This is a genomic window from Pseudomonas sp. R5(2019) (genome assembly GCF_009905435.1).
Classification (GTDB): Bacteria; Pseudomonadota; Gammaproteobacteria; order Pseudomonadales; family Pseudomonadaceae; genus Aquipseudomonas.
The window spans coordinates 228,080-275,496 of the sequence record NZ_JAAAMT010000002.1; the positions used below are offsets into that span (position 1 = coordinate 228,080).

Here is a 47,417-nt window from a genome sequence, read left to right on the forward strand (position 1 = left end):
GTGGTGATCGCCAGCCCCTCGGCCGCCGAACACGTCGAACAGCTGACACCGCAGCAAATCAGCGAATACGTGCTGCTCAACGTTGCCAACAACCCGCATGCCTGGGGCGAATGGTTTTCCCACCACGGCCTGCCTCACCGGGCCATGCGCCTGGGCCCCAGCTTCGAACTGACCTCACACTTGATCCAGGCGGTGCGCGCCGGCATCGGCATTGGCCTGGTGCCACGGATTCTGGTGGAAGAGGAATTGCACAACGGTGAGGTCATCAGCCCCGGCGAAGGCATTGCCAGCCAGCGCAGCTACTACCTGATCTACCCACCGCGCAACGAGGCACTGCCGTCGTTGCGGGCGTTCAAGCAATGGCTGCTGGCGCAGATCTGATCGTCCAGAGCGCCCGTCAGGGTAGAGCAACCGATTGCTGGCGGAACACCAGCGCCTTCAAGCCGCCTTCGGCTTCGCTGTCCGGAAACTCGGGCGGGTTCTCCAGCCGCTCGATAAACCGCAGTTGCGGCGCTTCGGCCGCCATGCCGTCGATCAAAAACGCCGTGCCGATGGCCGGGTCGTTGACGCAGGCCAGCACCGTGCCTTCTGGGGTCAGCAGTTCCGGCAGGCGGCGCAGGATCCGCTGGTAGTCCTTGGTCAGGGCGAAGCTGCCTTTCTGGAAGGTCGGCGGGTCGATGATGATCAGGTCATACGGTCCATATTTCTTCACCTTGCCCCAGGACTTGAACAACTCATGGCCGAGAAAACTCACACCGCTGAGGTCATGGCCATTGAGCCTGTGATTGTCCCGCCCACGGCTCAAGGCCGCCTTGGCCATATCCAGATTGACCACCTGCTCGGCGCCGCCGGCCACGGCGGCGACGGAAAAGCCGCAGGTGTAGGCGAACAGGTTCAACACCCGCTTGCCCCGTGAGTGCTCGCGCACCCAGCGGCGGCCATAGCGCATGTCGAGGAACAGGCCGCTGTTCTGTTTGACGCCCAGGTCCAGCTGATAGCGCAGGCCGTCTTCATCGATCAGCCAGTGCTCCACTTGTTCGCCCAACAGCCATTCGGTGGCGCTGTCGGGCAGATAGCGGTGCTGCAAAAGCAGGCTATGCGCCTTGCGCGCTGCCCACACAGGCGATGCGGCGAATTCCAGCAACATCGCCTTCAGTGCCGCCAACTCCTCGGCTTGCGGCTCGCGAAACAGCGCGACCAGCACCACGCCTTGCAGCCAGTCCACCGTCACTTGCTCCAACCCCGCCCAGCAACGGCCACGGCCATGGAACAGGCGGCGGGTTTCATCGGGGGCGTCGGTGAGGGCCTGGAGAAGGTGTTGGTGCAGTGTGGCGATGGCGGCGGGGTTCATGGTGTCGGGCGGTGGCGGGAAAGGGGCGGGATTGTACCTGAAAGCTCCGACAACTTTTTCGGACGCTGGGAGGCAAGAGCATGCTATTTTGACGACTGAGAAAAGGTACGTCGCTGGCGTACCATTTTTCGATGATTTTTATTGAAACCCCAATTTTCACTAAGCGAGTACAAGAACTGCTGGATGACGATAGCTACGTCAAACTTCAGCATTCACTTATTCGCAACCCCTCATCCGGAGACGTGATAGAGGGCACAGCGGGTATCCGCAAAATTCGGGTCGCCGCAAAGGGGCATGGCAAGCGCGGTGGCGCGCGCGTCATTTACTATCATTTTGTATCGAATTCGCAGATTGCCCTGCTGCTTATTTATCCAAAGAACGAGCAGGACGATTTGACCGCTGACGAGCGAAAAGCTCTGAAATCGGTGATTGAGCATTGGAGGTAACGATGAGTAAATTTTTTGAAGAGCTGATGGAAAGCGTTCAGCAGATGGATGAAATTGTCCGGGGCGAACGCGAACCCTCCCGCGAATTCACCATCGATGCCCTTCAGGTCAAGGAAATCCGCAAAGCAACGGGTCTTTCTCAGGCCAAGTTCGCGGCAATCATAGATGTCCAACTGGCAACGTTGCGTAATTGGGAGCAAGGGCGGCGGCAGCCGACAGGTCCTGCAAAAGCCTTGCTCAAGGCAATTCACAACGACCCTGAACATGTACTGAGTGCTTTGGCCCAGCCAGCCCATTGAACCCTTCAAAACGGTTCAACGACCGTTCCCGGCTCCTACCGGGAACAGTCTACAGGCCGATCACAAAAACCACCGATACTCCCGCGCACTCACTTCATTCATGAACGCCAGATGGTCCTGGCGCTTGTTCTCGCAGTACACCATCACGAACTCACTTCCCAGCCCGGCATTGACCGCCGGGTGAAGACGCATGGCGGCCACGGCGCTGAGCATGTCCTTGGGGAAATCGATGCCGCTCTGGCGGTTTTCGTTCAGTGGAGCGATGGGTTCGCGGGCCTGATCCAGGCCATATTCCATGCCGGTCAGGATCGCCGCCAGCACCAGATACGGATTGGCGTCGGCGCCGGCCAGGCGATGTTCGAGGCGCAGGTTGCGCGGGTCGGATTCGGGGATGCGGATGCACGCATCGCGGTCCTCGAAGCCCCAGCTGGCGCGGCTGGCGGCGTTGACCATGGCGCCGTAGCGGCGGAAGGCGTTGTGGTTGGCGGCAAAGATCGGCATGCAGTGCGGCAGCAATTCCAGGCAGCCGGCCACGGCATGACGCAGCGGCCGTTGTTCGTTGGCCGCCAGCAGGTTGTTGCCCGCCTCGTCGTACAGGCTCACATGCACATGCATGCCACTGCCCGGCGCATCGAGGTAGGGCTTGCTGATAAAGCTGGCGCGATGGCCGTGCTTGAGCGCCACGCCACGGGTACTGCGGCAGAACAAGGCTGACCAGTCTGCCGCGCTCAGGGCGTCGTCGCTGTGGGCGAAGTTGATTTCAAATTGGCCTGGGCCCAATTCCGCGGTGATGACGTTGGCCGGCACGCCCTGCTCGTTGGCGGCTTCGACCATCTCGTGCAACACCGAGGAAAACCGCGACAGCCGTTCGATGTGCATGTTCGGCTGATCGTCCTGGTCGTCGGTGTAAGCGTCCCGAGGGAACTGCGGCAGCCCGCTCTTGAGCGCGCGGTCGAACAGGTAAAACTCCAGCTCGAACGCCACCACCGGGCGGATTCCGCGCCTGGCCAGGCGCTCGATCACCCGCGCCAGCACTTCACGCGGCTCGAACTCGATCGGTGCGGCGGTGCCGTCCGAGCTGATCAGCATCTGCGCCAGCGGCTCGCCTTCCCAGCGCACCGGCTTGAGGGTGCCGGGGATCAAGCGCCGTGGTGCGTCCGGGTCGCCGTCGGCAAAGCAGTAATCGCCAATCGGGTGCAAGCCGCCCTGCACGCCCAGCAGCACGCAGTTCTGCGGCAGCTTCAATGGCGCACCGGCGGCGACTTTTTCCAGCATGTCCATGGGGTAGCGCTTGCCGTAGAAATGCCCGGGAATGTCCAGGGCGATCAAATCGACATAGCGCACCTGCGGGTGCTGCGCCCGAAACGCACGCACTTCGCTGAGCAGATCGGGAGTGGCGGCAGTCATAGTCCTGTCCTTGTGAGGCGAATTCAATTGAACACCCAGAGCACACGGGTGGGTTTGTCGGTGCGGTTGGCGTAGCGAAACTTGGCATGCGGCGGCAACTGGAAGCTGTCGTTGGGCCTGAGGGTCACGGCCTCGCCGTCATCCAGCCACAGCGTCAGCTCGCCTTCGAGCACAAAACCGCCCTGCTCCGAACTGTCGTTCAGATGCCCTTCGCCACTGCTGGCGCCCGGCTGCAAATGGCTGTCGAGCATGGAGAAACCGCCGGCAATGGTCGGCGAGGCCAGCACGTCGGTAATGCCCCCGGCGTAATACAAGGTGCGACGCTCGTCCGGGCGGGTCACCCAGCTGACATCCCGCAGCTTGTTCAGGTTGTAGAAATAGGTGGTCGGCACGCCCAGGCTTTCGCTGATGGCGGTGAGGTCGGCCACGGTCGGGCGCGACAGGCCACGCTCGACCTGAGACACAAAGCCCACCGAGCGATCGATGCGCTGGGCCAGTTCGCCCAGGGTCAGGTTCTTGAATTTGCGCAGGTCGCGAATCAGGATCGCCAGGCCTTCGACTTCTTCTTGCATGTTCATGGGTCAGTCCATTCCTCAAATAACGTCGCGCAGCCGATACCAGGCCTTGCCCACCGCTTCCAGTGGCGCGGCCAACAGCGAGCCACCCGGGAAGCGCGGGTTCGACAGGCTCTGGTAGAGCGCCAATAAATGCTCATCGCCCAGAATTGCATCGCTCACCGCACGGGCGCCAGCCAGGGTCGGCAACACGCCATGGCCGGAAAAGCCCTGCAACCAGTAACGCTGGCCGTGGCGGCCAATGTCGGGCGTGCGTTTCATGCTGACATCGATATGGCCGCCCCAGGCGTAGTCGATGTCGACCCCGCGCAGTTGCGGGAAAACCCGCTCAAGATACGGGCGCGTGGCGCTGGCGACATCCTTGGGAATGCCGCCCAGGTAAGTGCAGCCGCCACCAAACAGCAACCGATGGTCTGGCAGCAGACGGAAGTAATCAGGCACGAACTGGTTGTCGATCACGCAGCTGTTGTGCGGCAACAGCGACTGCGCCAGGTCCGGCGGCAGCGGCGCGGTGGCGACCTGATACGAGCCCACCGGCAACAGGCGGTTGGCCAGCTGGCGGTCCAGGCCATCGATATAGGCATTGCAGGCCAGCACCAGCACATCGCTGTGCACCTCGCCCCGTTCAGTACGGGCGACAAAGCCGTCAGCGGTTTCGCGATAACCCAGCACCTGGCTCTGCTCGAAGATTTGCCCACCGGCCCGCTCGATGGCAGCGGCCAGGCCCTGGGCCAGTTTCAGCGGGTTCAGGTGCGCGCCATTGGGATCATAAAGCGCGGCGCGATAGCGCGGGCTGGCGATCCATTCGGGCAGTTCATCACCCTCGATCAGCCGCAATGCGTCGTAGCCCCACTTGTTGCGGGCCTCGTCACGAGCCTCATGGAGCATCGCCACGCGCCGCGCTTGCACGGCGGTCCAGAGGCTGCCGAGGCGGTAATCGATGTCGAAGCCATGGCGCTGGGGCAGATCGCGCATCTCCTCGGCCGCCCAACGCATGCTGCCCCACAGCTGGCGCGTGCGTTCGACGCCCAATTGCCGTTCAAACGGCGGCATGTCGCACGACCAGCCCAGCAACGCCTGCCCGCCATTGCGCCCGGAGGCGGCCCAGGCAATGCGGCTGGCCTCCAGCAGCACCACGCGCTTGCCGGCCAGCGCCAGGCGCAGGGCACTGTGCAAACCGCTGAAACCCGCGCCGATCACGAGCACATCGCAGCTCAGGGTGCTCTGCAGGGTGGGGCGTAATGGCAGCGCGCCAGGGAAGGTGACGGCGTAGTACGTGGCGATGTGTTGGGCGGACTGTTTGAACATGACGGGCCATCCATGTGAAATTTTATGATTATATTTTCATGAAAAAATAGCAGATAAATTTCACGAAGCCAAGTCGACAGCCGTCTCCTTAAAACCAAGACATCTACACATATCATTTAATACTATATAAATCAGTCGTATGTACTCGATACCTCCAGACCAGACGTCCGCATGATGACGATTTGAGCATTGCAAACTTGAAGACCTGCAAACGATGAAAAAAGACAAATACGAAACGAATCAACTACATAGATTAAATATTCCCGGACTGGACACCCGTCTGATCAAGCGTTACTGGGACCTGGTCATGGCCCATATCAACGGACCATCGGCAGTAGCCGCTGGCATAAAGGTCTTACCCAAGGCCAACCAGGTATTTGCCCAAACCCAAGCGCTTTGGCGTTTTCTCAGCAATGACCAGATCAAATTGACCGGCTTGGCCACACCCCTCTTAGAGCTAGCCCACGAAGGCAGCCGCGACAGTTGCGACGACTACGTTCTCGTTGCCCATGACTGGTCCTGTATCAACTACAGCCAGCACCATGCAAAGACGGATCGCCTGCAAGTGCCCCACGATTGCGCCATGGGTTACGAGCTACAGAGCAGCTTGCTGATCAGTGATCGTGACGGAGCGCCTATTTGCACACCTGCACTAAACCTGGCCACGAATAAAGGCGTACTGAGCACTCGTACCGACGAACCCCTTGAATCTCAGAAGCATCTGGATGAACTGACGCAGCGTATCGCCTGGCTGCAAGCACAAGATTTTGCCAAGCCGTTGGTGCATATCGTGGATCGTGAGGCCGACTCGGCGGCTCATCTTCGCCAGTGGCACGCGGGTCAACATCGTTATCTGGTCCGAGTAAACGCAGGCTCCCTCGCGCAACATGAAGGCCAATCAAAACCGCTGCGGCTCATTGCGCAGCAGCTGAGTTTCCACGAAACACGGCAGGTGGATCACAAGGGGAAACCCGCCATCCAGTGGCTGGCTGAGACCGATGTTGTGCTGACTCAGCCGGGAGCTTCTTTGGCACTGCGCTTGATTGTCACTAGAATAATTGGCCCTGAGGGCGAGCTTTTGGCTGAGTGGTACCTGCTGAGCAACCTTGAGGCGTCAGTGCAACCTGAACGGTTGGCGCTCTGGTATTACTGGCGCTGGCGCATCGAGTCGTACTTCAAATTACTGAAAGAGGCGGGACAAGAGCCGGAAAGCTGGCAACAGGAAAGCGGCGCGCCCATTTTCAAACGGCTACTGATCGCCTCCCAGGCCTGTGCGATGGTGTGGCGTCTGCTGCGCGTCCAGGGCGAGTTGCCGAGCAAACGCTGCTGATACGACTGTCCCAAAGGCACTGAACTCAAGCGCTGGATGTAAAAGCCCTGATACGTCTACTCTTTCGCCTCTGTCCCGTTATCGAGTGTTTGTCATGACCGATCTGTCTGCCTTCCCGATCACCAAGAAGTGGCCTGCCCAGCATCCCGAGCGCCTGCAACTCTATTCGTTGCCCACCCCCAACGGCGTCAAGGTGTCGATCATGCTTGAGGAGATCGGCCTGGCTTATGAGGCGCACCGGGTCAGCTTCGAGACCCATGACCAGCTGTCCGCCGAATTCATTTCAATTAACCCCAATAACAAGATCCCGGCCATCCTCGACCCCAATGGCCCGGCGGGCGCACCGCTGCCGTTGTTCGAGTCGGGGGCGATCCTGGTGTACCTCGCCGAGAAAACCGGCAAGCTGATACCCCGGGACCCGGCCGGCCGCTATGAAGCGATCCAGTGGCTGATGTTCCAGATGGGCGGCATCGGGCCGATGTTTGGCCAGGTGGGGTTCTTCAATAAATTTGCCGGCAAGGACTACGAAGACAAGCGTCCGCGCGACCGCTATGTCGCCGAATCGAAGCGTTTGCTCGGTGTGCTCAATACACGTCTTGAGGGGCGCCAGTGGTTGCTCGGCGATGAATACAGCATTGCCGATATCGCGACCTTTCCGTGGGTGCGCAACCTGATTGGTTTCTATGAAGCGGGCGATCTGGTGGGCATTCAGGATTTCCCGAATGTGATGGCAGCGCTTGATCGCTTTCTGGCGCGGCCTGCGGTGGCCAGGGGCTTGACCATTCCTGCGGCCGGATGACGGAGGTTGCCAGCCGCCCCTTGCGGGCGGCTGGCGGGCCTGATCAGTGACGGTCGTGCCACACGGTTTGGGCGTTGCAGAACTCGCGCACGCCGAAGTGCGACAACTCACGGCCAAAGCCGCTTTTCTTCACGCCACCAAACACCACGCGTGGGTCTGAGGCGCTGTAACCGTTGATGAATACGCCACCGGTTTCCAGCTCGTCGGCAAAGCGCTCGGCCAGCGCCAGGTCTGCGGTGTAGACAGTGGCGGTGAGGCCGAATTCGCTGTCGTTGGCCAGTGCCAAAGCGTGTTCTGCATCCCTGGCCGTGATGATCGAGGCCACGGGCCCAAACAGCTCCTGCTTGAACGAGGTCATGTCCGCGGTCACATCACCGAGCACGGTCGGCTCGTAGTAGTTGCCCGCACCCTCGGCCTTGCGTCCGCCCAACAGCAGGGTCGCGCCTTCGGCCAGCGTGGCTTGCACCTGCCCGTCCAGCTCATCGCGCAGATCGTAGCGCGCCATTGGGCCCAGGTAGTGTTCTTCCAGCAGCGGGTCGCCCATCTTCAGCGCTTGTACCGCTTCGACATACTTGGCGGTGAAGGCTTGCACCACCGGCTGCTCGATGATCATGCGCTTGGCGGCGGCGCAGACTTGCCCGGTGTTCTGGTAGCGGCCGATCACGGCAGCCTTCACGGCTTCGTCCAGGTTGGCATCGGCAAGCACGATAAAGGGGTCGGAGCCACCCAGTTCCAGCACGCATTTTTTCAACGCGGCACCGGCCTGTGCACCAATGGCGGCGCCTGCACGCACGCTGCCGGTGACGGTCACGCCGGCGATGCGCGAATCGACAATGGCCTTGGACACGCCGTCGGGAGCCACGTTGATCACCGTAAACACACCGTCTTCAAAGCCTGCCGCACGGAAGGCATCCAGCAGCAGGTAAGCGCTGCCCATCACGTTCGGAGCGTGCTTGAGCACGTAGGTGTTGCCGGCCAGGATAGCCGGGACCGCGCCGCGCAAGACCTGCCAGATCGGGAAGTTCCACGGCATCACGGCCAGTACCGGACCGAGCGGGCGGTACTCGATTCGCGCCTTGCCACCTTCCACCTGAGTCGCCTCGGGCGCCAGCATGGCCGGGCCGTTTTCGGCGTACCACAGGCACAGCTGGGCGCATTTCTCGATTTCGCCGCGGGCCTGCTTGATCGGCTTGCCCATTTCCAGGGTGATCATCCGTGCCATGGCTTCGCTGTTGTCGCGCAAGGCCTTGGCCAACGCTTGCAGCCGTTCAACCCGGGCACTCAGCGGTGCGCGACGCCAGACGGCGAAAGCGCTTGCGCTACCGGCCAGCGCAGCTTCGAACGCCTCGGCGCTGTCGAACGGGTATTCGCCAATCGGCTCGCCGGTGGCGGGGTTGATGGAAACAGCGGCAAGGTTGCTCATCGCAGGGCTCCTGGTAAGTGGATGACGGCCACGATAAGTCAGGCCTACAATCATTAAAACTGAATAATACTGACCGATTCATTCACGCCAGGAGAATGTCGTGGACCTGACCCAACTCGAGATGTTTCGCGCCGTCGCCGAAGAAGGCAGCATCAGCGCCGCCGCCCAGCGCGTGCACCGGGTGCCCTCCAACCTCACCACGCGGATTCGCCAGTTGGAGGCAGACCTGGGTGTCGAACTGTTTATCCGCGAGAAGCTGCGCCTGCGATTGTCGCCGGCCGGGTGGAATTTTCTCGACTATGCGCGGCGCATTCTCGACCTGGTCGACGAGGCCCGGCTGGCCGTCAGCGGCCAAGAGCCCCAGGGTGGTTTCTCCCTGGGTTCATTGGAAAGTACCGCCGCAGTGCGCATCCCTGCCCTGCTGGCGGCCTATCACCAGCACTTCCCGAAAGTCGAACTGGACCTCTCCACCGGCCCTTCCGGCACCATGATCGAGGGCGTACTCGACGGCCGCCTCGCCGCCGCCTTTGTCGATGGCCCGGTGCTGCACCCGGCACTGGAGGGCATGCCGGTGTTCGAGGAGGAAATGGTGGTGATCGCCCCCTCCAGCCACCCGCCTATCCTCAACGCCGGGCAGGTCAACGGCGAAAGCATCTACGCCTTTCGCGCCAACTGCTCCTACCGCAAACATTTCGAACGCTGGTTCAGCAGCGACGGTTCAACGCCGGGGAAAATTTTCGAAATGGAGTCCTATCACGGCATGCTTGCCTGCGTCAGCGCCGGTGCCGGCCTGGCGCTGATGCCGCGCAGCATGCTCGAAAGCATGCCGGGCAGCAGCAACGTCAGCGTCTGGCCGTTGTGTGAACAGTTCAGCCATCTGAACACTTGGCTGATCTGGCGCCAGGGGGTCAAGCCGCGCAATCTGGTGGCGATGATTGAATTGCTGCAGGCCGGGACCGTCCAATAATCAGAGGCCGTGCCGATTGCGACTGGCCTGCACAATCCGCTGCGCCGGCACCCGCAGTTGCGTCAGCAGGTAGTCGGCAAATTCAGGCGAATACGGCTGCAAGGCAATCGCCTGTTCCATGCACATCAACCAGGCGGCGCTGCCGGCTTCATCGATCGGCCATTGCGCATGGAAGGCCGGGATCGCAATCGAGCCGTATTTCTCGCTGAACAGCTTCGGCCCGCCCAGCCAGCCGCTGAGAAAGCAGGTGAGCTTGTCCCGGGCACTGTCCAGGCTTTCGGGGTGCATGCGGCGCAGTTGCGCGGCCGCCGGGAGTTCATCCATCAGCCGGTAGAAGTCGTCGACCAGCCGACGCAGGCCGTCGATGCCACCGGCAGCCTGGTAGGAGGCATCGCCGGTGCCGTAGGAGGGAGTGGTGGTCATATGGGCCATCCTGCTTGGGAAAGCACCATGTTAGCGCTGGCGCCCTGGCGGCAAAATAGCTTGCAGGCTAACGATCACACTTGATCAAGGCTTGAACGCCGCCTCAACTTCAGCGCCGGTCATCGTCTTGGTCTTATTGGAGAAGTCGTACCAGGCGGGTTTTTCATCGATATAGACCTGCAGGTCGAAGGTCCAGTTTTCAGGCCCTTGGAGCAAACCGAGCGGCACGGAGTAGAAGCCGCCCTGCTTGAGCCGGTAAAACAGGTGGGTGCCACAGGTATCGCAAAATCCGCGCTCAGCCCAGTCCGAAGAGCTGAAGACTTTGATGTGTTCTTCGCTGGCGTAGACCGGTGCGGTTTCGGTGTCTACCGCCATGGCCGGCCCACCCGCCCATTGGCGGCACATGCTGCAATGGCAGGCGCTGAAAGTGGGGTGTTTGAGCTCAACGGTGAACGTGACCGCGCCGCACAGGCAACGGCCTTGTTTTTTGATGACTGACATGATGCTCTCCATTTCAGGGTAAAAACCGTAGGAGCAACTGTAGCTGCTACATCAGGTTAGACCCGCAAATCAGTTGGAGAACGCCCGACCCAGCCCACCCGGGACGCCGCTGCTGTCGGTCTCTTGCCACGGCCCTTTCAGGCTGGTCGACCAGCTCCAGCCACCGTCCCAGCGGTAATAGGTGCGTTGGCGGTAAAAGGTGTTGGTCAGTTTCTCAAGCACATAGACGCCCAGTTTCGGGTCCCAATGGCTGGCCCCCCCCGGTGGCGGCGCAAAACTCGCCGAGGTACGCGGCATCGGTTTGGGCGTCGCTGACGGTGGCTTGGGCTTGCTCGGGCCACCGACTGGCGGCTTGACCGTCGGCACCGACGGCGGTGGAGTCCGCTGTGGCGGCGCGGTGGGGACCGGTTGCTGCACCGCACAGGCGCTCAAGCCCACTATCAGGGTGAGAAGGGTCATGCGGGCAATGGCAGTCATGGCGGTGTACTCGTACAGGACATCGATCGAAGTGAGGGGACGCAAGGTGCGTGTCCGGTTTGACTTCAATTTGTGGCGACAGTTTCACCCAGACGCTTCATGGCGATGGATGCCGTGGCCGACTCGACGCCGCTGGCCTGGGCCTGCAGCCATTGCAGCAACGCCAGCTCGCTGAACGTCAGCACCGGGATGAACAGCCAGCAAAACAGACTGCACAGGGCGAGGAAGATCAGGGCCAGCCAGCGCAAGTCGCCGCTCAAGGTGGCGAATGAGGGTTGCAGCCAGAGCACGGCGGCGATCAATACAGAGACGAAGAGCAGGGTTGAACGCAAATAGGGCGTTAGCAAGACGGACTTCATGGGGCGTGGGGCCGAAATGGACTTGGGGATTTGAAGGTATCGGCCGGGGGATGGGAATCTTTATCTAGCGATGGGGCATTTGTAGGAGCGGACCCGGCCGCGATGGGGCGCGCAGCGGCCCTGGGGTCTGCTTCGCAGCCCATCGCGGCCGGGTCCGCTCCTACAAATGCCGCGTGGTTTCTCAGGGTTCGGGGGTATCGATCACGACGTGTTGCAATGCCGTGGTGCTGCTGGCCAGCGGCTGGCTGCGGCCGATCCATTCGCCCTTGGTCGGCTGCCCAGCGCGGGATACCCGCGCCACCAGCTGCACTTCGGGGAATTTGGACAGTTTGAGCTGCGGCATCATCGCGTCGCTATCGCTGAGTTCCACCTCGATCGGCAGGTCCGCGACGGTCACGCGCTTGACCGCCAGGGGCATGGGTGGCCCGGAGCTTGCCCGGGCGAAGATGAACACGCTGTCGTCCGCCTTGACCCTGGCCTTCAGGCTCGCCGCCAATTCAACCCGCACCTTCATTCGCGCTTCGGACGCCAGCGCTGGCGCCGCCTTGACGCTGCCGCCGCTGGCCAGCAGTTTGTCGCTGGCGCGTTTGATACCGCCTTCGAGCGCCGAACGCGAGGTGTCGTTCGCTGGCAGCAGTTCCAGCAAGCGTGTCCAGTTGTCGATAGCGTCCTGATAACGCTCGCTTTCAAAGGCGGCGATACCGAGCAAGCCCAGGCTGGTGACTTCCTTGGGATCCGCCTTCAAGGCTTCATCGGTGAGCGCCTGCAGCTCGTCGCTCCAGCGTTTGCCATTGGCGAAATAGCGCGCCTGGGCCCACTGGCCGAGCAGCTCGGGCTGGCGACCTGCCAGGGCGATGGTGCGCTCGAACAATTTCGCGGCATCGGCCGGACGGTTCTGGGTCATGTAAGTGCGTCCCAGGAAATACAGGCCTTCGGGCGAGTCCGGCTGGGCAGCCACGGCCCGCTCCAGGCGCTGGGTCATGTCTTGCATGGAGGTCGGCGCCTGGGCGAATTCGCGGGACAGTTCGACCTTGTCGCTGGCCCCGAAATGCAGATAAAGGCCCAGACCCAGCACCGGCACCAGCACGGCCGCCAGAATCGGCAGCGGCTTGCCCAGACGAGAAACCCGCACCTCTTGTGCGCCCTCGGTGTCGGCCAGCAGTTCGCGAGCCGCTTCAGCCCGGCCGCTTTCCAGCTGCGCATCGCTGAGCACGCCCTCCTCGCGTTCCTCTGCAAGTTCTGCGACACGCTCCTGATAAAGCGCCACGTTCAAGGCCGTGCGGTCGGCTTCCAGCTGGGCACGGCGACCACGCAACACGGGGATCAACAAAAAACTCAAGGCCACCAGCAACAGCAACCCTGCAGCAAGCCAGAAATCAATCATGGGTTTTGTCTTTGTCCAGCAATTGGGCGAGGCGCTGACGTTGCGCATCGGTGAGGTCGGTGTCGCCGATCGGCAGCTCGGCGCGGCGGCGGCGCACGATCACGGCGATCACTACGGCGCCGCCGAGCAACAGGCCAGCCGGGCCGAACCAGAGCAGCCAGGTGCGCGAAGTGAGCGCCGGTTTGTAGCGCACGAAATCACCGTAGCGATCGACCATGAAGTCGATGATCTGCTGATTGCTCTTGCCTTCGCCGAGCATACGGAAGATTTCCTTGCGCAGGTCAGCGGCAATCGGCGCATTGGAGTCGGCGATGTCCTGGTTCTGGCACTTGGGGCAGCGCAGTTCCTTGGTCAGTTCGCGAAACCGTTCGCGGTCCGAGTCGCTGGCAAACTTGTAGGTGTCGATCGCCGCCTGGGCGACGCCGGCCAGGCTCAGGCTCAGCACGGCCCCCGCAAGCCAGCGCCTCATGGCCGGGCCTCGTCGACCAGGCCTTGATACAGGCTGGCCAGTTGTTCGCGCCAGACGGTCTCGTCGATCACCCCGACGAACTTGTGACGGATCACGCCCTTGGCATCGATCAGGAAGGTTTCCGGCGCGCCGTAAACGCCCAGGTTCAGCCCGAGGGTGCCCTGCTCGTCGCGGATATCAAGCTGGTAAGGGTTATGAAATTCGCTGAGCCACTTCAGCGCGGCGGCGTTGTCATCCTTGTAGTTGATGCCATAGATAACCACGCCCTGCTCGGCCAGCTTGTTCAACATCGGGTGTTCGACCCGGCAGGAGATGCACCAGGTGCCCCAGACGTTGACCAACGCCGGTTTGCCAATCAGGTCGGCCTGGGTCAGGGTCTTGTCGCCCTGCACGGCCGGCAGCGAGAAGGCCGGGAGGGGTTTGCCGATCATCGCCGAAGGCAGTTCGGCCGGGTCCAGGTACAGGCCCCGGTACAGAAACACCGCTACCGCCAGAAACAGCGCCAGCGGCAACAACAGCATCCAACGCTTCATACAGTCGCTCCGTTCATGCCCAGCGCTTCACGCACGCGGCTCTTGACCTTGACCCGATAGCGCGGGTCCAGCGCGGCCAGCAAACCACCCAGCCCGGTGAGCAAGCCACCGAACCAGATCCAGCGCACGAACGGCTTGACGTGCACCCGCACCGCCCAGGCGCCCTCGCCCAGCGGCTCGCCGAGTGCCACGTAGAGGTCACGGGTGAAGCCCGCGTCGATGCCGGCTTCGGTCATCATCGATTGCTGCACGGTGTAGAGGCGTTTTTCCGGGTGCAGCACACTGACCAGCCGGCCTTTTTCCAGGACCCGCACGGTGCCTTTGTCCGACGTGAAGTTCGGGCCTTCGAAATGCTCGGCGCCTTCGAACACAAATTGATAACCAGCCAACTCCATCGATTCGCCCGGCGCCAGGCGCAGGTCGCGTTCAGCACTGTTGTTGCTCGACAGCACTACGCCCATGGCGCACACCGCGATGCCGATATGGGCCACGTGCATGCCCCAGTAGCTGCGGTTCAAGCCGCGGATACCCTTGATCAGGCCTTTGTGGCGAGTTTTGTCGAGCACATCACGCACACCCGCCAGCACGATCCAGGCTGCCAGGGCGAAGGTGGTCAGTACCGGCCAATCGAAATCATCGACCCACAGACCTGCCAGCGGCGCAATGACCGCGCTGCCGATCAATACCGGGGTGAGCATGCTGCTCAGCCATTTCAGCGGGGTGTCTTTCCAGCGCACCAGCACGCCCACCGCCATCACCACCATCAACAGGCCCATCAATGGCACGAACAAGGCATTGAAGTACGGCGGGCCGACCGACAGCTTGGCGCCGGTCAGGGCATCGAGCACCAGCGGGTACAGGGTGCCAAGCAGGATCATCGAGGCCGCCACCACCAGCACCAGGTTATTGCCCAGCAGCAGCGTTTCGCGCGACCACAGGCCAAAGCCGACCTGGCTCTTGACCACCGGCGCACGGAGGGCGAACAGCGTCAGCGAACCGCCGACCACACACAGCAGGAAGATCAGGATAAACACACCACGGGCCGGGTCCGAGGCAAAGGCATGGACCGAGGTGAGCACGCCAGAACGCACCAGGAAGGTACCCAACAGGCTCAGGGAAAACGCGGCAATCGCCAGCAGCACGGTCCAGCTCTTGAACACGCCACGTTTTTCAGTGACTGCCAGCGAGTGAATCAGCGCCGTGCCGACCAGCCAAGGCATGAACGAAGCGTTTTCCACCGGGTCCCAGAACCACCAGCCACCCCAGCCCAGCTCGTAGTAAGCCCACCAGGAGCCGAGGGTAATGCCGATGCCGAGGAAGGCCCAGGCGACGATGGTCCAAGGCCGCGACCAGCGCGCCCAGGCGGCGTCCAGGCGCCCGCCCAGCAGTGCCGCGATGGCGAAAGCAAAGGCCACCGAAAAGCCGACGTAGCCCATGTACAGCATCGGTGGATGGACGATCAGACCGATGTCCTGCAGCAGCGGATTGAGGTCGCGCCCGTTGGCGGGCACCTGCGGCAGGATCCGCTCGAACGGGTTGGAGGTCATGATCAGAAACAGCAGGAAGCCGATGCTGATCACGCCCATCACCGCCAGCACGCGGGCGAGCATCACCTGGGGCAATTGCCGGGAAAAAATCGATACGGCGAAGGTCCAGCCGCCGAGGATCAAGGCCCACAACAGCAGCGAGCCTTCGTGGGCACCCCACACCGCGCTGAACTTGTAGTACCAGGGCAAGGCGCTGTTGGAGTTGCCGGCCACGTAGGCGACCGAGAAATCGTCGACCATAAAGGCGTAGGTCAGGCAGCCAAAGGCAAAGGCCAGGAAGGTGAACTGCCCCCAGGCGGCCGGCTGAGCCAGGCTCATCCACAGGCGGTCGCCACGCCAGGCACCCAGTAGCGGGATCGTCGCCTGGACAACGGCAAAGCACAGGGCCAGGGTCAGGGCCAGGTGGCCCAGCTCCGGAATCATCAATGTGGCGGTCATGGCATCACCCCTGTTTGGCCGGTGCCGGCTCAGAGACCGGAGCAGCCTGGCCGCTTTCCTTGAGCGCCTTGGTCACTTCGGGCGGCATGTATTTCTCATCGTGCTTGGCCAGCACTTCGTCAGCGACCACCACGCCTTCGGCATTGAGCTTGCCGAGGGCAACGATGCCCTGCCCTTCACGGAACAGGTCCGGAAGGATGCCGCGGTAGGTGATCGGCACGGACTTGTTGAAGTCGGTGACCACAAAGCGCACGTCCAGCGAATCGCCGGAGCGTTGCAGGGAGCCCTTCTCGACCATGCCGCCTGCGCGGATGCGAGTATCGAGCGGCGCTTCGCCATTGGCGATCTGGGTCGGGGTGTAGAACAGGTTGATGTTCTGTTGCAGGGCGCTGAGCGCCAGGGCCACGGCGATGCCGACGCCGGCCAGCAGCCCGAGGATGATAAACAGACGTTTCTTGCGCAGCGGATTCACTTGCTGTTCTCCCGACGCAGACGACGCGCCTCTTGTTGCAGGTAACGACGCTTGGAGTGCAGCGGCAAGGTGATGTTGATCACCAGCACCAGCAGGAAGATGCCATAGGCCGACCACACATACAGACCATGATGCCCCATGGCCAGGAACTCGTTGAACGACGCAAAACTCATCGCGCGGCCTCCTGCCCCAAGGTCCGCAACACTTCGGCCTGGGCCCAGCTGCTGCGCGCTTCACGCTTGAGGACTTCAAGGCGCATGCGCACCAGCAGCATGGCGCCGAAGAAGCAGTAGAAACCCAGCACCGTGAGCAACAGCGGTAGCCACATTTCGGCCGGCATCGCCGGTTTTTCGGTCAGGGTGAAGGTGGCGCCCTGGTGCAGGGTGTTCCACCACTCGACCGAGTATTTGATGATCGGGATATTGATCACGCCGACAATCGCCAGCACCGCGCAGGCCTTGGCCGCGCTCTCACGATTACTGATCGCCTGGCTCAGGGCAATAAGACCGAAGTACAGAAACAGCAGGATCAGCATCGACGTAAGTCGTGCATCCCAGACCCACCAGCTGCCCCAGGTCGGCTTGCCCCAGATGGCCCCGGTGAGCAGCGCCACGGCGGTCATCCAGGCGCCGATCGGTGCGCCGCATTGCAGGGCGACATCGGCGATTTTCATTTTCCAGACCAGCCCGACCACACCCGCCACCGCCAGCATCACGTAGCAGGATTGGGCCAGCATGGCGGCCGGTACATGGATGTAGATGATGCGAAAGCTATTGCCTTGCTGGTAGTCCTGAGGGGCAAAGGCCAGTCCCCAGACCACGCCAACTCCAATCAACACGGCAGCTGAAATGCTCAGCCAGGGCAACAGGCGACCGCTGATGCCATAGAACCACTTGGGCGAACCCAGTTTATGAAACCACGTCCAGCTTATTGCGCTGTTCTTCATCACGGTTGATCCAGGGTCTTGGCCGGGGCACGGGGCCCGGCTCCTTTATTATTCGCCAACGCTGATCTTCAGGCCAGCCGCTATTGCAAAGGGTGCCAGGGTTACCGCCAGGGCCGTCAAACTGCCGAGCCAAAGCAGGTAACCGGTGGCCGGCATACCTTGCAAGGCTGCCTGCAGGGCGCCGCTGCCGAGGATCAATACCGGGATGTATAAAGGCAAAATAAGCAGTGCCAGCAACAGGCCACCGCGTTTCAATCCCACTGTCAGCGCGGCACCAACCGCGCCCAGCAGGCTTAGCACCGGAGTGCCAAGTAGCAGGGAAGCCAACAATACCGGCAAACACGCCGGTGGCAAGCCCAACATTAGTGCCAGCAAGGGTGCAAGCAAGACCAATGCCAAGCCCGAAAAGGCCCAATGTGCCAGTACCTTGGCAAGCACCAGAAGTGCCAGCGGGTGCGGCGAAAGCACCCACTGTTCCAGCGATCCGTCCTCGAAATCGCTGCGAAAAAGCCCATCCAGCGAGAGGAGAACGGACAATAACGCGGCGACCCAGACCAGGCCAGGTGACAAAGTTTGCAACAATTGTGTCTCAGGACCGACCGCCAGTGGAAACAGTGCAATCACGATGGCGAAAAAAACCAGCGGGTTAAGCAGCTCTGCCGGGCGGCGACACAACAGCCGCGCTTCACGCCTGACCAGTAACGCAAAAACGCTCATACGGACCAATGCCCCAGATCAATATTCCGATAACCGGCAGGCACAAGGCCGAGGGTGTGGTGGGTGGTCAGCACGACCATCCCGCCCTGCTCGCAATGGCGAGCCAGGTGTTGCTCCAGTTGCGCGACGCCCTGTTTGTCGAGGGCGGTGAAGGGTTCGTCGAGAATCCACAGCGGCGGGCTGTCAAGGTACAGGCGCGCCAACGCCACCCGGCGCTGCTGGCCGGCGGACAAGGTGTGACAGGGAACATCTTCGAAACCGCGCAAGCCGACCGCCTCCAGCGCCCGCCACATGGCCTCATGCCCGGCCGGCTGGTGCAGGGCGCAGAGCCAGGCGAGGTTTTCTTCGGCGGTGAGCAGGTCCTTGATACCGGCAGCATGGCCAATCCACAACAGCCCGCGGGCCAGCTCGCTGCGCTGTTCGGCCAACGGCTGGCCATTGAGCAGGACCTGGCCGTGGGTCGGCGCCATCAATCCGGACAGCAGGCGCAACAGGCTGGTCTTGCCGCTGCCGTTGGGGCCACTGATCTGCAACATGTCGCCAGCGTTCAGTTGTAATTCGAGGTTCTCGAAGAGCATCCGCCAGTCGCGCTCGCACGCCAGCGCCACGGCTTGGAGATGAGGAGTCACGGGTTCGCCTTATTGGTTTTGCTGCACGGTTCAAGTCAGCCGCCGCCCGGCCGTTACAGTGGAAGCGGAGACGCTCCGGGGGCTGATTCGGGCGGCATTATACAGCTCATGTCCTTTGGCCGAGAGGTCAATTTTTCACAGGTTTTGAAGCCATGACAGGTGAGATCAACAGCCTCAACAGACCGCTGCCGCCGGCGTCTGCGGCACGTTCGCCGGCTGTCGCGGGCGAGCCGGTGAAACTGCTGCAAGCGCTGCCTGGGTTGCTGGCGGTCGGAGAAAGCGCGAGCGCCGAAGTGATGGACCTGAAACAGACCGCACAGGACTTTCAACTGCTGCTGCGCCTGACCCTGGCCAACGGCCGCCAGACCAACGTCCAGGCCTCGAGCCTGGTGCCGCTGCTGCAAGGCACCCAAGTGGCGGTGACGCGCACTTCCAGCGACACCCTGGCATTGCTGCAGCAGCAGTCGACCCACTCCAGCGTCGCCGCCTTGACCACCCTGGACCTCAAGCAACTACCGGTTGGCACCCTGCTGCAGGGCAAGGTACTGACCTCGCAACTGCTGCCTCAGACAGCCGGCCAACCACCGCTGTATCGCGCGCTGCTGAGCCTGCTCAATACCGCTCAGGCCGGCGCCACCCTGAGCCTGGACAGCCCTCGCCCGCTGGCCTTGGGCAGCCTGCTCAGCGCCCAGGTGCAAGGCCCCCAGGCGCTGTTGTTCATGCCGCTGAGCGGGCGGCTCGACCAGTTGGCGCTGGTGCAGAACCTTGGCGCCCAAGGGAGCCGCCAAGGCTCGCTGCAGGGCTTGTTCAACGCCTTGCAACGGCTAGAGGAAGCTGACGCCCTGCCCGCCGAGGTGCGCGCCGCAGCCGACAAGCTGGTGGCCAGCCTGCCTGATATCAGCAAGCTGACCGATGCCCGTGGCGTGGCCCAGGCAATGGCCAACAGCGGGGTATTCCTGGAAGCCAACCTGCTCGGCGGCGGCACGGCGCAGGCCACCGACCTCAAAGCCCATTTGCTGAGGCTGGTGGCGCAGATTCTGCCGGGGCTGCCGGCCAACACCACCTTCAATCCGGCTGCCGTCGGCAGCACACTGGCCCAGGTGCTGCCGGGCATGGTCCGCAATGCCTTGGGCATGCTGGGCCAGGTCGGCCCACGCGGCCCGGCGGGCGGCTTTCCGCTGCCGACACGGTTGCTGAAAAATGCCGGCGACGGCGACCTCGAACATTTGCTCAAACTGGCCGCCGCGGCGGTCTCCCGCTTGCAGACTCACCAGTTGAGCAGCCTGGAAAAGACCGGCACCACGCCCGATGGCAACCTGCTGACCACCTGGCAACTGGAAATCCCCCTGCGTTCGCAGCAAGACATCCTGCCCTTGCAGGTCAAGCTGCAACGCGAAGAAACCCCGGAGCAGCAAGCCCACCCCGAACGTGAACGGCGCGACGCAAAGGAACTGTTGTGGCGCGTCGAGCTGGCCTTCGACGTTCACCCATTGGGGCCGCTGCAGGTGCAGGCGCAACTGGTCCGCGGCAGCCTGTCCAGCCAGCTGTGGGCCGAACACCCGGCCACGGCCCAACTGATCGAAGGCCATTTGGGCTATTTGCGAGATCGTTTGGTGGCGTGCGGCCTGACCGTGGCCGAACTGGACTGCCATCAAGGCACGCCGCCCCAAGGGCCGCGCACACAACTGCAACAGCGCTGGGTGGATGAAACCGCATGACAGAACAAGCACCGCGCCAGGCCATCGCCCTGAGCTACGACGGCCAGCAGGCCCCGACCCTCACGGCCAAGGGCGACGATGCCCTGGCCGAGGCCATTCTGGCGATTGCCCGGGATTGCGAAGTGCCGATCTACGAGAACGCCGAACTGGTCAAACTGCTGGCGCGGCTGGAATTGGGCGACCGGATACCGGAAGAGCTGTACCGCACCATTGCCGAGATCATTGCCTTTGCCTGGTATTTGAAAGGCAAGGTACCGGTAGGGTCTGCGATGCAGGAACCGGGGGTGGAACGGGACATCACGCCCGGCCGATGAGTGCGGGGCGGCATTCGCGGGCAAGCCCCGAAACTGAACCGTGCGCCTGTGCAGGCTGTGTGAAAACCTCAGCGTCCGAGTGGCCGGTTAAAAAATGATCTGAAAATCGCGTCGCTACGTAAATTTCAGGTCTGTACACCAGCCGATCCTTTTCAGAATTTAAGTAGGAACGCGCAGTTCGATTTTTCACGAGGGTTTTCACACAGTCTGTGTGGGAGCAGAGCTTGCTAGCGATGAGGCCCGCACACGCGACAAAAAACTTGTCGGGGTAGACGCTTTTCCTCAACCTCAAGGTGCGCTGCGCGATTCCCGATCCATGTCTTCCGGCCATTGGACTTTGGGTGCCAGGCGCATGGCGAGGTTGTACCAGGGCACGTCGTTGTGGTCCTGGGGTGGGTCAGGTGGTGGCAGTGCCTCGGGGCCTTTCTGCATGTAGGTACAGATGTAGGCCCAGGCATGTTCGTCGGCGCCCATGGTGCTCAGGTGGAAGCGGTCGATAACCTTGTTTGTTCCCGGACTAACGATAGAGAGCATAACGCCCATTCTGATGATGACTCCGCCTTGCGCGGTGGCGCTGTTTTGCCTCCAGCGTTCGGCGCGTACCTGCGACCAGTCATAAGCGACCGGTGCGACGTACCAGCGTTCGAAGGGGTTCCACCAACGGTCTTTGAAGTTGTAGGCGTAGATTTTTCTGCGAATGCGGTTGAAGCGCAGGGGCAAGTCACGGGGGGCAGCGATCGTTGATTTGAGCATCCAGCAGGTCATCCAGATGCCCGTCAATATGACAGCTGGAACGACCCCTAAAAAAATCCCCGAACCAGTCGGGGATTTTTTATTCAGCGCAGATCAGTCTTCACGGTACCGACGCAGCTTCAACTGCTTACCGGCCACGCGAGTGTCCTTGAGCTTGGTCAACAGACGCTCCAGACCCTCTTCCGGCAGCTCGACCAGGCTGAAGCTGTCGCGCACCTGAATGCGGCCGATCGCTTCGCGGGCCAGGCCGCCTTCGTTGAGGATGGCACCCAGCAGGTTTTTCGCGGCGATGCCGTCGCGAGCACCCAGGGCGGTACGGCAGCGAGCACGGCCTTCACCCAGCGGCATTGGCGCACGACGCTCACGCTCACCACGCTCTGGACGGTCACCGGTACGCTCACGCGGTGCGCTGTTCGGCACCAGCGGTTGCTCACGCTCGACCGCTTCCAGGGTCAGGGCCTGAGCGTTGGTGGCCTTGCGCAGCAAGGCAGCGGCCAGGGCACGCGGGCTGCAACCGATGTCGGCGGTCAGGCGATCGAGCAGATCACCGTGAGTCGCTTCAGCGTCGCCAACCAGCGGCGCCAGGCTGGTGGTCAGCTTCTTGATGCGAGCATCGAGAACAGCTTGAGCATTCGGCAGGCGAACTTCAGCGACCTTCTGACCGGTCACACGCTCGATCACTTGCAGCATGCGACGCTCGCGCGGGGTGACCAGCAGCAGCGCGCGGCCTTCGCGACCAGCACGGCCAGTACGGCCGATACGGTGAACGTAGGACTCTGGATCGTACGGCATGTCCACGTTGAATACGTGGGTGATGCGCGGTACGTCCAGACCACGAGCAGCAACGTCGGTCGCGACGACGATGTCCAGACGGCCATCCTTGAGCGAGTCGATGACGCGCTCACGCTGGTTCTGGGCAATGTCACCGTTCAGCGCGGCAGCCTTGTAGCCTTTGGCTTCCAGCGCGCTGGCCAGGTCCAGGGTCGCTTGCTTGGTACGCACGAAGGCGATCAGGGCGTCGAACTCTTCCACTTCCAGCAGACGCAGGACAGCGGAGGTTTTCTGGTCAGCGTGAACCAGCAGGTGAGCCTGCTCGATCGCGGTAACGGTCTGAGTCTTGGTCTGGATCTTGACGTGCTTCGGGTCACGCAGGTGACGCTCGGCGATCGCGCGGATCGACTGCGGCAGGGTGGCCGAGAACAGTACAGTCTGACGAGTTTCAGGCATGGCCTTGAAGATGACTTCCAGGTCATCCATGAAGCCCAGCTTGAGCATTTCGTCGGCTTCGTCCAGTACCAGATGATTAACGGTAGTGAGGACTTTCTCGTCGCGGCGCAGGTGGTCGCACAGACGGCCAGGGGTAGCGACGACGATTTGCGCGCCGTTGCGGATGGCTTTCAGTTGTGGGCCCATCGGGGCACCACCGTATACAGCTACCACGGTAACGCCCGGCATTTGCTTGGCGTAGGTTTCGAATGCGGTAGCAACTTGCAGCGCCAACTCGCGGGTTGGCGCCAGGATCAGGGCTTGCGGCTCGCGCTTGCTCGGGTCGATCCGATGCAGGATAGGCAGAGCGAAGGCAGCGGTTTTACCGGTACCTGTCTGCGCCTGGCCGATCATGTCGTGACCGGCAAGAATAATCGGGATCGATTGTTGCTGAATCGCCGACGGCTCTTCGTAGCCAGTGGCTACTACTGCAGCAACAATACTTGGGTGAAGTTCGAGAGCGGCGAAGCCGCCGAGTTCCTGGGTCATGGGTCTGCCTCTAAGTGCATCCGCAAAGACCCATGCTCCAAAGCTGCGCATGCCGTGTAAGACTCGCTAGAGTCACCCTGGCAGCTTTGTCGGCGGGGATTTGCGAAAACGATTGAATGAAGGAACGTCAAGGAGAGTCCGTTGTGCGGACACGCAGCCGAAGTTGTCTTCGGGAAATTGCACTACCTTTTACGTTGGTCCGATAAAAGACCGGCGCGCACTATACCCGAATTCGAGATCTACGTCAGGGTTTTTTATCGGAAACAGGCAAGTCACACCTGTATGTTGCAGGCGTTGCGTGCAATGGGTCGCCGGAGTGCTTCCCATTGCGGTATGGAGTGCTAAATCGGTTCACCGTCGATCAGCTCGCCGGGCGGATATCCTTGATCAGCGACTCGAGAGAATATCCCAGTTGCGGCATCAAAACGCCAGCCCGATCGCTGACACCGGCCAGGTCCAGCGACTGGTCCAGATCCGCCGGCACCAGCAGGATCACGTTGCCCTCCTTGACCGGCAATTCCCAGTAATGGCGGTGATAAAGACCACGCAGCAATGCCGCGCCGAGCGGTTTGCCATCGTCACCGGCCCACTGGTTGATCACCAGCCAGCCACCGGGGTTGAGCTTTTTCTGGCAGTCTTCCAGAAAACGCCAGGCCAGGTGCGCGACATTGGGCCCGTGGTCGGTGTACAGGTCGACGAAAATCAGGTCCGCCGTTTCGGCGCTGTCGAGCAGTTGCAGCGCATCGCCAATGCGGATATACAGCCGCGGATCGTCGTCCAGGCCCAGGTATTCAATCGCCAGGCGCGGCACGTCGGGGCGCAGCTCGATCGCTTCGATATCGTCCAGTGGCAGAAATTTCATGCACGCCTGAGTCAGCGTACCCGCGCCCAGACCGAGGAACAGCGCGCTTTCCGGCTGCTCATGGCATAACGCACCAATCAGCATGGCCCGGGTGTAGTCGTACTCCAGCCAGCTGGGGTCGGCCGTGAACACGCAGCTTTGCTCGATAGCGTCGCCGAACTCGAGAAAGCGATAGTCACCGACCTCCAGCACCCTGATCGTGCCGAAGTCGTCGTGCACTTGCGCGAGCACACGCTCCTCGCGTTCCTCTGTCATCTCATCACCCAGGGTAAAACGGCAATTGTCCGTGAGCGGCGTGAGCAGGTCACGCATTAAATTCACCTTCGCCAGCTTACCTTGCCTACAGCTGCCTGCAGCCCGACAAGGGCGCCGGTGCTACCATGGCGCCTCAATCCCAAGAAAAACCGAGCCTGTGATGAGCCAACCCTGGAGCCCCGAAAGCTGGCGTGCCCTGCCGATCCAGCAACAACCCGTTTACCCCGACGCCGCCCGCCTGCTGCAGGTCGAGGAAACCCTGGCCAGCTACCCGCCGCTGGTGTTTGCCGGCGAAGCCCGGGAGTTGCGCCGCCAGTTCTCGGAAGTCACCCAGGGCCGCGCCTTCCTGCTGCAGGGCGGGGACTGCGCCGAAAGTTTCGCCGAGTTCTCGGCCGCGAAAATCCGCGACACCTTCAAGGTACTGCTGCAAATGGCGATCGTCATGACCTTTGCCGCCGGCTGCCCAGTGGTCAAGGTCGGGCGCATGGCCGGCCAGTTCGCCAAACCGCGCTCGGCCAATGATGAAACCATCGGCGGCATCACCCTGCCGGCCTATCGCGGCGATATCGTCAATGGCATCGGCTTCGATTCCCACAGCCGCGTGCCGGACCCTGACCGCCTGCTGCAGGCCTATCACCAGGCCACCGCCACGTTGAACCTGCTGCGCGCCTTCGCCCAGGGCGGCTTTGCCGACCTGCACCAGGTGCACAAGTGGAACCTGGACTTCATCGCCAACTCCGCCTTGGCCGAGAAGTACAGCCAACTGGCCGACCGGATCGACGAAACCCTGGCGTTCATGCGCGCCTGCGGCATGGACAGCTCGCCGCAACTGCGTGAAACCAGCTTTTTCACCGCCCACGAGGCCTTGCTGCTCAACTACGAAGAAGCCTTCGTGCGGCGCGACAGCCTGACCAACGACCACTACGACTGCTCGGCGCACATGCTCTGGATCGGCGACCGGACGCGCCAGCTCGACGGCGCCCATGTCGAGTTTCTGCGCGGGGTGCACAACCCGATCGGGGTCAAGGTTGGCCCAAGCATGAACACCGAAGACCTGATTCGCCTGATCGACATCCTTAACCCGGACAACGATCCCGGCCGCCTGAACCTGATCGTGCGCATGGGCGCCAACAAGGTCGGCGAGCACCTGCCCGGGCTGATCCGCAGCGTCGAACGCGAAGGGCGCAAGGTGCTCTGGAGTTCCGACCCGATGCACGGCAACACCATCAAGGCCAGCAGCGGTTACAAGACCCGCGACTTCGCGCAGATCCTCAGTGAGGTGAAGCAGTTCTTCCAGGTGCACCAGGCTGAAGGCAGCTACGCCGGCGGCATCCATATCGAGATGACCGGCCAGAATGTCACCGAATGCATCGGCGGCGCTCGGCCGATCACTGAGGACGCGCTCTCGGACCGCTACCATACCCACTGCGACCCACGCATGAACGCCGACCAGTCGCTGGAGCTGGCCTTCCTGATTGCCGAAACCCTCAAGCAAGTGAAGCGCTGAGGCGATTCACTCCTGCTGCGCCAGCGCCTGCCGTAATCGGTAAGCGCTGGCGCGCGGGCAATTGAGCCGGACTTGTTCCAGCCCCAGCCAGCGCGCCATGCGCTGCAGGCTCTCGGCCAGCGCGGCCATGCCGGCATCATCCAGGCCGCGATCCTCTTCGTGCACCGCATGGACCGCCAACTGCCCCTGGGCTCGCTGCGCGCGCAGGTCGACGCGCGCCGCAATGCGTTCGTCGTGCAGGAACGGCAGCACGTAGTAGCCGTAGACCCGCTTGTGGGCTGGGGTATAGATTTCCAGGCGGTAGTGAAAATCGAACAAGCGCTCGGTGCGGCTGCGCTCCCAGATCAGCGAATCGAAGGGGGACAACAGGGCACTGACCGGTTTCTTGCGCAACACGCGCGGCGTCACGCTGCAATAGGCAGGCTGCTGCCAACCTTCAACCTGACAGGCTTGCAACACCCCCTCTTCGAGCAACTCCGCCAAGCGCTGGCGGCTGTCGGCCGGTGTCAGGCGAAAGTAGTCACGCAAGTCTTTTTCAGTGGCCACGCCCAAGGCATTGGCGGCGTGCAGCAGTAACGCTCGCTGGGCTTGCGCCTCATCAGGCAGGGGGCTCGCCAACGTCGCGGCAGGGATCACCCGCTCGGGCAAATCGTAAAGTCGCTCGAAGCCGCGCCGGCCCGCCACAGTGACTTCGCCTGCCGCAAACAGCCATTCCAGCGCATGCTTTTCCGCGCTCCAGTCCCACCAGGGGCCGGCTCGCTCCTGGCGGGTCGACAAGCTTGCAGCCCCCAGCGCACCGTGCTCGGTCACCGCCGCCAAGACCCGGGCAATGGTGCCCTGCTGTTCACGCCCGAACCGTGCCAGCTGCTCGTAGATCCCCTGCCCTTGCCTGGCCCGCTGCATGCGCCAGTGCAGCAAGGGGTAGAACTCAAGCGGCAATAGCGAGGCCTCATGCCCCCAGTACTCGAACAATTTGCGTTGACGCAAAGGACCCCACGCCACCTGATCGAGCAAGGCGGGTTGATAGTCACCCAAACGTGAAAACAACGGCAGATAGTGCGAGCGAACCAACGCATTGACAGAATCGATCTGCAGCACCCCCAACCGCCGGATCATCTGCCCGACCTTCGCCCGGGTGACCGCCCGTGCATCGTTGCGACCGCCGAACCCTTGCGCCGTCAACACCAGGCGGCGGGCTTGCAGGTCTGACAGGGACAACGGCGTGGGCATGCGCGACTCCTTGCGTGGCTGCCCACTACCTTAGCGTATTGCAGCCGGTTACTTCTTCAGTGGATCGTCCCAGAAGGGACGCTCGGTTTCCTCCAGGATATCGGCGCGGCTCAGGCCCATGTCCTTGAGCGCGCTGTCACTCAGTTGAGCCAGCTCGGCGCGTTCGCGAGCCAGCTGGTGCCAACGGGCGACAAGCGTTGTCAGGCGCGAGAACCAGTGCCCCAGCGAGATGCCTGCCAGTGGATGTCTTTGGATAAGTACGAAACCTTTTTGACCTTTCATCATTTCGCCCTCCAGTTGGGATGGCTCAAGTTTCCCGCCGGAGCTAAGATCAATCCAACGAATCTTTCTTATGCCATACATCTCGGAGATTGATGCATGTCTCAGTATCAGGCCATTGATTCCGAAATCCTGCGCACTTTTGTCGCCATCGCCGACCAAGGCGGCTTTACCCGCGCAGGAGAGGTCGTCAACCGCACCCAGTCGGCGGTCAGCATGCAAATGAAACGCCTGGAGGAAGATATCCTGCAGCGCCAGCTGTTCCAGCGAGACGGCCGCCAGGTTCGATTGACCGCTGAAGGGCAAGTGCTGCTCGGGTATGCGCGGCGTATCCTGAAACTGCACAGCGAAGTGTTCAACACGCTGCGCGAGCCGCACATGGTCGGGCTGGTGCGCATTGGTACGCCGGATGACTACGCCATGCGCTTTCTACCGGGGATTCTGTCGCGCTTTGCCCAGGCGTATCCGCTGGTGCAAGTGGAGGTGCATTGCGAGAGTTCCAGGCAACTGATGCTGCGCCAGGACTTGGACCTGACCATCGTCACCCGCGAACCTGGCAGCGAGATTGGCCAGTTATTGCGCAGCGAGCGCTTCGTCTGGGCCCAGGCCAATGGCTTCAGCCCCCATGAACAAAGCCCGATTCCGCTGGCGATGTTCAACAGCGATTGCTTTTGCAGGCTGTGGGCGTGCAATGCACTGGACGCACTGGGCAAGGACTACCGGGTGGCGTATACCAGCCCGAGCCTGGCGGCGATCATGGCGGTGGTCAGCGCCGGCCTTGCCGTCACCGCGCAATTGCAAAGCCTGATCACACCCGACCTGCGTATTCTGGGCGAGGCCGAAGGGCTGCCACAGTTGCCCATGGCCAGCGTGATGCTGCTGCGCAATGCGTCGACCCAGTCACCAATGACCGAATGCCTGGCCGACCACATTGCCGAAGGCTTCAAACTTTAAACGCAAGCATCACCGCACAGAGCACCAGAGGGCCGCAGAACAGCTGGCGCGTTAAAGATCAGAACGCTAAATTCATTGACACTGTTGAACCAAAGGATCGGCATGACTTCCGAGACCAAAGCCCCATGTGACGACGATCTGCTGCTCGACGCTCAGGTGTGTTTCGCCCTCTACTCCACCTCGCTGCTGATGACCAAAGCATACAAACCCTTGCTGCAGGAACTGGGTCTGACCTACCCGCAGTACCTGGCCATGTTGGTATTGTGGGAACAGGACGGCTTGACCGTAGGTGAAATCAGCACTCGCCTGTTGACCGATCCGGGCTCGCTCACGCCCCTGCTCAAACGTCTGGAGGCCGAGGGCCTGCTCAGCCGCAACCGCAGCCGCGAAGACGAACGTGTAGTGATTGTGCAGTTGACCGATCAGGGGCGCGCCTTGCGCGAGCAAGCCAGGCGCATTCCCCACTGCATCCTCAGCGCCAGTGGCCAGCCGCTGGAGCGTCTGCGCCAGTTGCAGGCTGACTTGATCGAACTGCGCAGTCACCTGCAGGACAACTTGTAACTCCCCACCCGCCTGCCGTGCGCTGCCCGGCTGCACGGCCGGAATCTCCTCGCCTGTCGACCGCTTATCGGCAGTATTCAACATTTATCTTGCGCACTAAATATTTGCGAACTACATTTTGTTCGCACCCGATCAGCGCACACCGTTCCTGGCGCTATCACCCCTTCGACACTCAAGAGGCTCCTCATGAAAACGCTCTATACCGCAGTCGTGACGTCAACCGGTGGCCGCGACGGTCGCGCCGTGTCCAGCGACAACATCCTCGACATCAAACTGGCTACACCTAAAGAGCTGGGCGGTGCCGGTGGCGCCGCGACCAATCCGGAACAACTGTTTGCCGCCGGCTACTCGGCCTGCTTTATCGGTGCATTGAAATTCGTCGCCGGGCAAAAAAAGGTCACGCTGCCGGCTGATACCTCGATCACCGCTGAAGTCGGCATTGGCCAGATCGAAGGTGGCTTTGGCCTGGACATCGATCTGCGCATCAGCCTGCCGGGCCTGGAGCAGGCCGACGCCAAGGCGCTGGTTGACGCCGCGCACCTGGTCTGCCCCTACTCCAACGCCACCCGTGGCAACGTCGATGTACGCCTGCACATCAGCGTCTGATCGCTTGCGGTGCGGATATGAAGATCGGTCATCGTGGCATTTGTCAGCCGCCCTGGCTCGGCGTAGGCTCGCATGGGCTCGTCAGCCACAGCGCAAGGACACACGATGACCTGGTCTGCACAACAGTACTCGACGTTTGAAACGCAACGCACCCGCCCGGTCATGGACCTGGTTGCGGCCATCCCCACCCAGCGGGTGAACACCGCGGTTGACCTGGGGTGCGGCCCCGGCAATTCAACCGAAGTGCTGGCACGACGCTTTTCCGATGCCCAAGTGATCGGCATCGACGCCTCTGAAGACATGCTTGCCGCTGCGCGCAAGCGCTTGCCCGGACACCGCTTTGAACAGGCCGATATTGCCAGCTGGAATCCCGAGACGTCTTTCGATGTGATTCTGGCCAACGCCTCGCTGCAATGGGTGCCCGACCACGCCACGCTTTACCCGAGGCTTGCCTGCCAACTCAACGCCGGTGGCAGCCTGGCGGTGCAGACTCCCGACAACCTGGAAGAGCCTGCCCACCGACTATTGCGCGACATAGCCGCCGATGGCCCCTGGGCCAGCAAGATCGGCCACATCCGCCACCCTGCCCGGCACAGCGCCGAGTTCTATTACCAGCTGTTGCAGCCGCATTGCCGCACGGTCGATGTTTGGCGCACTACCTATTTCCATGCGTTGGCCGGTGGCGCGCAAGCGGTGGTGGAGTGGTTCAAGGGCACGGCGGTGCTGCCGTATCTCGCGCCGCTGGACGCATCTGAAAAAGCCGAATTTCTTGAGCGCTACCTGGCCGCCATCGAGCTGGCCTACCCGGCCTTGCCCGACGGCACGGTACTGCTGCCTTTCCCGAGGTTGTTCATCGTTGCCACTCGGGCGTAGCAGAGCTTGCTCGCGAACCGCGGTGCATCTGGTAGACCGCGGTGACGCTATCGCAGGCAAGCCTCAATGCCAGTCAGTTAAGGAATGGAGCGCCGAAAACCTGTGGGAGCGGATTTATCCGCGAATCCAGACACCGTGGTTTTTCTGGCATTGCGCGGTGCCTTCATTCGCGGATAAATCCGCTCCCACATGGATCTCGCCTTAACTGACTGGCATTGGGGCTTGCCCGCGATGAACGATGACGCGCAACCACTGGAAAACCACGGTGTCCTCATTCGCGGGCAAGCCCGGCTCCTACGTTGCTGAAGCCAAAAAAAATCCGGAACACTTCGCAGTGTTCCGGATTTTTTTGACGCAAGGTGGAGCTTTTTCGCAAAAGCCCCAAGCCAATCGGGCTTAAACCTTGGCGCGGCCTTTGTAGGAGCCGCCTTCACGGGTGTCGATCTCGATCCAGTCGCCGATTTCGATGAAGTCAGCAACGCTCAGCTCGGTGCCGTTTTTCAGCTTGGCAGGCTTCATGACCTTGCCCGAAGTGTCGCCGCGAGCGGAACCTTCGGTGTAGTCAACCTGGCGAACGATGGTGGTCGGCAGTTCAACGGAAACCAGACGATCTTCGAAGAATACAGCTTCGCAGACGTCGGTCATGCCTTCTTCAACGAACGGCAGAACGGCTTCGATATCTTCAGCGTTCAGCTCGTACATGGTGTAGTCAGTGGTGTCCATGAACGTGTAGCTGTCGCCGCTGATGAAGGACAGAGTCGCTTCTTTGCGGTCCAGGATCACGTCGTCCAGCTTGTCATCGGCGCTGTAGACGATTTCAGTCTTGTAGCCGGTCAGCAGGTTTTTCAGCTTGGTCTTCATGATCGCGCTGTTACGGCCCGATTTGGTGAACTCAGCTTTCTGAACCAGCCATGGGTCGTTTTCCAGACGGATCACGGTACCGGGTTTCAGCTCTTTACCAGTTTTCATTGCGAATATCCGAATTTGGATGGATTTACAAAAATCTAGGCCGCGTATCATATCCAATTTCGGTAAAACTGTACCAGCGCCATGGCGAGATCCGGCTGGGTGGCCTGTTGCCGGCACCAGCGTTGGGCATGCGCGGCCAGTTCCGGCCAGTGTTCCAGCATCTGGCGCCAGCTTGTCGCCATGTCGCCATTCATGTTCCAGGCCCGCCACAACGCGGTCAGCGCCTGGGCCGCGGGCGCTGAAAGGCCTTGCACATAGAGCTCCAGAAAGGCTTCGAGCTTTTCCCAGTGGGCGTACTCTTCCTGGATATAGATGTGCCATAGCAGCGGCCGACCGGCCCACTGCGCCCGCACGAAGGAATCTTCCCCGCGCACCGCGTTGAAATCACAACACCACAGCAGGTGGTCATATTCCGGCTGGCTGACAAACGGCAGGATCTGCACTGTCAGGTTGCCACGAACCTTGACATCACCGGCCGCCACGCGGTCAACCTCAAGCCACTTGCAAACATCGCCCAGCACCCGCCCTTCCGGCACCAGCACATGATTAGGGCGGGTGTCGTCAGCCAGGGCCTGGAGCCAACCACCCAACGAGTGATTTTCATAGGCAAACAGGGAGATCAACCGGGCATCATCGGCGGGATAGACGCCAAGGCCTGCAAGAAATGCCTGTTGTGCCGACTTGTCCTGCTGAAATTTCTCACGCTCCACCAAGAGCCCGGCTTCACGCAACAGCCCGCCAGTGCCGGCTTGAAAGCCTGGGAAGAAAAAGAATTTGCGCAAGCCGTTCGGCTGCGGCGAAGGCAAACCATGGCAGCCAGAGACCCAGTCTTCGGCGCTCAGGTAATCCAGGTTCAACCACAGCGACGGCTTGGCACGCTTGGCACGCTCGACCATGGCGTCGACATATGCCGCGGGCAGCTGACAGGCAAAGGCGCCGATCACCACGTCAGCGGGCTCGGCCGGGCGCCAATCCCTGGCCCACAGGCACACCTGTACGCCATGATGATGCTGTTCAACTGCCAGCGGGTCGGCCTGGGGGCAAAGGCGGACAAACGCGCCCAGGTCATCGACCCATAGCCGCACGGCAAACCCATGCTCGGCCACCAGTTGCCGTGCCAGCCGCCAGGTCACGCCGATATCGCCGTAGTTGTCGACGACGCTGCAGAAAATATCCCAGGAGGCTTTCATTGGGGGCACCACCGACTGCGAAAAAGCGCCAATTGTCCGGTTAATTGAACCGCGACAAAAGCCCTGGCGCCGATAAAAAACGGTGCGCATCGTGCGACAATCACCCCCCTTCCGATTGATCGCGCAGCCAGGAGGCGGCCATGCCTTATCGTCCACGTCGTCGTGTGATGTACATCACCCTTAATCCATTGCACCTGACCGGCTCCATTGCGCTGGGAATCTGGCTGGGTTTCGTCGCCATCGTGGCCACCGCCTGGCTGGCCTACAAACTGCTGTTCAATGCCGCGCCCTTGCCCATAGGCCAAGCCAGTGCGCCGCAGGAGCCTCCTGCAATCGCCCAGCCGGCACCGCCAAGCCCGATGTTCGAGCAGTATCAGCAAAACCTGAACAAGCAGGCGCAGCAGCAAGCCAATCAACAGGCGCTCTCCAACGAGCGTAACCTTTCCAACCCCAAGTGCCAGTTCTGGCTTCAGCAGAATCGCACCGCACCGACCGAAAAGAGCCAAGCGAATGTCAGTAAATTCTGTGAGTGAGCGGGATAAACCACAGCTGCTGCAGTTGATCATCGACAAGCTGGTGATTGATCTGGACATTGCCCAGCGCGCGGCTCAAACCGCCTATGAAGCCGCCACCGCCGAAGAGAACATCGCCGAGAACAAATACGACACTCTCGGCCTGGAAGCTTCCTACCTGGCCACCGGCCAGGCCCGACGCATGGAAGAGATCCGTCAGTCGCTGGTTCACTACCAGAACCTGATCCTGCGCGATTATGACGAGACACAGGGCATCGAAGTCAGCGCCCTGGTGACCTTGCTGGCCGAGAACGGCCAGCACCAGTACCTGTTCCTGGGCCCGGATGCGGCAGGGTTGAAGATTCAGCTGGGCTCGGATTTGATCACCGTCATCACCTCGCGCTCACCCCTGGGCCAGGGCCTGCTGGGTAAATTCGAAGGGGATGAGGTGCAGATCACGGTGGCTGGCGTGGTGCAGCACCATGAGATTGTCGAGGTTCTATAACGGCTTCCCGGCTTGATCGAGGTTTTGTCCAGATGGCGTGCTGCACTCGTAGGTTCAGCCCCTGCATCTCGTAGGAAATGACCTACTCTTACATCCCGTCGCCTATACGTTGACGTCCAGCGATAACAGGATCATCAGTAAGAGTCATTTCTCCAACTCATTCAGGGAATCCCATGACAAGGCTCTCCGTTCAGTCGGGTGACTTCTTGCAAGGTGAAGGCGAATACTGCAATGGTTCGCTCACACTCAAGACCGCCCGCAGCCCTTACCCCGGGGAAACCATTTCGCTGACACGCATCAAAGACATCAAGATCGCCAACCAGGAAATCAATAAAAGCCTGCGCGGCGCCATTGGCTGGGGCATGGCCGGCGCACTGGTGGCAGGGCCGATTGGTTTGCTCGCCGGTTTGTGGCTGGGCGGCAAGGAGGAAGAAGTGACCTTTGTCGCCACCTTCAAGGATGGCCGCAAGCTGATGGCGATTACCGACAGCAAGACCTACTCGAAAATGGCCAACAACTGGAAACGCCATGGCGTGAAAATACAAAACCCCTGATTTGCGAGGCGCTATCGGCATCGCTACCGCGTAAAACCGGTTAAGCATTAAGCCCATCGTTTGGCAGGTGGGCTTAATGAGGCGCTTACAGAGGTTTTGCAGTATCCAACTGCGATTGAGCAGATCGACCATCAACGAACAACCTTGCGCATCGACGTGGTAACGAATGACGTTGCCGAGCAATTGATGGTTTTAAGCGGATGCAATTTCCCTTAACGCATAGTTCTTTTCATCAAAACCTTGTTTTAAAAACTTGTTATAGCTCAGCTACCCTTCAGCCTTTTCTCACATCATGGATGACCTGTATTCATCCATGATGTGAAGAGCAATCATTTGTGAATTTCACGAAGCTGAAATCTAATCGGAGGAAGCAACCAACAAAAACTCGCACGGAAGCGATTAGCGATAGAGAAACTAACAAGATGACACCAACATTCTCATTAATCGTACTGGGCGCTGCGATACTCATCATCGTCGTAATGATCAGTAAGCTCCGCGTTCACCCCTTTTTGGCCCTGATGGCAGCAAGCCTCGTAGTAGGTATAGGTACTGGCATGGCTCCCACCGCAATGGTGGCCGCCTTCGAAAAGGGCATGGGTAGCACTCTGGGCTTCCTGGCCGGAATCATTGGCCTGGGCAGCATCCTGGGCAAGCTGCTGGAGGAGTCCGGCGGGGCCAGGCGCATCGCAACCACATTGCTGAATCGCCTGGGTGAGCGAAACGCTTCGTGGGCGATGATGCTCGTGGGTTTCATCGCAGGTATCCCGGTGTTCTTCGAGGTGGGCTTTGTCCTTCTTATCCCACTCATCTATGTGGTAGCACGCCAAACCAAGATCAGCATGCTGTACCTGGGCGTGCCTCTGGCCACATCGCTGATGGTGGTTCACTGCATCCTTCCACCTCATCCGGCCGCTACGGCGATCACCGGTATGCTCAATGCGGATATCGGAACCGTCATCATGTACGGCCTCATTGTTGGTCTGCCTACCGCGATCATCGCAGGCCCGATCTGGGTTCGTTTCGCTTGCAAGCGCGAGGCATCGGAGTCTCAAGAGACGTTCCTGGCCGCTCGCGCTCCCGCCAATGCAGATGATCGAGAGATTCCGGGGTTTGCGATCACCCTAACGACCGTACTGCTGCCCCTGGTGTTGATGGTCGGGAAAACGCTGACCGTGACCGTGCTCGAGAAAGGCTCGGCGCTCTACGAGTGGGTATCCTTCTTCGGCAATCCGCTGATCGCACTGGCTCTGTCGGTGTGCTTCGCCTACTGGGCGCTGGGGCTTCGCCGGGGCCTGAATATGGCGGCACTGCTAAATCTCACCAACCGTTGCTTCCCTCCCCTGGCCGGTATCCTTCTGATCATTGGCGCGGGTGGTGCTTTCAACGACATGCTTGTGGGCAGCGGCATTGGCAAGACACTCGCCGACGTTCTCAACCAAACGCAGCTCAACCCGATCATCCTTGCTTGGCTGATCGCCGGCATCATGCACTTTGCTGTTGGATCCGCGACCGTAGCAATGATCAGTGCTGCCGGCATGGTGCTGCCTATCCTCGGACAGCATCCAGAATACAACCGTGAGATCCTCGTGGTTGCTATTGGAGCCGGGGCTATCGGATGGACGCACATCACGGACTCCGCCTTCTGGGTGGTAAAAGAGTATTTGGGCCTCTCCCTCTCAGACGCTTTGAAGAAGTTTACTGCCGCCACGGTTTTGGCCTCGGTTGTAGCCTTGTGCCTCACCCTCCTACTTTCGAAAATCGTTTGATTAAATCTTCGAATACCGCTTTACAGGTGAAATTATGATTCACGGAAAAACTATCGAAGCTTGGAAACAAAGCCATCCGCTCATTGCCGACCTTGTCTCCTTGAAAGAAACCAGCTGGTTCAACCCAGGTATCGCCAAGACTTCAGAAGCTCTGGCTGATGTAGGGCTGACTGCTGAGGACGTGAGTGCTGCGAGTGCCCGGCTTGCGCGATTTGCTCCGTACCTCGCCACGGTATTTCCTGACACGGCTGTAACCGGTGGAATTATCGAATCGCACATCGCCCCGCTGGAAAAGATCCGGCAGCTACTCATCGACGAAGCCTCACTCACAAATGTGGGGGCCATGTGGCTGAAAGCGGATAACGATCTGCCCATTTCCGGATCCATCAAGGCAAGAGGTGGCATTCACGAAGTGTTGAAGCGTGCCGAAGACCTGGCCCTGGAGGCAGGGTTGATCACGCTTACAGACGACTACGCTAAGCTCGCTAGCGACGAAGCTCGGGCTTTCTTCAGCCAATACAAGATCGCAGTGGGCTCCACCGGGAACCTCGGTTTGTCGATTGGTATTATGAGCGCCAAGCTGGGCTTCCAGGTGAGCGTCCATATGTCATCGGACGCCAGGCAGTGGAAGAAGGACAAGCTTCGAGCCAACGGCGTGACCGTCGTTGAGCACAAGTCGGATTACAGCGTTGCCGTTGAGCAAGGCCGCCTGCAAGCAGCCTCCGATCCAACCTGCTACTTCGTTGACGATGAAAACTCTCCTCACCTGTTCCTGGGATACGCCGTAGCTGCCGAGCGTTTGGCTCGTCAGTTCGATAAAGCCGGCATTCAGGTCAGTGCGGACAATCCCTTGTTCGTCTACCTTCCGTGCGGAGTTGGAGGTGGCCCAGGTGGTGTAGCGTTTGGCCTGAAGCTGGTATTCGGTGATGCTGTTCACTGCATTTTCGCGGAGCCCACTCATTCTCCGTGCATGTTGCTGGGCGTGTACACCGGCCTGCACGATGAAACTAGCGTGCAAGACTTCGGCATTGATAATGTGACCGCAGCTGACGGCCTGGCTGTCGGACGGCCATCCGGTTTTGTTGGCAAAGCAATGCAGAGGCTAATTGACGGCTATTACACAGTCACTGACGAAGAGCTCTACCGTCTCATGGTGGTGGCCTACGAACAGGACAAGGTGAAACTCGAGCCCTCAGCGCTTGCAGGGGTTTCTGGCATGGTGCGGGTGTTACAGTCGCCCGAGTACCTGGAGCGTATGGGCTTCACGCCAGAACAGCTCCAGAATGCAACCCACCTCGTGTGGGGAACCGGCGGCAGTATGGTTCCAGCCGATGAGTTCAACGCCTACCTCGCCAAAGGACGCAGCCTGCAAGCTCGCTCGTAACTTCGGCTCCTGAGCGCAAATTGCCCAGAAGGATTGTATTGATGAACAAGCTAAGCGGCGTCGCCGCCCTGAAGCTCAATGGCTCTCATCTGGGCAGTTTACATGTCTTTTTGGTCGCAGCACGCCACATGAGCTTCAGTCGCGCGGCAGATGAGCTGTGTCTTACGGCAAGCGCGGTGAGCCACCGGATCAACCGCCTCGAGGAAGATCTGTCCCTCAAGCTGTTTCACCGCATGCCTCGAAAAGTTAGCCTCACGGAAGACGGTGAACGCCTCTTCTCGATAATGCAGCGAACGATGGACGAACTATCGGAAGCAGTTCAGGAACGATCCCATGCTGAAATTGCTGGTCAACTGACGTTCTACGTTCGACCTTCTGTTGCTCAATGCTGGGTGATACCACGACTCGCAAAGTTCACCTCTCGGTATCCGGATATCCAATTAGACATCCGGGTCGGGAATGAGAGCATCGACTATCGGACACGCAAAATTGATCTCGTCCTGTGTTACTCGGACGGCAACCATCCAGGCCTGGCCAGCATCCATCTGATGAGTGAACGGATAGCCCCTGTCTGCTCTCCTCTGTACGCCGAGACAAACAAGCTCACTGGCGACACAAGCCAGTTGAGCAGGTGCACTGCGTTACATGATATCGCCGCCTGGGATAACGCTGCGTTTGATGCTGAGTGGCAGCTATGGGCCGACTCCGCTGGATCTGGCATCAATCTTCCGAGGCGCTTCCTGACATTCGACCGTTCAGACTTGTGCACCATAGCGTCTTTGAACCACGCCGGCCTTGCCATGGGTCGCGAGCAGTTAGTCCGCGAGCGCATTACGCGTGGAGAATTAGTCCTACCATTCGGGGACTTTGTCGACACGCCAAACTATGGCTACTACTTGGTACACCCGCACCATGATCCGATGCCAAAGCGGCTGCAGGTTTTGATTGATTGGCTGGTTGAGAGCGCTTCTGAATCCAGTCGATCTCTGTAACCAGCCACTGCTGGACTAGACCGCTTAGAAACGGTCGGAAAAATTAGCCTTTGGTCGCAAACACCGAGCCATCCGGGGTATGGGCTGGGATTTTTTTAAGAAACGCAGAAACGAAAAAGCCCTGAATAATCAGGGCTTTTTCGTTTAAATGTGGCGGTGAAGAAGGGATTCGAACCCTTGATACAGTTTCCTGTATACACACTTTCCAGGCGTGCTCCTTCAGCCACTCGGACACTTCACCGTTTCTCTTCAAACTGTTCAGTCTGTCGAGGCGCGCTAATGTAGTCGAAAGCTCTTCTGATGGCAAAGGTTTTTTTCAGAATTTTCATGTGCTTAAGCCGCATGATCAAAAAACAGACAATCAGCTGCAGCGTCCACGGCAAAGTTGCCAATCTCTATTGGTCTTCGGCACTGCACAATGCCCCTCCCCTTTAATCCCGTGGCTGGCAGGCACCGAGGCTGACTGCCCAGTCAGTCACGGCGCTTTACCTTGGCCCGGGCGCTGGGTAACGTCTGCTGCACTTCAATTCAAGGAACCTGTCATGAGCGAGCTGATTGCCTACCAACTGGAAGACGGTATCGCGACCCTGACCCTGAGCAACGGTAAGGTCAATGCGATCTCCCCGGACGTCATCGCCGCCTTTAATGCTGCACTTGATCGCGCCGAACAGGATCGCGCCGTGGTCATCATCACCGGCACGCCCGGCATGTTGTCTGGCGGCTACGACCTTAAAGTGATGACCTCGGGCCCGCAGCAAGCGGTCAGCCTGGTCACCGCCGGTTCCACCCTGGCACGGCGCCTGCTGTCCCACCCCTTCCCGGTGATCGTCGCCTGCCCGGGGCACGCAGTGGCCAAGGGCGCGTTCCTGCTGCTGTCCGCCGACTACCGCATTGGTGTCGACGGCCCGTTCAGCATTGGCTTGAATGAAGTGCAGATCGGCATGACCATGCACTACGCCGGCATCGAACTGGCCCGTGACCGCCTGCGCCGCTCGGCCTTCCACCGCTCGGTCATCAATGCCGAGATGTTTGATCCCAAGAGCGCCGTGGATGCAGGCTTCCTCGACAAGGTCGTGAGTGCCGAACAGCTGCGCGATGAAGCCCTGGCAGCGGCCCGGCAACTGAAGAAGATCAACATGACGGCGCACAAGAACACCAAACTCAAGGTGCGCAAGGCGCTGTTGGAGACTTTGGATGAAGCGATTATTCGGGATCAGGAACACCTGACCTGATCGGTCAACGGCTGTGTAGGAGCAAGGCTTGTCGGAGCGCCGAACCGCTGCGATGAACGATGACGCGCAACCACTGAAAAACCGCGGTGCCCTCATTCGCGGGCAAGCCCGGCTCCTACCAGAGCGGTGTCGTTCAATCCTCGGCATCAAGGCTTGCCTGCGATGGGCATCCGGATCGCGCTGAATCAAATATAGGTAGGCCCATCGGTATTTGCCCAAGCCTGTGCACGTCCGTACACTCGCCGCCTTTCTCAAAGGTGGGGCGCTCCAATGCTTTTTGTCATCCGCATGCTGCTACTGGGTCTGCATTTCCTGGTGGCTGGCGTGCTGGGCGTGCTGGTCGGGCTGTGCCGCCCCTTCAATCCCGACAACAGCCGTCTCTATGCGCGGCTTTACGGCTGGCCCTTTTGCTGGATCATGCCGGTGCGCATCGAGGCCGAAGTCGGCCCGCTGTTCGACCAGCCACCAGGCTGCGTGATCATCGCCAACCATCAATCCAACTATGACCTGTTCGTACTCGGCAAGGTGGTGCCACGGCGCACTGTCTGCATCGGCAAGAAAAGCCTGAAGTGGGTGCCGCTGTTCGGCCAGCTGTTCTGGCTGGGCGGTAATATCCTGATTGAACGCGGCAATGCGCATCAGGCCCGCAAGGCGATGCTGACCACCACCCGCACCCTGCAAAATAATGCCACCTCGATCTGGGTCTTCCCCGAGGGCACGCGCAACCCGCAGACGCAGTTGATGCCATTCAAAAAAGGCGCATTTCAAATGGCGATCGAAGCTGGCGTGCCGATCGTGCCGGTGTGCGTCAGCCCCTATGCCCAGCGTCTGAATCTCAATCGTTGCAAGCGCGAGCGGGTCATCATCCGCTCGCTCGCACCGATCCCTACGGCCGGCCTGACTCAGCAGGACATGCCAGCGCTGATCGAACAGTGCCGTGAACAGATGCAGCACTGCATCGACAGCATGGAACGGGAGCTGAACCGGGGCTGAACCCTGGCGACCTTGCCCACTCTCAAGTGACAGGCCAAGCTAACATGCTTGTCACTGCCACTTGAAAAAGCGAACAACCATGGGTCGAGTCGTTGCTGCCGCTGTGTACAGCGCCGGTAAAAAAGTTACCAATATCAGTGTCGATGAAGGCAGCCAGTGGGCTCGCAAGCCTGGCCACTTTGTCTGGATCGGGCTGGAAGAGCCCAACGCCCAGGAACTGGCGAACCTGCAGAGCCAGTTCAACCTTCATGAACTGGCCATTGAAGACGCCCTGGAAAAACACAGCCGACCGAAGCTGGAAACCTTCGGTGATGCGCTGTTTATCGTCACCTACTCGCCAGTGCGTCGCGAAGGCCAGTTGGAGTTCATCGAGACACACATCTTTGCCGGCAAAGGCTACGTCATTACCTGCCGCAATGGCTATTCCGCTTCCTATTCACTGGTGCGCCAACGCTGCGAGGCACGGCCGTTGCTGCTGGAGCATGGCGAAGACTTCGTGCTTTACGCCCTGCTCGACTTCGTCACGGAAAACTACCAACCGGTCAGCGAAGCCATCCATGGTGAGATCGAGCAGCTGGAGGCAGGCGTCCTGGGCGGCGCCCTGAAAGAAGTAGATATCCAGCGCATCCATAGCCTGCGCCGCGACATCTTGCGCCTGCGCCGTTACGTGGCGCCGATGGTGGAGATCAGCGAAGAGCTGCAGCGCCTGAGCTTTCCTTTTATCGACAAGAACATGCGCCCCTACTTTCGCGACGTGGAAATTCACGTTACCCGGCAAATGGAGGACCTGGCGACGATTCGCGACATCGCCAGCCAGACCATCGAGATCGGCCTGCTGCTGGAAGCCTCGCGGCAAAGCATCGTGCAGCGCAAGTTCGCCGCCTGGGCTGCGATCCTGGCCTTCCCCACTGCCGTCGCGGGTATCTACGGCATGAACTTCGAGAACATGCCGGAGCTGAGCTGGCATTACGGCTACTTTGCCGTCCTGGGTACCATCGCCCTGGGCTGCACCGGGCTCTATGCCAGCTTCAAACGGTCCGGCTGGCTGTAGGGGCTCAAGACGTGGCGGCGTCGGGCTTGTGCGCGACAAAGCGCATCATCCACTCCGCCACTGTGACGCCGTGATGCTGTTGATCGAGGCTTGCCACCCCCTTCTGGTAAACCTGTTCCCCCAGGTGCTGCTGGCGCAGGTCGAGCAGCGCTCGTGAGTAATCGTGGATGAATTCCGGGTGACCCTGGAAGCACAACACCTGATGGTTGATGTGATAGGCGGCGTACTGGCAGAAATCACTGGACGCAATCACGGTGGCATTTGCCGGCAGCGCAGTGACCTGGTCCTGATGGCTGATCAGCAGCGTCAGGTCCTCGACCGCGGGTGTCATCCACGGGGTTTGCTCGGCAAGGGTGTAACGGTGGGTGCCCACACCCCAGCCCTGGATGGCGCGCTCGGTCTTGCCGCCCAGCAGCAGGGCCAGCAATTGATGGCCGAAGCAGACGCCGATCAGCTTGTCGCCCAGCTCATAGCGCTTGAGCAAGTAGGTCTTGAGGGTTTGAATCCACGGGTCGCTACCAAAGGAGTCGGCTTTGCTGCCGGTGACCAGGTAGGCATCGAATTTCAAATCATCCGCCGGGTAATCGCCACTCATCACGTTGTAGGTGCTGAACTCGGCGGCAATCGGCTGACGGGCAAACAGTTGCTCGAACATCCGTCCATAGCCCTGATATTGCTCGACCAGCTCTGGCCGCAGGACATCGGTTTCCAGGATGCAGATGCGTAACGACATAAAAATACCTGACACAACGGAGGCGAAAGTGCCCGTAGAGCCTGCCCTGATTGAGGGTAGCAAGGCAAGCCCTGCCCGCTGTGGCGGCCGTCACAAAAGCTGAAAATGTCTGACGAACGGGAGCCGGCCAAGGAGTAACGATCTCATTCCATCAAGGTGTCTAGCAAAGGCGTGCGGATGCGCCACTGGCTTGCCTCATAGCGACTAGTCTTGAAGGATGAGGATATAAATACTAAATAGTTCTAAACAAGAAGTGACACGAGCCCTAATGTTAATCATGCAACATCACGTTTGATGAATGCACTCCCGCTTTCGGGCAGAACAAGAAACAAGGCTACAACGCCGCACCGCTTTATTCACAGGCGGCGGCCATCAGGAATAACAAAAAGAAAGGCAGTCAGCCATGTTCAAACATTCGAAAGTACGCCAGGCCGGACTCATCGTTTTTGCCACGACCCTGTTGTTGATCCTGCCGAACCTTACTCGGCTGTTCGGTTAATCAACGGCATGATTTCACAAGCCAGCAGCGTGACTCGGTTGGCTACCGAGCCCGCGGCTTGTGTGCCACTCTGTCCATTCGACCTGATGGAGACTGGCCCATGCGTCTGTGTTTTGCCCTGCTTGCCGCCCTCTGTGGCGCACCGGTATTGGCTGCTCAATTGACGCTGGACCTGGGTCATGGAAACAAGACCTGGCAAACCAGCGCGCTGTTGAAACACCCGCAAGCCCAGACGCTTACCATTTATCACGACGTTTCCTACAAGCGAACCATGCGTTATCGCGCGGTGCCGATGGCTGCGCTGCTCGAAGGCGTCAGCCCGGACGATCACCTGCAAGGGGTCGCCTCCGACGGCTTCGCCGCCGAGATGCCCGCCGGGCCGTTACTCAACAGCGGGCCGGCGCGGGCGTGGCTGGCCATCGAAGACCCGGCCCACCCCTGGCCGGCGCTGGGCCTGAGCAAAGCCAGTGCCGGGCCTTTCTATCTGGTCTGGACCGACCCGCAGGCTGGCAATATCAGCGCGGAACAATGGCCCTACCGACTGGCCAGCATCCGCCGCCTGGCACCGGTGGCGGAGCGCTTTCCGAAAATGCGCCCTGACCCCACGTTGGCAGCTGACGACCCCATAAACCAGGGGTTTGCGCTGTTCCAGAAAAACTGCATGGCCTGCCATCGTCTCAATGGCGCCGGCGATGCACAGATGGGGCCGGATCTGAATATCCCGCACAGCCCCACGGAGTATTTGAGCGGAGATTTCCTGCGCTACTTCATTCGCGACCCGCAGAGCCTGCGCCAATGGCCCCAGGCCAAAATGCCGGGGTTCGACCGCCAGGCACTACCGGATGCCGATCTGGACCTGTTGATCGGCTATCTCAAACACATGGCTGCGCGCAGACCGTAATTATTGCTGGCCGTTGACCCGCGCCTTGGCGTGCAGCTGCTCGAAGCCGCCACCATGGCGCATGCCCCGCACCGGGCAGGCGTCGAGGTAATCCAGCCCGACCGCCAACTTGAGGTGGCGTTCCGGGCGGGCCAACTGGTTGGTCACATCGAAGCTGTACCAGGCGTCATCCAGCCACGCTTCGGCCCAGGCGTGGCTGCTCAGGGCCTCGCTGCCTTCATTGAACAGGTAACCCGAGACAAATCGCGCCGGCACCCCGAGACTACGGGCGCAGGCCAGAAACGTGTGGGTGTGGTCCTGACAGACCCCGGCCTTGCCGGCAAAGGCTTGCGCGGCACTGGTATCGAGCTGAGTCGCACCGGGGCTGAAGACAATGTGCTGGTGCAGCGCCTGCATCAGGTCGATCAGCGCCGTGCGATCCCGGCGCTTGCGGCAGTGTTTGCTGGCAAAGCTGCGCAGGAGCTGGTCGGCCTCGGTCAGACGGGTGAAGCGCAAGAACGGCAACGCCGAACGGGACTCTGGCTCGGCCTCGCGCTGCTCATCGATCTCCACCAGTCCGCGCGCGTGGATGACCACACTGTCATGGGGCTCATCGAGGGTCAGCACGTGGAGGATATTGCCGAACGGGTCCAACTGCGCCCGCACCGAGCGCGGCAGGTCCAGCTGCCAGCTGAGAATCTGCTGGCGCTGGCTGTCGTGAGGGGTCAGGCGAAGGTACTGAATGCTTGCGCGTACGGTGTCTTCATAGCTGTAGGCCGTTTCATGATTTATCGTCAGTCTCATACAACCTCCAAATACGCGCCATGAATTGCATCGCCCAGCTGGCCAACCAGCGGGATCATTCCAGTCAGCCAGGCATGCAGGCCTTCATCGAGAATTTCGTCGATGGCGGTGTAGCGCAGACGAGCATCCGCGCGAGGTTTTCCGCCCGGTCCAGATAACGCGACATCCAGTACAGGTCCGAGGCCGTTCTACTTAGCATTGGCAGTTGTTCCTCATTCCTCGACCACCCAGGTGTCCTTGGTCCCGCCACCCTGGGATGAATTGACCACCAGCGAGCCTTCACGCAGGGCCACGCGGGTCAAGCCACCAGGTACCAGACGGGTTTCGCTGCCCGACAGTACAAAGGGGCGCAGGTCGATATGGCGCGGGGCGATGCCCTGCTCGACGAAGGTCGGGCAAGTGGAAAGGCTCAGGGTCGGTTGGGCAATGTAATCCTGCGGCCGCGCCTTGATTCGCTCGGCAAAGGCTTCGATTTGCGCAGCGGTGGAAGCCGGCCCGACGAGCATGCCGTAGCCGCCCGAGCCCTGGGTTTCCTTGACCACCAGCTCGGGCAGGTGCGCCAGCACGTGAGACATTTCGTCAGGCTTGCGGCACTGCCAGGTCGGCACGTTCTGCAGGATCGGCTCTTCGTCCAGGTAAAAACGGATCATTTCGGTGACGTAGGGGTAGATGGACTTGTCGTCCGCTACACCGGTACCGATGGCGTTGGCCAGCACCACGTTACCGGAGCGATAGGCCGCGAGCAGGCCGGGCACGCCCAGCATCGACTCGGGGTTGAACGCCAGCGGGTCGAGGAAGGCATCGTCCAGGCGCCGGTAGATCACATCCACCGCCTGTGGGCCGGAGGTGGTGCGCATGAACACCCGGTCATCGCGCACAAACAGATCCGCGCCCTCGACCAACTCCACGCCCATCTCCCGGGCGAGGAAGGCATGCTCGAAAAAGGCACTGTTGAAGCGACCGGGCGTCAGCACTACCACGTTGGGGTTATCTATCTCGCTGGCGCTTTTGAGGGTATCGAGCAGCAGATTGGGGTAGTGATCGATGGGCGCGACCCGTTGGGCGGCAAACAGCTCGGGGAACAGGCGCATCATCATCTTGCGGTCTTCGAGCATGTAGCTCACGCCGCTGGGGGTGCGCAGATTGTCTTCAAGCACATACCAGGTGCCATCGCCATCACGCACCAGGTCTATCCCGGAAATATGCGAGTACAGGTCGCGGTGCAGGTTCAGGCCTTGCATCGCCAGTTGGTATTGTTCGTTGGCCAGCACCTGCTCGGCGGGCACGATGCCGGCCTTGAGGATCCGCTGGTCGTGATAGATATCGGCCAGAAACAGGTTGAGCGCCTGCACCCGCTGGATGCAACCACGCTCGATGGTGCGCCATTCACTGCCAGTGATGCTGCGGGGAATGATGTCGAACGGAATCAGACGTTCAGTACCTTGTTCGTCGCCATATAACGTAAAGGTGATGCCCGCGCGGTGGAACAGCAGCTCTGCCTCTCGCCGTCGCTGGGTCAACAATTCCGGGGGCGTTTGTCCAAGCCACTGGGCAAAGGCGCGATAGTGCGGGCGGACTGAACCGTCAGCAGCATACATTTCATCGAAACCGGTGCGGATCATGCCGTACTCCTTGTCTCCCGGACATCCTGGGCCATGGCAAGACCCACGCCATCGGTATATACGCTTCAAGATCAATCAGTTGGCGGAATAACCTGGCGACATCGCACCACGAAGGTGCAGCCCGGGTGGTCTTTTTTATTATGGAAAAACGCTACGGCCAACCTGAGGTTGGCCGTAGCGCCTTGTGAACCGGTTCAAGCCTGTGGGCGTCTGACCTCCTGTTTTACGCCCCACCCTTCGATTTCTCCACCGAGGGGCTCAATGACCGCCTCGAAGTCGTGTTCAAACTCACCAATGCCGCCATAGGTGGCGTACATCACTTTGCTCAACTCCAGGTGCCAGGCACCATCATCGCGTTTGCTGACCTGAGCGCTCAACGACTCACCGCGAAACTTGCCCGCAGCCGTGCGCGCCAACTCCTCATCCGGGAAGACGGCGTAGAACTCGATTGGATGAATGCGGGCGAAGTCGAAACCGCCTTCTTTCATGCGGCGCAGCACGCTGCTGCTGATGTCTTCTGTGCTCATGAATCGTCCTCCTCAAACTGATGGATAGACTTTCAGTGTTTCCACAACCTGACGTGCACGGCAGGCGCGCAGGCTGACTACAGGAACAAGCATGGAGCTGACAAGACTCGAGACCGTGGCGAACAATTCGTCGATCCCGTTTGCAGATTAGCGCGAAGCCAGCGCCTGTACCAGAGGCTCTGGAACAGGTCGCTTGACGACTTCAGGGGACTTCAGTGATTTCGGTGATTTCCACGCCGTTCTGTTCCTTGAGCCATTTGGCGGTCGGGGACGGCACGCGGTCCTGAAAATCATTGAGATCGACATCACCGATAACAGGAAACAGACTGGAACGAATCAGCCGGGCAGCCTCCTCCACCGTAGGGCGTTGTTCAGAAACCAGCGGCAAATGTCTGGACTCACCTTTCTGATCAACAAACGAAATATCCCAGTTTTTCATTGGTACCTCCTCAGGCAGAAGGACACGAAGCGAAAGAGATAGCGCCTTACACACGCTTGACCTCGCGCAACGGCTCTTCGTTCCCGGCAATTGCTCCAGAGGTGAAAAACGGGCGAAAAAAAGAGGCCGGCTGGCCCAATGCCGGTCAGTTAAGGAATAGAACGACGCAACCCTTGTAGGAGCGGACCTGGCCGCGATGGGCTGCGCAGCAGCCCCTGAGGCCAGTAAGATCTGCGACTCAGCCAGCGAGTGCGGGTGATTTCAGGATCGCCGGGGCTGCTGCGCAGCCCATCGCGGC

52 protein-coding genes, 1 tRNA gene and 2 pseudogenes (1 of these 55 cut by a window edge) are annotated in these 47,417 nt (G+C 60.6%); 23 read left to right on the forward strand and 32 right to left on the reverse strand.

Annotation, left to right across the window (positions count from 1 at the left end; translation table 11 throughout):
* A protein-coding gene (locus GUY40_RS02655) for a LysR substrate-binding domain-containing protein (RefSeq protein ID WP_166567382.1) crosses the window boundary here: on the forward strand, positions 1-381 show its end. 504 nt of this gene lie to the left of the window's left edge; only the last 381 of its 885 coding nucleotides appear in the window; its start codon lies beyond the left edge, outside the window; it ends in the stop codon at positions 379-381.
* A gap of 16 nt (positions 382-397) precedes the next feature.
* Here the strand turns inward: GUY40_RS02655 and GUY40_RS02660 are convergent, their stop codons facing one another.
* The gene (locus GUY40_RS02660; protein ID WP_166567383.1) at positions 398-1,351 is read right to left on the reverse strand and encodes a class I SAM-dependent methyltransferase; all 954 of its coding nucleotides are present in this window, start codon (positions 1,349-1,351) and stop codon (positions 398-400) included.
* A 131-nt stretch (positions 1,352-1,482) separates the two neighbouring features.
* On the opposite strand from GUY40_RS02660, the gene GUY40_RS02665 reads away from it, so the two are divergent.
* The gene (locus tag GUY40_RS02665) at positions 1,483-1,797 is read left to right on the forward strand and encodes a type II toxin-antitoxin system RelE/ParE family toxin (protein WP_166567384.1); all 315 of its coding nucleotides are present in this window, start codon (positions 1,483-1,485) and stop codon (positions 1,795-1,797) included.
* 2 nt (positions 1,798-1,799) lie between these two features.
* The gene (gene nadS, locus GUY40_RS02670; protein ID WP_166567385.1) at positions 1,800-2,096 is read left to right on the forward strand and encodes a NadS family protein; all 297 of its coding nucleotides are present in this window, start codon (positions 1,800-1,802) and stop codon (positions 2,094-2,096) included.
* Between the two features lie 60 nt (positions 2,097-2,156).
* Here the strand turns inward: nadS and GUY40_RS02675 are convergent, their stop codons facing one another.
* From GUY40_RS02675 to GUY40_RS02685, 3 genes are read right to left on the reverse strand one after another with little or no spacing between them, the layout of a single operon-like run.
* A complete protein-coding gene (locus tag GUY40_RS02675; RefSeq protein ID WP_166567386.1) occupies positions 2,157-3,503 on the reverse strand; it encodes a glutamine synthetase family protein in 1,347 nt (448 codons plus the stop codon).
* Between the two features lie 23 nt (positions 3,504-3,526).
* On the reverse strand, positions 3,527-4,081 hold the full coding sequence (locus GUY40_RS02680) for an XRE family transcriptional regulator (RefSeq protein WP_166567387.1): 555 nt from the start codon (positions 4,079-4,081) through the stop codon (positions 3,527-3,529).
* A 15-nt stretch (positions 4,082-4,096) separates the two neighbouring features.
* Positions 4,097-5,386: an FAD-binding oxidoreductase gene (locus GUY40_RS02685; RefSeq protein WP_166567388.1), complete on the reverse strand. Its 1,290-nt coding sequence runs from the start codon at positions 5,384-5,386 to the stop codon at positions 4,097-4,099.
* Between the two features lie 214 nt (positions 5,387-5,600).
* Here GUY40_RS02685 and GUY40_RS02690 point away from each other — a divergent pair, with 214 nt between their 5' ends.
* Both GUY40_RS02690 and GUY40_RS02695 read left to right on the forward strand, forming a co-directional pair.
* On the forward strand, positions 5,601-6,716 hold the full coding sequence (locus GUY40_RS02690; protein ID WP_166567389.1) for a transposase: 1,116 nt from the start codon (positions 5,601-5,603) through the stop codon (positions 6,714-6,716).
* Positions 6,717-6,810: 94 nt separating this feature from the next.
* Complete coding sequence (locus GUY40_RS02695) at positions 6,811-7,515, forward strand: glutathione binding-like protein (RefSeq protein WP_166567390.1); 705 nt, start codon at positions 6,811-6,813, stop codon at positions 7,513-7,515.
* 43 nt (positions 7,516-7,558) lie between these two features.
* On the opposite strand, the gene GUY40_RS02700 is transcribed toward GUY40_RS02695, so the two are convergent.
* A complete protein-coding gene (locus GUY40_RS02700) occupies positions 7,559-8,938 on the reverse strand; it encodes an aldehyde dehydrogenase family protein (protein ID WP_166567391.1) in 1,380 nt (459 codons plus the stop codon).
* Positions 8,939-9,038: 100 nt separating this feature from the next.
* Between GUY40_RS02700 and GUY40_RS02705 the strand changes: the two genes are divergently transcribed.
* A complete protein-coding gene (locus GUY40_RS02705; RefSeq protein WP_166567392.1) occupies positions 9,039-9,905 on the forward strand; it encodes a LysR family transcriptional regulator in 867 nt (288 codons plus the stop codon).
* Here GUY40_RS02705 and GUY40_RS02710 read toward each other — a convergent pair whose 3' ends face one another.
* From GUY40_RS02710 to ccmA, 13 genes are all read right to left on the reverse strand, one after another.
* Positions 9,906-10,328: a group II truncated hemoglobin gene (locus GUY40_RS02710; RefSeq protein ID WP_166567393.1), complete on the reverse strand. Its 423-nt coding sequence runs from the start codon at positions 10,326-10,328 to the stop codon at positions 9,906-9,908.
* A gap of 84 nt (positions 10,329-10,412) precedes the next feature.
* Positions 10,413-10,829, reverse strand: coding sequence for a GFA family protein (locus GUY40_RS02715; protein ID WP_166567394.1), 417 nt, complete (start codon positions 10,827-10,829; stop codon positions 10,413-10,415).
* A 69-nt stretch (positions 10,830-10,898) separates the two neighbouring features.
* Positions 10,899-11,306, reverse strand: a complete 408-nt coding sequence (locus tag GUY40_RS02720; protein ID WP_166567440.1) for a hypothetical protein — start codon at positions 11,304-11,306, stop codon at positions 10,899-10,901.
* 65 nt (positions 11,307-11,371) lie between these two features.
* The gene (locus GUY40_RS02725) at positions 11,372-11,653 is read right to left on the reverse strand and encodes a hypothetical protein (protein ID WP_218585429.1); all 282 of its coding nucleotides are present in this window, start codon (positions 11,651-11,653) and stop codon (positions 11,372-11,374) included.
* 193 nt (positions 11,654-11,846) lie between these two features.
* Entirely contained in the window at positions 11,847-13,049 is a 1,203-nt protein-coding gene (gene ccmI, locus GUY40_RS02730; protein ID WP_166567396.1) for a c-type cytochrome biogenesis protein CcmI, read from the reverse strand.
* Positions 13,042-13,518, reverse strand: coding sequence for a cytochrome c-type biogenesis protein (locus tag GUY40_RS02735; RefSeq protein WP_166567397.1), 477 nt, complete (start codon positions 13,516-13,518; stop codon positions 13,042-13,044). Before GUY40_RS02735 ends, ccmI begins: the two co-directional genes overlap by 8 nt.
* Positions 13,515-14,051, reverse strand: a complete 537-nt coding sequence (locus GUY40_RS02740; RefSeq protein WP_166567398.1) for a DsbE family thiol:disulfide interchange protein — start codon at positions 14,049-14,051, stop codon at positions 13,515-13,517. Before GUY40_RS02740 ends, GUY40_RS02735 begins: the two co-directional genes overlap by 4 nt.
* Positions 14,048-16,021 carry a heme lyase CcmF/NrfE family subunit gene (locus GUY40_RS02745; RefSeq protein ID WP_166567441.1) on the reverse strand — a complete coding sequence of 658 codons (1,974 nt, stop codon included), beginning with the start codon at positions 16,019-16,021 and terminating at the stop codon, positions 14,048-14,050. Before GUY40_RS02745 ends, GUY40_RS02740 begins: the two co-directional genes overlap by 4 nt.
* Positions 16,022-16,040: 19 nt before the next feature.
* Positions 16,041-16,508 carry a cytochrome c maturation protein CcmE gene (gene ccmE / locus GUY40_RS02750; RefSeq protein WP_166567399.1) on the reverse strand — a complete coding sequence of 156 codons (468 nt, stop codon included), beginning with the start codon at positions 16,506-16,508 and terminating at the stop codon, positions 16,041-16,043.
* Positions 16,505-16,681 (reverse strand): heme exporter protein CcmD, encoded by a 177-nt coding sequence (ccmD, locus tag GUY40_RS02755; RefSeq protein WP_166567400.1) that lies wholly within the window; start codon positions 16,679-16,681, stop codon positions 16,505-16,507. The genes ccmE and ccmD overlap by 4 nt, the downstream gene beginning before the upstream one ends.
* Positions 16,678-17,454 carry a heme ABC transporter permease gene (locus GUY40_RS02760; RefSeq protein ID WP_166567401.1) on the reverse strand — a complete coding sequence of 259 codons (777 nt, stop codon included), beginning with the start codon at positions 17,452-17,454 and terminating at the stop codon, positions 16,678-16,680. The genes ccmD and GUY40_RS02760 overlap by 4 nt, the downstream gene beginning before the upstream one ends.
* Positions 17,455-17,502: 48 nt before the next feature.
* Entirely contained in the window at positions 17,503-18,171 is a 669-nt protein-coding gene (gene ccmB / locus GUY40_RS02765; RefSeq protein WP_166567402.1) for a heme exporter protein CcmB, read from the reverse strand.
* Positions 18,168-18,800 carry a cytochrome c biogenesis heme-transporting ATPase CcmA gene (gene ccmA, locus GUY40_RS02770; protein WP_166567403.1) on the reverse strand — a complete coding sequence of 211 codons (633 nt, stop codon included), beginning with the start codon at positions 18,798-18,800 and terminating at the stop codon, positions 18,168-18,170. The genes ccmB and ccmA overlap by 4 nt, the downstream gene beginning before the upstream one ends.
* A 152-nt stretch (positions 18,801-18,952) precedes the next feature.
* Between ccmA and GUY40_RS02775 the strand changes: the two genes are divergently transcribed.
* On the forward strand, positions 18,953-20,518 hold the full coding sequence (locus GUY40_RS02775) for a flagellar hook-length control protein FliK (protein ID WP_166567404.1): 1,566 nt from the start codon (positions 18,953-18,955) through the stop codon (positions 20,516-20,518).
* Positions 20,515-20,832, forward strand: coding sequence for an EscU/YscU/HrcU family type III secretion system export apparatus switch protein (locus tag GUY40_RS02780; RefSeq protein ID WP_166567405.1), 318 nt, complete (start codon positions 20,515-20,517; stop codon positions 20,830-20,832). Before GUY40_RS02775 ends, GUY40_RS02780 begins: the two co-directional genes overlap by 4 nt.
* A gap of 288 nt (positions 20,833-21,120) precedes the next feature.
* On the opposite strand, the gene GUY40_RS02785 is transcribed toward GUY40_RS02780, so the two are convergent.
* The 3 genes and pseudogenes from GUY40_RS02785 to GUY40_RS02795 form a co-directional block, all read right to left on the reverse strand.
* A complete protein-coding gene (locus GUY40_RS02785) occupies positions 21,121-21,585 on the reverse strand; it encodes a DUF6708 domain-containing protein (protein ID WP_166567406.1) in 465 nt (154 codons plus the stop codon).
* A 93-nt stretch (positions 21,586-21,678) separates the two neighbouring features.
* Positions 21,679-23,374, reverse strand: a pseudogene (locus GUY40_RS02790) (DEAD/DEAH box helicase).
* 327 nt (positions 23,375-23,701) lie between these two features.
* Positions 23,702-24,457 (reverse strand): spermidine synthase, encoded by a 756-nt coding sequence (locus GUY40_RS02795; protein ID WP_166567442.1) that lies wholly within the window; start codon positions 24,455-24,457, stop codon positions 23,702-23,704.
* 160 nt (positions 24,458-24,617) lie between these two features.
* Between GUY40_RS02795 and GUY40_RS02800 the strand changes: the two genes are divergently transcribed.
* On the forward strand, positions 24,618-25,964 hold the full coding sequence (locus GUY40_RS02800) for a class II 3-deoxy-7-phosphoheptulonate synthase (protein ID WP_166567408.1): 1,347 nt from the start codon (positions 24,618-24,620) through the stop codon (positions 25,962-25,964).
* Between the two features lie 6 nt (positions 25,965-25,970).
* Here the strand turns inward: GUY40_RS02800 and GUY40_RS02805 are convergent, their stop codons facing one another.
* Together GUY40_RS02805 and GUY40_RS02810 are read right to left on the reverse strand one after the other, a co-directional pair.
* Complete coding sequence (locus tag GUY40_RS02805) at positions 25,971-27,194, reverse strand: winged helix-turn-helix domain-containing protein (RefSeq protein WP_166567409.1); 1,224 nt, start codon at positions 27,192-27,194, stop codon at positions 25,971-25,973.
* Between the two features lie 48 nt (positions 27,195-27,242).
* Positions 27,243-27,476 (reverse strand): DUF1127 domain-containing protein, encoded by a 234-nt coding sequence (locus tag GUY40_RS02810; protein ID WP_166567443.1) that lies wholly within the window; start codon positions 27,474-27,476, stop codon positions 27,243-27,245.
* A gap of 96 nt (positions 27,477-27,572) precedes the next feature.
* Between GUY40_RS02810 and GUY40_RS02815 the strand changes: the two genes are divergently transcribed.
* The 4 genes from GUY40_RS02815 to tam all read left to right on the forward strand — a co-directional run bounded on the left by GUY40_RS02815 (position 27,573) and on the right by tam (position 30,467).
* Positions 27,573-28,427: a LysR substrate-binding domain-containing protein gene (locus GUY40_RS02815; RefSeq protein ID WP_166567410.1), complete on the forward strand. Its 855-nt coding sequence runs from the start codon at positions 27,573-27,575 to the stop codon at positions 28,425-28,427.
* Positions 28,428-28,529: 102 nt separating this feature from the next.
* Positions 28,530-28,988 carry a MarR family winged helix-turn-helix transcriptional regulator gene (locus GUY40_RS02820; protein WP_166567411.1) on the forward strand — a complete coding sequence of 153 codons (459 nt, stop codon included), beginning with the start codon at positions 28,530-28,532 and terminating at the stop codon, positions 28,986-28,988.
* A gap of 186 nt (positions 28,989-29,174) precedes the next feature.
* Positions 29,175-29,594 carry an organic hydroperoxide resistance protein gene (locus GUY40_RS02825; RefSeq protein ID WP_166567412.1) on the forward strand — a complete coding sequence of 140 codons (420 nt, stop codon included), beginning with the start codon at positions 29,175-29,177 and terminating at the stop codon, positions 29,592-29,594.
* Between the two features lie 105 nt (positions 29,595-29,699).
* Positions 29,700-30,467 (forward strand): trans-aconitate 2-methyltransferase, encoded by a 768-nt coding sequence (gene tam, locus GUY40_RS02830; protein ID WP_166567413.1) that lies wholly within the window; start codon positions 29,700-29,702, stop codon positions 30,465-30,467.
* Positions 30,468-30,863: 396 nt separating this feature from the next.
* Here the strand turns inward: tam and GUY40_RS02835 are convergent, their stop codons facing one another.
* Positions 30,864-31,436, reverse strand: a complete 573-nt coding sequence (locus tag GUY40_RS02835) for an elongation factor P (RefSeq protein ID WP_166567414.1) — start codon at positions 31,434-31,436, stop codon at positions 30,864-30,866.
* Between the two features lie 47 nt (positions 31,437-31,483).
* Entirely contained in the window at positions 31,484-32,626 is a 1,143-nt protein-coding gene (earP, locus tag GUY40_RS02840) for an elongation factor P maturation arginine rhamnosyltransferase EarP (RefSeq protein ID WP_166567415.1), read from the reverse strand.
* 140 nt (positions 32,627-32,766) lie between these two features.
* Here earP and GUY40_RS02845 point away from each other — a divergent pair, with 140 nt between their 5' ends.
* The 6 genes from GUY40_RS02845 (at position 32,767) to dsdC (ending at position 38,339) form a co-directional block, all read left to right on the forward strand.
* On the forward strand, positions 32,767-33,159 hold the full coding sequence (locus GUY40_RS02845; protein ID WP_166567416.1) for a hypothetical protein: 393 nt from the start codon (positions 32,767-32,769) through the stop codon (positions 33,157-33,159).
* Positions 33,137-33,643, forward strand: a complete 507-nt coding sequence (locus tag GUY40_RS02850) for a GreA/GreB family elongation factor (RefSeq protein WP_166567417.1) — start codon at positions 33,137-33,139, stop codon at positions 33,641-33,643. The genes GUY40_RS02845 and GUY40_RS02850 overlap by 23 nt, the downstream gene beginning before the upstream one ends.
* Before the next feature lie 173 nt (positions 33,644-33,816).
* Complete coding sequence (locus tag GUY40_RS02855; protein WP_166567418.1) at positions 33,817-34,197, forward strand: hypothetical protein; 381 nt, start codon at positions 33,817-33,819, stop codon at positions 34,195-34,197.
* Between the two features lie 422 nt (positions 34,198-34,619).
* Positions 34,620-35,963 (forward strand): gluconate:H+ symporter, encoded by a 1,344-nt coding sequence (locus tag GUY40_RS02860; RefSeq protein WP_166567444.1) that lies wholly within the window; start codon positions 34,620-34,622, stop codon positions 35,961-35,963.
* A 34-nt stretch (positions 35,964-35,997) separates the two neighbouring features.
* Positions 35,998-37,347: a D-serine ammonia-lyase gene (locus GUY40_RS02865; protein WP_166567419.1), complete on the forward strand. Its 1,350-nt coding sequence runs from the start codon at positions 35,998-36,000 to the stop codon at positions 37,345-37,347.
* A 41-nt stretch (positions 37,348-37,388) separates the two neighbouring features.
* Entirely contained in the window at positions 37,389-38,339 is a 951-nt protein-coding gene (dsdC, locus tag GUY40_RS02870) for a DNA-binding transcriptional regulator DsdC (RefSeq protein WP_166567420.1), read from the forward strand.
* A gap of 151 nt (positions 38,340-38,490) precedes the next feature.
* On the opposite strand, the gene GUY40_RS02875 is transcribed toward dsdC, so the two are convergent.
* Positions 38,491-38,580, reverse strand: a tRNA-Ser gene (locus GUY40_RS02875).
* Positions 38,581-38,881: 301 nt separating this feature from the next.
* Here GUY40_RS02875 and GUY40_RS02880 point away from each other — a divergent pair.
* The 3 genes from GUY40_RS02880 (at position 38,882) to GUY40_RS02890 (ending at position 41,615) form a co-directional block, all read left to right on the forward strand.
* Positions 38,882-39,571: a crotonase/enoyl-CoA hydratase family protein gene (locus GUY40_RS02880; protein ID WP_166567421.1), complete on the forward strand. Its 690-nt coding sequence runs from the start codon at positions 38,882-38,884 to the stop codon at positions 39,569-39,571.
* A gap of 270 nt (positions 39,572-39,841) precedes the next feature.
* Positions 39,842-40,564, forward strand: a complete 723-nt coding sequence (locus GUY40_RS02885; RefSeq protein WP_166567422.1) for a 1-acyl-sn-glycerol-3-phosphate acyltransferase — start codon at positions 39,842-39,844, stop codon at positions 40,562-40,564.
* A gap of 79 nt (positions 40,565-40,643) precedes the next feature.
* Positions 40,644-41,615, forward strand: coding sequence for a magnesium and cobalt transport protein CorA (locus GUY40_RS02890; RefSeq protein ID WP_166567423.1), 972 nt, complete (start codon positions 40,644-40,646; stop codon positions 41,613-41,615).
* Positions 41,616-41,619: 4 nt separating this feature from the next.
* Here GUY40_RS02890 and GUY40_RS02895 read toward each other — a convergent pair whose 3' ends face one another.
* The gene (locus GUY40_RS02895) at positions 41,620-42,348 is read right to left on the reverse strand and encodes an amidotransferase (protein WP_166567424.1); all 729 of its coding nucleotides are present in this window, start codon (positions 42,346-42,348) and stop codon (positions 41,620-41,622) included.
* A gap of 599 nt (positions 42,349-42,947) precedes the next feature.
* Between GUY40_RS02895 and GUY40_RS02900 the strand changes: the two genes are divergently transcribed.
* A complete protein-coding gene (locus tag GUY40_RS02900; RefSeq protein ID WP_166567425.1) occupies positions 42,948-43,748 on the forward strand; it encodes a cytochrome c in 801 nt (266 codons plus the stop codon).
* Here GUY40_RS02900 and GUY40_RS02905 read toward each other — a convergent pair whose 3' ends face one another.
* The 5 genes and pseudogenes from GUY40_RS02905 to GUY40_RS02930 form a co-directional block, all read right to left on the reverse strand.
* Entirely contained in the window at positions 43,749-44,531 is a 783-nt protein-coding gene (locus tag GUY40_RS02905) for a transglutaminase family protein (RefSeq protein WP_166567426.1), read from the reverse strand.
* 121 nt (positions 44,532-44,652) lie between these two features.
* Positions 44,653-44,730 (reverse strand): annotated as a pseudogene (locus GUY40_RS28665) (alpha-E domain-containing protein); the annotation flags it as partial.
* Positions 44,731-44,743: 13 nt separating this feature from the next.
* Positions 44,744-46,153, reverse strand: a complete 1,410-nt coding sequence (locus GUY40_RS02920; RefSeq protein WP_166567428.1) for a circularly permuted type 2 ATP-grasp protein — start codon at positions 46,151-46,153, stop codon at positions 44,744-44,746.
* A 194-nt stretch (positions 46,154-46,347) separates the two neighbouring features.
* The gene (locus tag GUY40_RS02925; RefSeq protein WP_166567429.1) at positions 46,348-46,680 is read right to left on the reverse strand and encodes a ribonuclease E inhibitor RraB; all 333 of its coding nucleotides are present in this window, start codon (positions 46,678-46,680) and stop codon (positions 46,348-46,350) included.
* Positions 46,681-46,882: 202 nt separating this feature from the next.
* Positions 46,883-47,119, reverse strand: a complete 237-nt coding sequence (locus GUY40_RS02930; protein WP_166567430.1) for a hypothetical protein — start codon at positions 47,117-47,119, stop codon at positions 46,883-46,885.
* Positions 47,120-47,417: the final 298 nt, after the last annotated feature.

What these genes read in the sequence shown, in the direction of transcription:
- GUY40_RS02660 (WP_166567383.1), bottom strand. Translation starts at nt 1,351, where the DNA reads ATGAACCCCGCCGCCATCGCCACACTGCACCAACACCTTCTCCAGGCC.
- GUY40_RS02665 (WP_166567384.1), top strand. Translation starts at nt 1,483, where the DNA reads ATGATTTTTATTGAAACCCCAATTTTCACTAAGCGAGTACAAGAACTG.
- nadS (WP_166567385.1), top strand. Translation starts at nt 1,800, where the DNA reads ATGAGTAAATTTTTTGAAGAGCTGATGGAAAGCGTTCAGCAGATGGAT.
- GUY40_RS02675 (WP_166567386.1), bottom strand. Translation starts at nt 3,503, where the DNA reads ATGACTGCCGCCACTCCCGATCTGCTCAGCGAAGTGCGTGCGTTTCGG.
- GUY40_RS02680 (WP_166567387.1), bottom strand. Translation starts at nt 4,081, where the DNA reads ATGAACATGCAAGAAGAAGTCGAAGGCCTGGCGATCCTGATTCGCGAC.
- GUY40_RS02685 (WP_166567388.1), bottom strand. Translation starts at nt 5,386, where the DNA reads ATGTTCAAACAGTCCGCCCAACACATCGCCACGTACTACGCCGTCACC.
- GUY40_RS02690 (WP_166567389.1), top strand. Translation starts at nt 5,601, where the DNA reads ATGAAAAAAGACAAATACGAAACGAATCAACTACATAGATTAAATATT.
- GUY40_RS02695 (WP_166567390.1), top strand. Translation starts at nt 6,811, where the DNA reads ATGACCGATCTGTCTGCCTTCCCGATCACCAAGAAGTGGCCTGCCCAG.
- GUY40_RS02700 (WP_166567391.1), bottom strand. Translation starts at nt 8,938, where the DNA reads ATGAGCAACCTTGCCGCTGTTTCCATCAACCCCGCCACCGGCGAGCCG.
- GUY40_RS02710 (WP_166567393.1), bottom strand. Translation starts at nt 10,328, where the DNA reads ATGACCACCACTCCCTCCTACGGCACCGGCGATGCCTCCTACCAGGCT.
- GUY40_RS02715 (WP_166567394.1), bottom strand. Translation starts at nt 10,829, where the DNA reads ATGTCAGTCATCAAAAAACAAGGCCGTTGCCTGTGCGGCGCGGTCACG.
- GUY40_RS02720 (WP_166567440.1), bottom strand. Translation starts at nt 11,306, where the DNA reads ATGACTGCCATTGCCCGCATGACCCTTCTCACCCTGATAGTGGGCTTG.
- ccmI (WP_166567396.1), bottom strand. Translation starts at nt 13,049, where the DNA reads ATGATTGATTTCTGGCTTGCTGCAGGGTTGCTGTTGCTGGTGGCCTTG.
- GUY40_RS02735 (WP_166567397.1), bottom strand. Translation starts at nt 13,518, where the DNA reads ATGAGGCGCTGGCTTGCGGGGGCCGTGCTGAGCCTGAGCCTGGCCGGC.
- GUY40_RS02740 (WP_166567398.1), bottom strand. Translation starts at nt 14,051, where the DNA reads ATGAAGCGTTGGATGCTGTTGTTGCCGCTGGCGCTGTTTCTGGCGGTA.
- GUY40_RS02745 (WP_166567441.1), bottom strand. Translation starts at nt 16,021, where the DNA reads ATGATTCCGGAGCTGGGCCACCTGGCCCTGACCCTGGCCCTGTGCTTT.
- ccmD (WP_166567400.1), bottom strand. Translation starts at nt 16,681, where the DNA reads ATGAGTTTTGCGTCGTTCAACGAGTTCCTGGCCATGGGGCATCATGGT.
- GUY40_RS02760 (WP_166567401.1), bottom strand. Translation starts at nt 17,454, where the DNA reads ATGAAGAACAGCGCAATAAGCTGGACGTGGTTTCATAAACTGGGTTCG.
- ccmB (WP_166567402.1), bottom strand. Translation starts at nt 18,171, where the DNA reads ATGAGCGTTTTTGCGTTACTGGTCAGGCGTGAAGCGCGGCTGTTGTGT.
- GUY40_RS02775 (WP_166567404.1), top strand. Translation starts at nt 18,953, where the DNA reads ATGACAGGTGAGATCAACAGCCTCAACAGACCGCTGCCGCCGGCGTCT.
- GUY40_RS02780 (WP_166567405.1), top strand. Translation starts at nt 20,515, where the DNA reads ATGACAGAACAAGCACCGCGCCAGGCCATCGCCCTGAGCTACGACGGC.
- GUY40_RS02785 (WP_166567406.1), bottom strand. Translation starts at nt 21,585, where the DNA reads ATGCTCAAATCAACGATCGCTGCCCCCCGTGACTTGCCCCTGCGCTTC.
- GUY40_RS02795 (WP_166567442.1), bottom strand. Translation starts at nt 24,457, where the DNA reads ATGACAGAGGAACGCGAGGAGCGTGTGCTCGCGCAAGTGCACGACGAC.
- GUY40_RS02800 (WP_166567408.1), top strand. Translation starts at nt 24,618, where the DNA reads ATGAGCCAACCCTGGAGCCCCGAAAGCTGGCGTGCCCTGCCGATCCAG.
- GUY40_RS02805 (WP_166567409.1), bottom strand. Translation starts at nt 27,194, where the DNA reads ATGCCCACGCCGTTGTCCCTGTCAGACCTGCAAGCCCGCCGCCTGGTG.
- GUY40_RS02810 (WP_166567443.1), bottom strand. Translation starts at nt 27,476, where the DNA reads ATGAAAGGTCAAAAAGGTTTCGTACTTATCCAAAGACATCCACTGGCA.
- GUY40_RS02815 (WP_166567410.1), top strand. Translation starts at nt 27,573, where the DNA reads ATGTCTCAGTATCAGGCCATTGATTCCGAAATCCTGCGCACTTTTGTC.
- GUY40_RS02820 (WP_166567411.1), top strand. Translation starts at nt 28,530, where the DNA reads ATGACTTCCGAGACCAAAGCCCCATGTGACGACGATCTGCTGCTCGAC.
- GUY40_RS02825 (WP_166567412.1), top strand. Translation starts at nt 29,175, where the DNA reads ATGAAAACGCTCTATACCGCAGTCGTGACGTCAACCGGTGGCCGCGAC.
- tam (WP_166567413.1), top strand. Translation starts at nt 29,700, where the DNA reads ATGACCTGGTCTGCACAACAGTACTCGACGTTTGAAACGCAACGCACC.
- GUY40_RS02835 (WP_166567414.1), bottom strand. Translation starts at nt 31,436, where the DNA reads ATGAAAACTGGTAAAGAGCTGAAACCCGGTACCGTGATCCGTCTGGAA.
- earP (WP_166567415.1), bottom strand. Translation starts at nt 32,626, where the DNA reads ATGAAAGCCTCCTGGGATATTTTCTGCAGCGTCGTCGACAACTACGGC.
- GUY40_RS02845 (WP_166567416.1), top strand. Translation starts at nt 32,767, where the DNA reads ATGCCTTATCGTCCACGTCGTCGTGTGATGTACATCACCCTTAATCCA.
- GUY40_RS02850 (WP_166567417.1), top strand. Translation starts at nt 33,137, where the DNA reads ATGTCAGTAAATTCTGTGAGTGAGCGGGATAAACCACAGCTGCTGCAG.
- GUY40_RS02855 (WP_166567418.1), top strand. Translation starts at nt 33,817, where the DNA reads ATGACAAGGCTCTCCGTTCAGTCGGGTGACTTCTTGCAAGGTGAAGGC.
- GUY40_RS02860 (WP_166567444.1), top strand. Translation starts at nt 34,620, where the DNA reads ATGACACCAACATTCTCATTAATCGTACTGGGCGCTGCGATACTCATC.
- GUY40_RS02865 (WP_166567419.1), top strand. Translation starts at nt 35,998, where the DNA reads ATGATTCACGGAAAAACTATCGAAGCTTGGAAACAAAGCCATCCGCTC.
- dsdC (WP_166567420.1), top strand. Translation starts at nt 37,389, where the DNA reads ATGAACAAGCTAAGCGGCGTCGCCGCCCTGAAGCTCAATGGCTCTCAT.
- GUY40_RS02880 (WP_166567421.1), top strand. Translation starts at nt 38,882, where the DNA reads ATGAGCGAGCTGATTGCCTACCAACTGGAAGACGGTATCGCGACCCTG.
- GUY40_RS02885 (WP_166567422.1), top strand. Translation starts at nt 39,842, where the DNA reads ATGCTTTTTGTCATCCGCATGCTGCTACTGGGTCTGCATTTCCTGGTG.
- GUY40_RS02890 (WP_166567423.1), top strand. Translation starts at nt 40,644, where the DNA reads ATGGGTCGAGTCGTTGCTGCCGCTGTGTACAGCGCCGGTAAAAAAGTT.
- GUY40_RS02895 (WP_166567424.1), bottom strand. Translation starts at nt 42,348, where the DNA reads ATGTCGTTACGCATCTGCATCCTGGAAACCGATGTCCTGCGGCCAGAG.
- GUY40_RS02900 (WP_166567425.1), top strand. Translation starts at nt 42,948, where the DNA reads ATGCGTCTGTGTTTTGCCCTGCTTGCCGCCCTCTGTGGCGCACCGGTA.
- GUY40_RS02905 (WP_166567426.1), bottom strand. Translation starts at nt 44,531, where the DNA reads ATGAGACTGACGATAAATCATGAAACGGCCTACAGCTATGAAGACACC.
- GUY40_RS02920 (WP_166567428.1), bottom strand. Translation starts at nt 46,153, where the DNA reads ATGATCCGCACCGGTTTCGATGAAATGTATGCTGCTGACGGTTCAGTC.
- GUY40_RS02925 (WP_166567429.1), bottom strand. Translation starts at nt 46,680, where the DNA reads ATGAGCACAGAAGACATCAGCAGCAGCGTGCTGCGCCGCATGAAAGAA.
- GUY40_RS02930 (WP_166567430.1), bottom strand. Translation starts at nt 47,119, where the DNA reads ATGAAAAACTGGGATATTTCGTTTGTTGATCAGAAAGGTGAGTCCAGA.